General features: G+C 49.3%; 61 protein-coding genes and 4 pseudogenes (1 of these 65 running past the window's edge). 45 read left to right on the top strand and 20 right to left on the bottom strand.

Features of this window, described 5'->3' with window-relative positions:
* The 5 genes in view from IPG31_09330 to IPG31_09310 are tightly spaced (at most 39 nt apart) and all read left to right on the top strand, a layout consistent with a single transcriptional unit that may run on beyond the window.
* Positions 1-99, top strand: the end of a protein-coding gene (locus tag IPG31_09330; GenBank protein ID MBK6618539.1) for an aminotransferase class I/II-fold pyridoxal phosphate-dependent enzyme. It extends 1,239 nt beyond the left edge of the window; only the last 99 of its 1,338 coding nucleotides appear in the window; its start codon lies off the left edge, out of view; it ends in the stop codon at positions 97-99.
* Positions 100-138: 39 nt separating this feature from the next.
* Complete coding sequence (locus IPG31_09325) at positions 139-2,508, top strand: MMPL family transporter (protein MBK6618538.1); 2,370 nt, start codon at positions 139-141, stop codon at positions 2,506-2,508.
* Positions 2,505-3,287, top strand: a complete 783-nt coding sequence (locus IPG31_09320) for an outer membrane lipoprotein-sorting protein (protein MBK6618537.1) — start codon at positions 2,505-2,507, stop codon at positions 3,285-3,287. Before IPG31_09325 ends, IPG31_09320 begins: the two co-directional genes overlap by 4 nt.
* Positions 3,288-3,291: 4 nt before the next feature.
* Positions 3,292-4,530, top strand: coding sequence for a hypothetical protein (locus IPG31_09315; GenBank protein MBK6618536.1), 1,239 nt, complete (start codon positions 3,292-3,294; stop codon positions 4,528-4,530).
* 20 nt (positions 4,531-4,550) lie between these two features.
* Positions 4,551-5,204 (top strand): 4'-phosphopantetheinyl transferase superfamily protein, encoded by a 654-nt coding sequence (locus tag IPG31_09310; GenBank protein MBK6618535.1) that lies wholly within the window; start codon positions 4,551-4,553, stop codon positions 5,202-5,204.
* Between the two features lie 70 nt (positions 5,205-5,274).
* On the opposite strand, the gene IPG31_09305 is transcribed toward IPG31_09310, so the two are convergent.
* The 3 genes from IPG31_09305 to IPG31_09295 all read right to left on the bottom strand — a co-directional run bounded on the left by IPG31_09305 (position 5,275) and on the right by IPG31_09295 (position 7,355).
* Complete coding sequence (locus IPG31_09305; protein MBK6618534.1) at positions 5,275-6,384, bottom strand: right-handed parallel beta-helix repeat-containing protein; 1,110 nt, start codon at positions 6,382-6,384, stop codon at positions 5,275-5,277.
* A 48-nt stretch (positions 6,385-6,432) separates the two neighbouring features.
* On the bottom strand, positions 6,433-7,047 hold the full coding sequence (locus IPG31_09300; GenBank protein MBK6618533.1) for a hypothetical protein: 615 nt from the start codon (positions 7,045-7,047) through the stop codon (positions 6,433-6,435).
* Positions 7,048-7,217: 170 nt separating this feature from the next.
* Entirely contained in the window at positions 7,218-7,355 is a 138-nt protein-coding gene (locus tag IPG31_09295; GenBank protein MBK6618532.1) for a hypothetical protein, read from the bottom strand.
* A 129-nt stretch (positions 7,356-7,484) separates the two neighbouring features.
* Here IPG31_09295 and IPG31_09290 point away from each other — a divergent pair, with 129 nt between their 5' ends.
* The 19 genes from IPG31_09290 to IPG31_09200 all read left to right on the top strand — a co-directional run bounded on the left by IPG31_09290 (position 7,485) and on the right by IPG31_09200 (position 18,957).
* On the top strand, positions 7,485-7,784 hold the full coding sequence (locus tag IPG31_09290) for a nucleotidyltransferase domain-containing protein (GenBank protein ID MBK6618531.1): 300 nt from the start codon (positions 7,485-7,487) through the stop codon (positions 7,782-7,784).
* The gene (locus tag IPG31_09285; GenBank protein ID MBK6618530.1) at positions 7,781-8,263 is read left to right on the top strand and encodes a hypothetical protein; all 483 of its coding nucleotides are present in this window, start codon (positions 7,781-7,783) and stop codon (positions 8,261-8,263) included. Before IPG31_09290 ends, IPG31_09285 begins: the two co-directional genes overlap by 4 nt.
* Before the next feature lie 73 nt (positions 8,264-8,336).
* Positions 8,337-8,741 carry a nucleotidyltransferase domain-containing protein gene (locus tag IPG31_09280; protein MBK6618529.1) on the top strand — a complete coding sequence of 135 codons (405 nt, stop codon included), beginning with the start codon at positions 8,337-8,339 and terminating at the stop codon, positions 8,739-8,741.
* Positions 8,731-9,162, top strand: coding sequence for a DUF86 domain-containing protein (locus IPG31_09275; GenBank protein ID MBK6618528.1), 432 nt, complete (start codon positions 8,731-8,733; stop codon positions 9,160-9,162). Before IPG31_09280 ends, IPG31_09275 begins: the two co-directional genes overlap by 11 nt.
* A gap of 204 nt (positions 9,163-9,366) precedes the next feature.
* Positions 9,367-9,678, top strand: coding sequence for a nucleotidyltransferase domain-containing protein (locus IPG31_09270; protein MBK6618527.1), 312 nt, complete (start codon positions 9,367-9,369; stop codon positions 9,676-9,678).
* A gap of 484 nt (positions 9,679-10,162) precedes the next feature.
* Positions 10,163-10,375, top strand: a complete 213-nt coding sequence (locus tag IPG31_09265) for a DegT/DnrJ/EryC1/StrS family aminotransferase (GenBank protein ID MBK6618526.1) — start codon at positions 10,163-10,165, stop codon at positions 10,373-10,375.
* Positions 10,366-10,692, top strand: coding sequence for a nucleotidyltransferase domain-containing protein (locus IPG31_09260; protein MBK6618525.1), 327 nt, complete (start codon positions 10,366-10,368; stop codon positions 10,690-10,692). The genes IPG31_09265 and IPG31_09260 overlap by 10 nt, the downstream gene beginning before the upstream one ends.
* 190 nt (positions 10,693-10,882) lie before the next feature.
* Positions 10,883-11,068, top strand: a complete 186-nt coding sequence (locus IPG31_09255; GenBank protein ID MBK6618524.1) for a hypothetical protein — start codon at positions 10,883-10,885, stop codon at positions 11,066-11,068.
* 95 nt (positions 11,069-11,163) lie between these two features.
* Positions 11,164-11,418 carry a nucleotidyltransferase domain-containing protein gene (locus IPG31_09250; protein ID MBK6618523.1) on the top strand — a complete coding sequence of 85 codons (255 nt, stop codon included), beginning with the start codon at positions 11,164-11,166 and terminating at the stop codon, positions 11,416-11,418.
* Positions 11,415-11,894, top strand: a complete 480-nt coding sequence (locus IPG31_09245; GenBank protein ID MBK6618522.1) for a hypothetical protein — start codon at positions 11,415-11,417, stop codon at positions 11,892-11,894. The genes IPG31_09250 and IPG31_09245 overlap by 4 nt, the downstream gene beginning before the upstream one ends.
* Positions 11,887-12,123, top strand: coding sequence for a hypothetical protein (locus IPG31_09240; protein ID MBK6618521.1), 237 nt, complete (start codon positions 11,887-11,889; stop codon positions 12,121-12,123). The genes IPG31_09245 and IPG31_09240 overlap by 8 nt, the downstream gene beginning before the upstream one ends.
* Before the next feature lie 18 nt (positions 12,124-12,141).
* Positions 12,142-12,468 carry a nucleotidyltransferase domain-containing protein gene (locus IPG31_09235; GenBank protein MBK6618520.1) on the top strand — a complete coding sequence of 109 codons (327 nt, stop codon included), beginning with the start codon at positions 12,142-12,144 and terminating at the stop codon, positions 12,466-12,468.
* A gap of 8 nt (positions 12,469-12,476) precedes the next feature.
* Positions 12,477-12,983, top strand: a complete 507-nt coding sequence (locus tag IPG31_09230) for a hypothetical protein (GenBank protein MBK6618519.1) — start codon at positions 12,477-12,479, stop codon at positions 12,981-12,983.
* Between the two features lie 325 nt (positions 12,984-13,308).
* Entirely contained in the window at positions 13,309-13,515 is a 207-nt protein-coding gene (locus tag IPG31_09225; GenBank protein ID MBK6618518.1) for a type II toxin-antitoxin system HicB family antitoxin, read from the top strand.
* Positions 13,508-13,729 (top strand): type II toxin-antitoxin system HicA family toxin, encoded by a 222-nt coding sequence (locus IPG31_09220; GenBank protein ID MBK6618517.1) that lies wholly within the window; start codon positions 13,508-13,510, stop codon positions 13,727-13,729. Before IPG31_09225 ends, IPG31_09220 begins: the two co-directional genes overlap by 8 nt.
* Positions 13,730-14,229: 500 nt before the next feature.
* Positions 14,230-15,504: an oligosaccharide repeat unit polymerase gene (locus IPG31_09215; protein ID MBK6618516.1), complete on the top strand. Its 1,275-nt coding sequence runs from the start codon at positions 14,230-14,232 to the stop codon at positions 15,502-15,504.
* Entirely contained in the window at positions 15,504-16,682 is a 1,179-nt protein-coding gene (locus IPG31_09210) for a hypothetical protein (protein ID MBK6618515.1), read from the top strand. Before IPG31_09215 ends, IPG31_09210 begins: the two co-directional genes overlap by 1 nt.
* Positions 16,657-17,805 (top strand): hypothetical protein, encoded by a 1,149-nt coding sequence (locus IPG31_09205; protein ID MBK6618514.1) that lies wholly within the window; start codon positions 16,657-16,659, stop codon positions 17,803-17,805. The genes IPG31_09210 and IPG31_09205 overlap by 26 nt, the downstream gene beginning before the upstream one ends.
* A 30-nt stretch (positions 17,806-17,835) precedes the next feature.
* Entirely contained in the window at positions 17,836-18,957 is a 1,122-nt protein-coding gene (locus IPG31_09200; protein ID MBK6618513.1) for a Gfo/Idh/MocA family oxidoreductase, read from the top strand.
* Here IPG31_09200 and IPG31_09195 read toward each other — a convergent pair.
* Positions 18,950-19,264 (bottom strand): hypothetical protein, encoded by a 315-nt coding sequence (locus IPG31_09195; GenBank protein ID MBK6618512.1) that lies wholly within the window; start codon positions 19,262-19,264, stop codon positions 18,950-18,952. The two genes, IPG31_09200 and IPG31_09195, sit on opposite strands and share 8 nt — an antisense overlap.
* A gap of 175 nt (positions 19,265-19,439) precedes the next feature.
* On the opposite strand from IPG31_09195, the gene IPG31_09190 reads away from it, so the two are divergent.
* The 7 genes from IPG31_09190 to IPG31_09160 all read left to right on the top strand — a co-directional run bounded on the left by IPG31_09190 (position 19,440) and on the right by IPG31_09160 (position 26,214).
* Positions 19,440-19,706, top strand: a complete 267-nt coding sequence (locus IPG31_09190) for a toxin (GenBank protein ID MBK6618511.1) — start codon at positions 19,440-19,442, stop codon at positions 19,704-19,706.
* Complete coding sequence (locus IPG31_09185; protein ID MBK6618510.1) at positions 19,703-19,975, top strand: hypothetical protein; 273 nt, start codon at positions 19,703-19,705, stop codon at positions 19,973-19,975. The genes IPG31_09190 and IPG31_09185 overlap by 4 nt, the downstream gene beginning before the upstream one ends.
* Positions 19,976-20,052: 77 nt before the next feature.
* Complete coding sequence (locus IPG31_09180; GenBank protein MBK6618509.1) at positions 20,053-20,334, top strand: type II toxin-antitoxin system RelE/ParE family toxin; 282 nt, start codon at positions 20,053-20,055, stop codon at positions 20,332-20,334.
* A gap of 15 nt (positions 20,335-20,349) precedes the next feature.
* Positions 20,350-20,661, top strand: coding sequence for a HigA family addiction module antidote protein (locus IPG31_09175; protein ID MBK6618508.1), 312 nt, complete (start codon positions 20,350-20,352; stop codon positions 20,659-20,661).
* A 320-nt stretch (positions 20,662-20,981) separates the two neighbouring features.
* Positions 20,982-23,111, top strand: a complete 2,130-nt coding sequence (locus tag IPG31_09170; GenBank protein MBK6618507.1) for a bi-domain-containing oxidoreductase — start codon at positions 20,982-20,984, stop codon at positions 23,109-23,111.
* 273 nt (positions 23,112-23,384) lie between these two features.
* On the top strand, positions 23,385-24,986 hold the full coding sequence (locus tag IPG31_09165; GenBank protein MBK6618506.1) for an alginate lyase family protein: 1,602 nt from the start codon (positions 23,385-23,387) through the stop codon (positions 24,984-24,986).
* Position 24,987: 1 nt separating this feature from the next.
* Positions 24,988-26,214, top strand: coding sequence for a glycosyltransferase family 4 protein (locus tag IPG31_09160; GenBank protein ID MBK6618505.1), 1,227 nt, complete (start codon positions 24,988-24,990; stop codon positions 26,212-26,214).
* Between the two features lie 21 nt (positions 26,215-26,235).
* On the opposite strand, the gene IPG31_09155 is transcribed toward IPG31_09160, so the two are convergent.
* The 3 genes and pseudogenes from IPG31_09155 to IPG31_09145 all read right to left on the bottom strand — a co-directional run bounded on the left by IPG31_09155 (position 26,236) and on the right by IPG31_09145 (position 27,316).
* The gene (locus IPG31_09155; protein ID MBK6618504.1) at positions 26,236-26,655 is read right to left on the bottom strand and encodes a type II toxin-antitoxin system VapC family toxin; all 420 of its coding nucleotides are present in this window, start codon (positions 26,653-26,655) and stop codon (positions 26,236-26,238) included.
* On the bottom strand, positions 26,652-26,891 hold the full coding sequence (locus IPG31_09150) for a plasmid stability protein (protein ID MBK6618503.1): 240 nt from the start codon (positions 26,889-26,891) through the stop codon (positions 26,652-26,654). The genes IPG31_09155 and IPG31_09150 overlap by 4 nt, the downstream gene beginning before the upstream one ends.
* A gap of 284 nt (positions 26,892-27,175) precedes the next feature.
* Positions 27,176-27,316 (bottom strand): annotated as a pseudogene (locus tag IPG31_09145) (ATP-binding protein).
* 86 nt (positions 27,317-27,402) lie between these two features.
* Here IPG31_09145 and IPG31_09140 point away from each other — a divergent pair.
* From IPG31_09140 to IPG31_09130, 3 genes and pseudogenes are all read left to right on the top strand, one after another.
* Positions 27,403-27,699 carry an IS66 family insertion sequence element accessory protein TnpB gene (locus tag IPG31_09140; protein ID MBK6618502.1) on the top strand — a complete coding sequence of 99 codons (297 nt, stop codon included), beginning with the start codon at positions 27,403-27,405 and terminating at the stop codon, positions 27,697-27,699.
* Entirely contained in the window at positions 27,687-28,037 is a 351-nt protein-coding gene (gene tnpB, locus IPG31_09135; GenBank protein MBK6618501.1) for an IS66 family insertion sequence element accessory protein TnpB, read from the top strand. Before IPG31_09140 ends, tnpB (IPG31_09135) begins: the two co-directional genes overlap by 13 nt.
* Positions 28,038-28,100: 63 nt before the next feature.
* A pseudogene (locus tag IPG31_09130) lies at positions 28,101-28,637 on the top strand (IS66 family transposase zinc-finger binding domain-containing protein).
* Positions 28,638-28,658: 21 nt separating this feature from the next.
* Here the strand turns inward: IPG31_09130 and IPG31_09125 are convergent.
* From IPG31_09125 to IPG31_09095, 7 genes and pseudogenes are all read right to left on the bottom strand, one after another.
* A pseudogene (locus IPG31_09125) lies at positions 28,659-29,615 on the bottom strand (IS66 family transposase).
* Between the two features lie 69 nt (positions 29,616-29,684).
* Positions 29,685-30,422 carry an ATP-binding protein gene (locus tag IPG31_09120; protein ID MBK6618500.1) on the bottom strand — a complete coding sequence of 246 codons (738 nt, stop codon included), beginning with the start codon at positions 30,420-30,422 and terminating at the stop codon, positions 29,685-29,687.
* Positions 30,401-31,879 carry an IS21 family transposase gene (locus IPG31_09115; protein ID MBK6618499.1) on the bottom strand — a complete coding sequence of 493 codons (1,479 nt, stop codon included), beginning with the start codon at positions 31,877-31,879 and terminating at the stop codon, positions 30,401-30,403. Before IPG31_09115 ends, IPG31_09120 begins: the two co-directional genes overlap by 22 nt.
* A 142-nt stretch (positions 31,880-32,021) precedes the next feature.
* Positions 32,022-32,669, bottom strand: a pseudogene (locus tag IPG31_09110) (IS66 family transposase zinc-finger binding domain-containing protein).
* A gap of 63 nt (positions 32,670-32,732) precedes the next feature.
* Complete coding sequence (gene tnpB / locus IPG31_09105; protein ID MBK6618498.1) at positions 32,733-33,083, bottom strand: IS66 family insertion sequence element accessory protein TnpB; 351 nt, start codon at positions 33,081-33,083, stop codon at positions 32,733-32,735.
* A complete protein-coding gene (locus IPG31_09100; protein MBK6618497.1) occupies positions 33,071-33,367 on the bottom strand; it encodes an IS66 family insertion sequence element accessory protein TnpB in 297 nt (98 codons plus the stop codon). The genes tnpB (IPG31_09105) and IPG31_09100 overlap by 13 nt, the downstream gene beginning before the upstream one ends.
* Before the next feature lie 465 nt (positions 33,368-33,832).
* On the bottom strand, positions 33,833-34,654 hold the full coding sequence (locus tag IPG31_09095) for a PEP-CTERM sorting domain-containing protein (GenBank protein MBK6618496.1): 822 nt from the start codon (positions 34,652-34,654) through the stop codon (positions 33,833-33,835).
* A 522-nt stretch (positions 34,655-35,176) separates the two neighbouring features.
* Here IPG31_09095 and IPG31_09090 point away from each other — a divergent pair.
* The 4 genes from IPG31_09090 (at position 35,177) to IPG31_09075 (ending at position 41,086) form a co-directional block, all read left to right on the top strand.
* Positions 35,177-35,617, top strand: a complete 441-nt coding sequence (locus tag IPG31_09090; GenBank protein ID MBK6618495.1) for a low molecular weight phosphotyrosine protein phosphatase — start codon at positions 35,177-35,179, stop codon at positions 35,615-35,617.
* A 79-nt stretch (positions 35,618-35,696) separates the two neighbouring features.
* Complete coding sequence (locus tag IPG31_09085) at positions 35,697-36,899, top strand: polysaccharide biosynthesis/export family protein (protein ID MBK6618494.1); 1,203 nt, start codon at positions 35,697-35,699, stop codon at positions 36,897-36,899.
* Between the two features lie 399 nt (positions 36,900-37,298).
* Positions 37,299-39,572, top strand: a complete 2,274-nt coding sequence (locus IPG31_09080; GenBank protein ID MBK6618493.1) for a polysaccharide biosynthesis tyrosine autokinase — start codon at positions 37,299-37,301, stop codon at positions 39,570-39,572.
* Between the two features lie 59 nt (positions 39,573-39,631).
* On the top strand, positions 39,632-41,086 hold the full coding sequence (locus tag IPG31_09075) for an undecaprenyl/decaprenyl-phosphate alpha-N-acetylglucosaminyl 1-phosphate transferase (GenBank protein ID MBK6618492.1): 1,455 nt from the start codon (positions 39,632-39,634) through the stop codon (positions 41,084-41,086).
* 289 nt (positions 41,087-41,375) lie between these two features.
* On the opposite strand, the gene IPG31_09070 is transcribed toward IPG31_09075, so the two are convergent.
* A complete protein-coding gene (locus IPG31_09070; protein ID MBK6618491.1) occupies positions 41,376-42,944 on the bottom strand; it encodes a thiol oxidoreductase in 1,569 nt (522 codons plus the stop codon).
* A gap of 332 nt (positions 42,945-43,276) precedes the next feature.
* Here IPG31_09070 and IPG31_09065 point away from each other — a divergent pair, with 332 nt between their 5' ends.
* A complete protein-coding gene (locus IPG31_09065) occupies positions 43,277-45,550 on the top strand; it encodes an adenylate/guanylate cyclase domain-containing protein (protein MBK6618490.1) in 2,274 nt (757 codons plus the stop codon).
* A gap of 1,196 nt (positions 45,551-46,746) precedes the next feature.
* On the opposite strand, the gene IPG31_09060 is transcribed toward IPG31_09065, so the two are convergent.
* The gene (locus tag IPG31_09060) at positions 46,747-47,064 is read right to left on the bottom strand and encodes a cytochrome c (GenBank protein ID MBK6618489.1); all 318 of its coding nucleotides are present in this window, start codon (positions 47,062-47,064) and stop codon (positions 46,747-46,749) included.
* 439 nt (positions 47,065-47,503) lie between these two features.
* Between IPG31_09060 and mnmG the strand changes: the two genes are divergently transcribed.
* The 6 genes from mnmG to IPG31_09030 all read left to right on the top strand — a co-directional run bounded on the left by mnmG (position 47,504) and on the right by IPG31_09030 (position 53,746).
* Entirely contained in the window at positions 47,504-49,429 is a 1,926-nt protein-coding gene (gene mnmG, locus IPG31_09055) for a tRNA uridine-5-carboxymethylaminomethyl(34) synthesis enzyme MnmG (GenBank protein MBK6618488.1), read from the top strand.
* Entirely contained in the window at positions 49,404-50,051 is a 648-nt protein-coding gene (rsmG, locus tag IPG31_09050; GenBank protein ID MBK6618487.1) for a 16S rRNA (guanine(527)-N(7))-methyltransferase RsmG, read from the top strand. Before mnmG ends, rsmG begins: the two co-directional genes overlap by 26 nt.
* A 54-nt stretch (positions 50,052-50,105) precedes the next feature.
* Positions 50,106-50,870, top strand: a complete 765-nt coding sequence (locus IPG31_09045; GenBank protein MBK6618486.1) for a ParA family protein — start codon at positions 50,106-50,108, stop codon at positions 50,868-50,870.
* Between the two features lie 28 nt (positions 50,871-50,898).
* The gene (locus tag IPG31_09040) at positions 50,899-51,747 is read left to right on the top strand and encodes a ParB/RepB/Spo0J family partition protein (GenBank protein MBK6618485.1); all 849 of its coding nucleotides are present in this window, start codon (positions 50,899-50,901) and stop codon (positions 51,745-51,747) included.
* A gap of 37 nt (positions 51,748-51,784) precedes the next feature.
* Positions 51,785-52,747, top strand: a complete 963-nt coding sequence (locus tag IPG31_09035) for an ADP-ribosylglycohydrolase family protein (GenBank protein MBK6618484.1) — start codon at positions 51,785-51,787, stop codon at positions 52,745-52,747.
* A gap of 186 nt (positions 52,748-52,933) precedes the next feature.
* Positions 52,934-53,746, top strand: a complete 813-nt coding sequence (locus tag IPG31_09030) for a hypothetical protein (GenBank protein MBK6618483.1) — start codon at positions 52,934-52,936, stop codon at positions 53,744-53,746.
* Between the two features lie 133 nt (positions 53,747-53,879).
* On the opposite strand, the gene IPG31_09025 is transcribed toward IPG31_09030, so the two are convergent.
* The 4 genes from IPG31_09025 to IPG31_09010 form a co-directional block, all read right to left on the bottom strand.
* Positions 53,880-54,113, bottom strand: a complete 234-nt coding sequence (locus IPG31_09025; protein ID MBK6618482.1) for a hypothetical protein — start codon at positions 54,111-54,113, stop codon at positions 53,880-53,882.
* Positions 54,055-55,656 (bottom strand): IS66 family transposase, encoded by a 1,602-nt coding sequence (locus tag IPG31_09020; protein MBK6618481.1) that lies wholly within the window; start codon positions 55,654-55,656, stop codon positions 54,055-54,057. The genes IPG31_09025 and IPG31_09020 overlap by 59 nt, the downstream gene beginning before the upstream one ends.
* Before the next feature lie 63 nt (positions 55,657-55,719).
* On the bottom strand, positions 55,720-56,070 hold the full coding sequence (gene tnpB, locus IPG31_09015; GenBank protein MBK6618480.1) for an IS66 family insertion sequence element accessory protein TnpB: 351 nt from the start codon (positions 56,068-56,070) through the stop codon (positions 55,720-55,722).
* Complete coding sequence (locus tag IPG31_09010; GenBank protein ID MBK6618479.1) at positions 56,058-56,354, bottom strand: IS66 family insertion sequence element accessory protein TnpB; 297 nt, start codon at positions 56,352-56,354, stop codon at positions 56,058-56,060. The genes tnpB (IPG31_09015) and IPG31_09010 overlap by 13 nt, the downstream gene beginning before the upstream one ends.
* Positions 56,355-56,365: the final 11 nt, after the last annotated feature.

Raw genomic sequence — 56,365 nt, 5'->3', positions numbered from 1 at the left:
CGTTTTTTTATTATCTGCAATCTGACTGAAGAAGAAGTGGTGACGACGGTAAAAACGCTTGCAGCAGGCATGCAACACCTGCAGGTAACCGCTGGCTGAGCGAGCCTGATTATCGATACGATGAGGATGGGAATGAAGATGAATATAATCAAATGTTATACGCAGTGGCTGCTTGCTGCGCGTGGGTGGGTATGGCTGCTGGTGCTGGCAATCGTCATGGTCGCCGGTTATGGTCTGCAAAATGTCCGGTTCAAATCCGACTACCGCATGTTTTTCAGTGCGGATAATCCACAGCTTGCTGCACTCGAAAATCTGCAGCGGACCTATACCCGTGATGACAACGTGTTGCTGGTGCTGACTCCGTCAAATGGCGAAGTTTTCAGCGCGGAAACACTTGCGATTGCGCGTCAGCTCACCCGGGCATTGTGGCAAACACCGTATTCGACAAGGGTCGATTCTCTGACCAATTTCCAGTACAGCCATGCCGTCGATGATGAGATTGTCGTCGAGGATCTCGTGACTGAAGGCAACACGCTGGCACCTGCGGAACTGTTGCGCATCAAGACTTACGCGTTGCAGGAGCCGCTGCTTGTCAATCGTCTGATATCGCCTGATGCGCGCGTATTGGGGTTCAATGTGGTAATTCTGCGCCCCGGAATTGAGCAGGACGCCGAGACACGCGCCGTAGCGACCTATGTCCGTCATCTGGCGAGTACGCTGCGTAGCGAGCATCCTGATATCGATGTGCGTATCACCGGGTCGATCATGATGGATACGGCTTTTGCCGAATCCTCGGAACTCGATATGCGTACCCTGACACCGGCTATGCTGGTCATCATTGTGCTGGCAGTATGGTTTTTCCTGCGTTCCTGGTCCGGCATGCTGATTGTGCTGATCATGATGACGCTGTCAGTCATCTGCGCGGTGGGTATCGCGGGCGGGCTGCACATCGCCTTCTCACCCTCCAGCATTCCCGCGCCGACCATTCTGCTTACCATCGTGGTTGCCAACTGCATTCATCTGTTGACGGGGTTTTATCGGTCGGTAAATCAGGGGGTAGCGTTGCCCGATGCCATCAGCTCGAGTCTGGAGAAAAATTTCAAGGCGATTTTCCTTACCAATCTGACAACTGGCATTGGTTTCCTGACGATGAATTTCAGCGACTCGCCTCCTTTTCATGATCTGGGTAATATCACCGCAATCGGTGTGGTGGCGGCATTTTTGCTCAGCATCAGCCTGCTGCCGGTGCTGATGGCGCAGTTTCCGGCCAAAGGTCGCCCACGGTTGGGAACGGGAGAATCCTGGATGTTGTTTTCGACGTGGATCATTCGCCATCGTCGCGCCTGTTTTGTTGCGATAACCATCATGGTGGCCGGGCTGGCGGCAAGCAGCCTGCACAATGCTCTTGATGATGAATATGTGAAGTATTTCGCGCCTTCAGTCGAGTTTCGCCGCGATACGGACTACACCACGCAACATCTCACCGGTATCTACAAAATCGATTACGATCTGCAGCAGAAGCGGGAAGGCGGAATCAGCGATCCCCATTTTCTGCAACAAGTCGATGCTTTCGCCAGTTGGTATCGACAACAGCCCGAAGTTACCCATGTCTTTGCCCTGACTGATATTTTCAAACGATTGAATCAGAACATGCATGGTGACGATCCCGCCTGGTATCGGCTGCCGGAGACGGCAGAAATGGGCGCACAGTTTCTGCTGCTGTATGAGATGTCGCTGCCCTATGGGCTTGATCTCAATGATCGTGTCGATGTCGGCAAATCAGCCACCCGGGTAACGGCGACACTGCACAGTATTTCCAGCCAGGCGGTGCTCGATCTGGAAGCACGGGCGCAGGCATGGCTTGCGGCCAATGCATCCGAATTCACCCGCCATGAAGGAACCGGCATCACGCTGCTGTTCGCCCATATCGGGCAACGCAATATCGTCAGCATGATCGGCGGCATCCTGCTTGCCATCGGCTGCATTGCGCTGATTCTCGTCATCGTACTGCGCTCAGTCACGCTGGGCCTTTTGAGCCTGATCCCCAATATCGTTCCAGCGATCATGACATTCGGCCTGTGGGGACTGCTCGTCGGCCAGATTGGCATGGCGGCATCCGTTGTGGTGGCGATGACGCTTGGCATTCTGGTGGACGATACCGTACATTTTTTAAGCCACTATCAGCACGCCAGAAGTCGCATGGGGCACTCACCGGAAGCGGCAATTGGGCATGCTTTTTCCGAGACGGGGAGTGCGCTGTGGATGACGTCGCTGATCCTGATGCTCGGCTTTGCCATCTTTGCAGTTTCCAGCTTCAGGATCAATCAGGAAATGGGCATGCTGACCACAATTATTTTTGCGCTGGGCCTGCTCGCAGATTTTTTATTGCTGCCCCCGATCCTGCTGTTTATCGAACGGCAGAACCAGCCGTGCCGCTGGCGGCAGATAACCGGCGAACCCGCCCCTTTGTTCAATCAGATTCCATCCACACAGGAGAAAAAACCATGAAACACCATCACTTGATCTTTTTAGCGTTACTGGCAGGTGTACAACCTGTTTTCGCCGAAACGGCTGAAGAAAAAGGCTATGCCATTCAGGCGGAGGCGAGCCGTCGCGATAACGGTTTCGCTGACAGCATGCATGACGCCATCATGACACTGCGCAATGCGCAGGGCGCGGTCAGCACACGTGAATTTGTCGTCAAGACGCTCGAAGTGGAAGGAGATGGCGATAAGGAAATGGGGATTTTTCATTCCCCCGCCGATGTTCGAGGTACAGCGGTATTAACCTTTTCACATGGTACCCAGCCGGACGACCAGTGGATTTACCTCCCGTCGCTGAAACGTGTCAAACGTATCGCCACGGTCAATAAATCCGGCCCATTTGTCGGCAGTGAATTTGCGTTTGAAGATATTTCCTCATGGGAGCTGGAAAAATACCGCTACCGCCACCTGCGGGATGAAGTCCTCGATGGCGATGCGACCTTTGTTATCGAAAATATTCCCGTGTACGAGCATTCCGGTTATACCCGGCAAATCGAATGGCTCGATCAGGAAATGTATCAGCCGCGCAAGATCGAGTTTTACGATCGCAAGGGTGCGCTGCTGAAGACGCTGACATTCAGCGACTACCAGCAGTATCTCGGCCGCTACTGGCGTGCGGGCAAGCTGCGCATGGAAAACCACCAGAACGGCAAAAACACCGAACTGTTGCGGCAGAATTACCGCTTTGGTAACGGTTTCCGTGAAATGGATTTCACCGAAAACGCGCTCAGGAACGTGAGGTAACGTTGTGTGGGCAAAGGGAGCTGTTTTTCTATTGCTCGTATCCGGTCTGGGTATGTCGGCAACCTTTGCCCACGCGGCGGAATGGAGTGGATTCGTCGCGGGCGATCTCCGGTTTTTTCCGCAATCACCCGCGCTGCCGCTACAGAACGATGGTGCGCTGAATCCTTCCATCCTGTTGCAGCCGGAATGGCGTCATGAATGGAATAGTGGCAATGACCGGTTGACGGTCGTTCCGTTTGCGAGAATAGACAGCCACGACCCCAATCGCACTCATTGGGATATACGCGAATTCAACTGGTTACATGTGGCGCCCAACTGGGATGTGCGCGTGGGAATCGGCAAGGTATTCTGGGGAACGACCGAATCCCGTCATTTGGTCGATATCATCAACCAGACCGATCTCATCGAGAAATTCAGCGGTGAGGAAAAGCTGGGGCAACCGATGCTAAACCTGAACGTACCAAGCCGTTACGGGCACTTCAGTCTGTTTTATCTGCCCTATTTCCGTGAGCGCACTTTTCCTGCGGCAAAAGGCCGTTTTCTGTATGAACCGCGCGTCAGAACCAGCGAGGGTGAACGGGATGGGTTTGGCCGCTGGCAGCCCAGTCTTGCAGCCAGATGGAGTCAAACCTTTGGCGACTGGGATCTGGGGCTCGCACATTTCTGGGGCACCGGGCGTGAGCCGCGCTTGCGCCCTGATTTTGCTGATGGATTCGGTCAGCCACCCACGGCACTGATTCCGGTCTATGACCTGATTCATCAAAGCAGTGTGGATATCCAGGGTGCAAAAGGTAACTGGCTATGGAAACTGGAAGCCATGACCCGCAGCGGGCAGGGCAAGCGTTTTGCCGCACTGGTGGCTGGCCTGGAATACACGCACTATGGCGTATTCGGCGGCAGCAAGGACATCGGGCTGCTGTTTGAGTACCTGTATGACGGGCGCAGCGCCGCAGCTCCACCTACTCCATTCAATAACGATATCTTTGTCGGACTGCGTGTGGCCTTCAACAATGCACCCAATACCGAGCTGCTTGTTTCTGCCACTATCGATCTCGATACTCAGGCAACCATCCTGGGGCTGAACGCCAGCCGCCGCCTTCATGACAAATGGAAAATAGAGGTGGAATCCCGCTTTTTTGCCCATATCCCTGCAACCCGCGATTTCTTTCAGCCCCCTTCAGAGATTCTCACCGGCATGCGTCGCGACGGCTATTTCCAGCTGCGCCTGATCCGCTATTTTTAGCGAGAATCGGGGTACCGTCCATGTTTGCCGCGCTCAAAGCGATGCTCGCCGGACTGCCCTGCAGTTTTCACATCTGCCCAAACGTCATGGATAGCCGTGTGCTTCACCCGGATGAATGGGCGCTTACCAGAAACTATTCACCCAAACGCCTGACGGAATTTTGCAGCGGACGGCACTGTGCGCATATCGCGCTGGCCAATCTCGGTTATGCCGGCTATCCGGTATTGCGCGACCCTCAGGGCGCCCCGCAGTGGCCTGAAGGTATCACCGGCAGTATCAGTCATAGCGGGCAATGGGCGGTCGCAGTTGTCGCCGCAACAAACTCTATCCGCGCTATCGGCGTCGATATCCAGCACATGCAGGAATCTTTTCCGTATCAGGTATTGCCCAGCCTGCTGCACCCCAGGGAAATCACGCCATTTCTATGTGCCGCAGAGCGATCCAGCTGTCATGCCTATGCCGTCTTTTCCGCCAAGGAGAGTGCAATCAAATGCGGCTATATGGCCAATGGCGAGTTACTCGAACAGGTGGAACTGATTGTTGATCTGGATTGGTATCCGGAGAAATTGACGGTTGTGCTGCCACGCGAATCAGATAGGGTGCGTGGCTATGCTGGTGTCGATCTGGATTATGTATTTACACTGGTGTGGATGAGCGCTAACGGGCAGGCATGATGCGCGTTGAGAAAGAAAAAACGGGAGCCCATGCAGACAGCCATTGCTCCCGTGATCAGCAGGCAGTACGTCAGGGACAGGTGACATTCCCGCGAATGAGCACCGTGGCGTCACATTGAATTTTCAGGATCGATAATCCCTGAAAATCGGCACGGGTTCCGAAACTCAGATCAGCATCGACTGCCTGGTTGTTTTCTACGACAGAGGGATTATCCGGCAGCGAGATGACGGTCAGGGTATGGGCGCCCGAGGCGTAAATGCCACTCAGGTTGTTGCGCACCGAAAGCCCGCCAACAAAAAATCCGGATGACTGTACATCGAAATGGATGCCTTGCGGATTATCCTCGAACACATAGCGACCTGCACCCATCGGGTTGGAAAGGGTAGCGTTGCCGATGAGACGTGCGCCACTGGCCTGGTTGTTTCTTGCTTCGATATAACCCCCGCCCGCACTCTCCAGCGTGCCGGAATTGAACAGAAACAATCCATCGCGAAGGTTTTCATTGGCAAAAATTCTGGTGGTGGCCGTCGTAAACAAGACGGCATGGTCACCAAACTGTATGCCGTTCAGATTGCTTTTGGATTCGATGTCGGCCTTGCTGGCATCTGCCATGGCGTTATCGGCGAGCAGGATGCCACTGTTGGCATTACCGGTAGCCTGGATCAACCCGACGAACGTCGCACTGGAATTCTGAATGATGCCGATTCCATAATTGCCATTATCGCGACTATATACATTTTCCAGACCGGCCTGGCTGTTTTGCATCACAAAAACGCCGTTTTGCGCATGATCCGCCACAGTTATATTGTGGAGATCCGCAACCGAACCGCGCCGAACCACTATGCCATGATGCTTGCCATTGACGACGGATAAATTCCGGACCATAGTCTTGCGCGCCTGGTCGATAATCAGCACACCCTCCAGGTTATCCTGTCCGTGGCTGCCATCCAGCACTGCCGCGCCCATCCCGTCCAGGGTGATGCCATCCTGATCAATATGGACGTTTTCACGACACACCCCACTGACCATAATGACGCTACCGGACCTGGCCTTGCTTACTGCAAAACTGAGGGACTGGTTTTTATCACAGTTGACGTGCAGAGTTCTGGCTTGAGAAAATCCAATAGTTAACAGGGTAAGGGTGCTGGCAATCAGCATGTATTGTAATGATCTAGACATGATTTTTCCTTTATGCTTGGTTGTAAGCGTTACTCATTTGGGTTGGGATCAATTAGTACAGTTTTCTGGAACATTCATGGAACCTTGCATCCTGCTCTCCAGGATGCTGCCAAAAAACTCCCCTCTCGGATCAACAACGAGCGCATATCCCGTAACATCATCCTGAATGTCACCGGATGCACAGGCATATTTCCCGGTGCCGCCAATGATTCTTCCTGTTGTAAACGTCCGGAATGTACAACCTTCTTTTACGTTGCCATCAACATCAAAACAGGTGTTGATGTTGATGCAGGTTGAAAGCGAAATCGCTTCCGTAAAGATTTGGTTTCCTTTACGCAGCACATAAGTGCCCCTGGCTTTGACCAGATCAAGCAAAAGCCCTGGTTGACCTTCCGGTGTGTCACAGCTTTCTGTTCCTCCATCGGCGTCACGCTTGATTTTTGCTTCTGTAAGGATGCTGGCGGACATTTCCCCTAACCGGCTACTTTTTCCTTTCATGGTGGTAAGACTGGCAGACGTCCCATCCAGATCGGTGTCTATGGGAGTGCTAACAAAACTTCCGGAAGAAACCAGCGAAAAATCAATAATCCTGTCACTGGCCTCAACCAGGGTATTTGCACCACCGAATAAAGCCAAAACAGTAATAAAAACGTATTTTTTCATTGCAACTACTCCTCTGAAATATGAAATTAACTTGATGGTTTGTATATTCCGAAGGCATGCCATGGCCGGCATGAATCGGAAATACAATCAGAAGATAGCGTCAACGGTTGCCGCAATCTGTGAAGAAAATCACGAGATACCGATTTTGAATAGCCAGGGTCCGATAAAAATTAAATGCCCTGCTTTTTGGCAGTCTTAGCCTCTCCTACCCAGGCATGAATATCCATAGCGTGTTGCGCTGAATATTCCTTCAGCCAGCCCACATAGGCACTATAATCTTCGAGCGCACCGAAACAGGGCGCGCTCAATAATCAACCGCAACACTTAAGAGAGGTTAAAGTGTTGGAATGGAAAAAACAGAAACAGATTACTGAAAACTCTATATTTGTTGAGTTGAAGCATACTTTTTTTATCGCCCGACTTCATATTGAATCGCCATGCGACTGAGTTCACGGCAAATCGACATCATCCAGCGCGTAGTTTCCGAATTGGCAGGGCAAGACGCCACAGTATGCTTATTTGGTTCCCGCGTAGACGATAATGCGCGTGGCGGCGATATTGATCTACTTGTTGAAATTCCGCATGTGGTGGAAAGCCCAGCCTGGCTGAACGCAAGAATATCGGGACGGATAAGTTACCTGCTGGATGGCCAGAAGGTCGATGTACTATTACTTGCTCCTAATTTGGAGCGCTTTCCGATCCATGATATTGCGGAAAAAGAAGGTGTGATGCTATGAATATTGCTCCTCAAAAAAAGCTCCGCCTTGCATTTCTGGCCAGGATGGTACGCAAGGAAATACATCATTTGCAAATAACAGATCAGCGCCTGTTTGATGCGCCTTTCACTCGTGAAAAAGCCGGACAACTGGAAAAAAATGTAGATCTTGCTGAGCGTGTGGATGCGTTTGTGAGCCGCTTTGGCCGTCTGCAGGACACGGTAGGAGACAAGCTGCTGCCCAATTATCTGGAAGTAGCCGGTGAAAAAAATGGACCTGCTGTGGATAATTTGAATCGAGCAGAAAAACTGGGGCTCATCAATTCTGCTGAGATATGGATGGCGTTACGTGATTTGCGTAATCAAATGGTGCATGAATACATGGAAGATCTGGATAAACTGACCGAAGCGCTCAACAAAGGGCATGAACATGTATCCACACTAACAGCGGATGCCGCCAGAATATTGATCGATCTGGAAGCAAGAGGCTGGTTAGCTTAGGCAAAAATAAGGTGACAAAATAGGCTGTACTGCCCAGTATACCGGTCATATCATTCAATACATAAGCACTGATATGAATAAGGAAGATTTGCCACAATCGACACTCAAGGCGTTACAAAAGACTTTAAGCCTGCGTGACGACATAGCCCTTTCATTTCTATTTGGCAGCAGAGCACGAGGTGATAGCCATGAACAGAGTGACTGGGATATCGCTATCTTATTCAAAGATAACACCAGTGGCTGGGAAAATTTAGGCAAGCAGGAAGAAATCAGGCACCTTCTCGCGCAGGCACTGGCAACAAACGACGACAACGTTGACCTTGTTGATTTGCATCGTGGCGGACTCGGCATTAATGCCACAGTAGTTGATGAAGGAATCCCGCTTACGGGTCAGAATAATCTGGCGTTGGCAAATTTTTACCAAAGAATCTGGGCCAATCTGGAAGATTATTACTGGAACCTTGATCATGTATCTTGAGCTGTATCAGGAGGAAACAGAAAAACTTGCGGAAAGAAACGGCAAGCTGCTGAAAGCATTGCGCAACAAGCTTATGCAAAATTCGGATATCTCCCTGATAGAAGAACAAGCCATGCTTCATGTGCTGCAGATTATTATCGAGAATGCAATTGGCAAGGCCAGGCATCTATTAAAAACAAAAAATGAGAAAGTGCCGGTCAGTGCTTACGACTTGTTTGAACAGATGACGAATCTCAACTGGATAAATGATGAAACCTTGCAGGAATGGAAAAAAATTATTGGCCTGCGAAATACCATTGTGCATGAATATATGAAAGTTAACATCACGCTTGTCAAGACCATCGTAAAAGAGGGCAAGTACAGTTTTGTACTGGATTTCTTAAACACCTCTTTTACAAAATTCTTTTTAACAGGCCGTTGAAAAACGTTTTCGAAGCAGCAGATACAAGGCAAAAACAGGCGGAGAAGCGCAGTTTATGCGTAATAAATGAGCATTTTGAGCCTGTTTTTAACACCGTAGCGGCAACGCAGATAGTTTTTCAACGGCCTGTTAAGACAAGCATAGGAAATAGATGACGTCCCCTTTTATTTTTATGCAAGGTTTGACTCCAATCCTCTGGATTAAATGAGAATTACTGCCAACCAATTGAGTATCGTGAAGGCGCTTGCACGCAGATATTTTGGTGAGGATGTAAAGCTGTGGCTATTCGGTTCCCGCGTTGATGATGAGAAAAAAGGTGGGGATTATGATTTCCTGATTGAAACATCACTTACCCATCCTGATGAAATTATTTCGAGCAAAATTGACATGATTACGCAGCTGCAAAGTAGTGCTCCATTTGAGGATGAAAAGATAGACATCATTGTCAAACGTCGGCAATCCTCCTTTGACATGCCGATCTATCATATTGCCAAGCAAGAAGGTGTGCAACTATGACGCCGGAACAGTCAATGCTCCTATATCTGGCGGAATGCAAAATTCATGCGGAAGTGTTTAATCAGAGCTTAGTGGATATACAGAAACATCTTCCTTTATCCGCCAAGGCCAAAATAGATAAAGATACCCTGCGGATTCTTGATCAAATCGCTTATCGCTTTGCCAAATTACAGGACTCAATGGGGGAGAAGGTTTTGCCTTTGATACTGGTGCTGGCACAGGAACCGATAGCCGCAAATTCTACCTTTGTCGAAAAATTAAATCGGCTTGAACGTATTGGTGCAATTCCATCTACAGAAGGATGGAAAAAACTTCGCGTTGCCCGCGATGCAATTGCGCACGAATACCCAGATGACCCGGAATTGCGAATCAGTGCGATCAACCGGTTTATGGAAGGCGCATCACAGATGAGAGAGCTGTATCAAACAGTGCATGACTACATAAATGTGCACTTTCCGCATTTAAAAGATAAAACGAAGCGGGCATTCCAACCGCTGTGCATTACCCCATTCCACTTAATCTACAACCCGTTTTTTCTTGCCTCAATAAGCCTGAGGGCAGCTTTCCCATCGCAGAAGAGAGGGCCAAGCGTGTGATGAGTTTGCCGATGGGACCAACATTGACTCGTACAGAGCAAGAAAGTATTGTTGCCGCGTTATTGACATCATCACATTCGAGCTCCACAGAATGCGCCTAACCTCCCAACAAGTTTCCATCATAGTCAGTATCACTCAAGCACTGGCAGGAGAGGCGTGTCGGATCTGGCTATATGGATCGCGGCTGGACGACGCGCGCCAAGGTGGAGATATTGATCTGCTTGTTGAGACCACCCCGCGTTTGGGGTTGTTGCAGCGCGCACAAATCAAAAATCAACTCGAAAAAGCCCTTCAACTACCTGTGGATGTGCTGGTTACTTCTCCAGACGCGTTGAGCAGCCCATTTGTTGCTCTTGCCAAGGCGCAGGCCATTAGCCTGAATGACGACACACAAGAAAAATCAAAATATGACCACTAAAGACATATTGATGCCGCAGCATCACAGGCTGATCGGTTGAGATCGGTTGAGAACCAAGCCACGCAAGGCATTGAGGCTGGTGATGGGGAACGCTCTGTTTGAAATTGTTGTTAAAACAGGAACCCATTGCTGAAAATTCTACATTTGTTGAGTTGAAGCGTGTTTTTTTGAGAAAAAAAGATTCGTTTCATTGCTGGATATTGCTCGGCGTGAAGGCGAGTTATTGCTAAAAACGGACATGCGGCTATTCACTTCAACAATAAATGCAAATTGGGTGCGGCAGCTTGAGTATGATGATGATGATTTGGCTGAACGGTTGGACGCCTTTGTTTCAAGATTCGGGCGCATGCAAGATACGAACAAGGCAGAACAATGATTTCCACCCTCGTTACTTGCGAACTTAAATGACAAGGAATCACATCCACCATGCGTTTGACCAAACAACAATCCCAGGCCATTCACGAACTTGCCATCCAACTGGCGGGAAGCCACGCCCGTGTGTGGCTTTTTGGCTCCAGACTAGACAATGAAGCACTTGGAGGAGACTGCGACCTGATGCTCGAATTGACCGAACCCGTGGAAAACCCTGCCCTACTGGCCGCCACGTTTTCCGCTAAAGTGAGTCGTCTGATGCATGGGCGGAAAGTAGACGTTTTACTCTCAGCACCCAATCTAAAGCATCTGCCTATCCATGGCATTGCCTTCGAGGAGGGAATGCTGTTATGACATTTGGTAAAAAAATCCAGCTGCGCCTAAGCTTTCTAATTCGCGTAACATACAAACAATGTCGGTACCTTCTCATTACGGATCAACAGCTTTTTGAACAGCCTTTCACGTGCGAGCGCGCTCAAAAACTTGATACCGATCTCAACCTGGCAGAACGTGTCGAAGCCTTTGTCAGCCGATTCGGGCGCCTGCAAGATACAGTTGGCGACAAATTACTCCCTACGCTTCTTATAGTTCTTGGTGAAAAACCTGGAGCAGTCATTGACAACTTAGATCGAGCCGAACGGCTGGGTTTTCTAAGATCGGCAGATGAATGGATAACGATGCGTCAGCTAAGAAATCAGATGATCCATGAATATATAGAGGACATGGAAGTGCTCACACATGCTTTGAATACGGGACATGCTTTTGTGCCTACACTTGTTAATATTGCCAATAAAATGATAGCGGAAGCTGAACGACGGATAAATGGCTAATACAACAAATAATGGCTGGGAAAATTTGGGCAAGCGGGAAGAAATCAGGCGCCTTCTCGCGCAGGCGCTGGCAACAAACGACGACAACATTGATCTTGTTGATTTGTATCGTGGCGGGCTCGGTATTAATGCCACCGTAGTTGATGAAGGAATCCCGCTTACGGGTCAGAACAATCTGGCGTTGGCAAATTTTTACCAAAGCGTTTGGGTGAGGGCAGTCGTTCTATGAACTATCGGGGCTGAAACGATGAATATCGGCGACGCAAACCACGCAGTAAGGTTATCAACAGTAGAAATTACAGCCATTAAAGAATCAGTTAACGCATTACTGGGTGATGATGCGAGCGTTTATCTATTTGGCTCAAGAGCTCGGGGGGATGCAAAAGGCGGGGACATTGATTTGCTGGTGGAGACTAAAAAAAGTTTGCCTGACCGGGTTGTCAGTGCGTGTCGCTTAACCAGTGAACTTCAGATGCGGTTAGGTGACCAAAAAATCGATTTGATTCTCATCGACGCAACAACGGCACGGCAGCCGATACATGAAATAGCGCGCCAAACAGGGGTAAGGTTATGAGCGCAGAGATGAGGCTGCTTGAGAAAAAAAGATTCGTTTCATTGCTGGATATTGCTCGGCGTGAAGGCGAGTTATTGCTAAAAACCGACGTGCGGCTATTCACTTCAACAATAGATGCGAATTGGGTGCGGCAGCTTGAGGATGATGATGATTTGTCTGAACGGCTGGACGCCTTTGTTTCAAGATTCGGGCGCCTGCAAGATACACTGGGCGACAAGCTGCTGCCTTCATTATTGCGGTTACTGGCTGAAAAAACGGGAAGCGCACTCGATAATCTAAACAAGGCTGAAAAGCTGGGATTATTGGCATCCGTGATCCAATGGCTGGATGTGCGCAATTTGCGTAATAAATTGATACATGAGTACATGCGGGATGCGGAAGAATTTGCCTTCGCATTAAATCAGGCGCATACCGGAGTGGCATTGCTGATTGCCACTTACAATACAATCAACCAATTTGCACAATCGCGTATTGAATCTGCCGCATGGCCACAAATTTTGAATAGCAAAAAGTAAGGCGCGCTCAATAATCAACCGCAACACCTATTCATGCCCTATAGATTATTGAGAATGCAATTGGCAAGGCCAGGCATCTATTAAAAACAAAAAATGAAAAAGTGCCGGTTAGTGCTTACGACTTGTTTAAACAGATGAGGAAGGATTGGTGCGGTTAGCTATGGAATGGCTATTGAGGCAACGCCAAACGAAAGGGGCAGAAACAGACAGGTGGTTCCTAATGGTGATCGGAAGCCAACCCTTTACGCTATCCGTTGATTCTTGATTTGCTTGCTGTTATTTGTAAATAGCCTTAACCTGACAATTTAGTAAATGGAGCGAAATTATGGAACTTTCTGCAGTCTTAACACCAGCGCCTGAGGGCGGCTATGTTGCTTTTAATCCTGAAACCGGAACAAGCACCCAAGGTGAGACCGTTGAAGAAGCCTTAACTAATTTGCGCGAGGCTACTGAACTCTACCTTGAAGAATTTCCGATGACAGTTTTCACCCGGCCGTTGTTAACTACCTTCCAAGTCACAGAACATGCCTAAACTACCCGTCGTTTCGGGTGCAGAAGCCGTAAGGGCGCTGGAACGGCTGGGATATGGAGTTACCCGACAACGTGGAAGCCATCTCGTGCTTAGAAAGGGCTCTTCTGGTTGTGTTGTACCCAACCATCATGAGTTGAAAGTTGGAACTTTGGCTGGAATGCTCAAGCAAGCTGGCGTCTCGCCAGAAAACTTCATTGCGGCATTGCGAGCCTAAAGAACCTCTGATTAACAACCGATCAGCGATATAAATCAACCTCAAATCCATTTTAGAAAACGTTCATGAGAACCTTACCAACAAACAGTGCGTAATTAACGGCAGGAACCAATGGAGTCTGACCCCATTGGTTTCTGGTTAATCACCCCAAGGCAGCCAGCGCCAGGGCCGCCATGGATACCTTCATTAAGTGGATCCACGTCAGCAGCTAGTTGCACTTTTTCCTGGATTATCAGGAGCCGTGAAGAAATAAGGGTGACAATTGGGCGCGTCTGGCGGGATGCAAGGCAAGAGGAGGAGTCATAGCCGGGACTATGGCGACGACGAACAACGCCGCAGTGTGCCCACCGGACGCGATCCAAGTATTGCCGTTAATTGAACGAAGCCGCTATCGCGGAGAAACACCCCCTCAGCAACCAGTTTTAATAAGCCAAGTGTATTTAGTAAACTGTCACCGTAATTTCAATAATCGCTTGGAATGTAACAGTTAAAGGTCAAATATGCTCGCATTTATCGTTCTATTTGTGTTGTCAGTAACAATATTTTCTTGTGCTCTACTATGGAAAAACAGGATTCTCAACCCAACATTATTGTTCATTTTATTCTCTGGGGTATTTTCTCAAGGGGTGATTTTTAATCTAAACCTAATGAGAGAAGATGACTATCAGCACCTCTTCTCAATCGTTCTTTTTTTTATAGCCATTTTTATTCATGTATTAATAAGCCACAATTACAAAAGAGAAATTTATATTAGCCGTGTATGGGCAGCGAAAACACCAGTTCCAGATAAGCAAGAAAAGTTTATATCACTTGTGCTAGCCTTATTAATATGTGCTCTTATTATCTTTATATATTTTCAGTATTTAGTTGGCTATAATTTATTTTTCTTAGCTTTATCGGGTGGCTCTGAAGATTTTACTAGCGCACGTCTTGCATCGTATTCTGGCGATACATACACGGGTGCAGGAGTCGTCAATCAATTTAAGAATACTATTTACCCTATCTCTTATTTTGCCCTAAGCTTTGCAATTGCTGCGAAATATGGAAAATTGGCTCTTTCTATTTTCCTGGTCTTGACCATTCCATTCTTCTTGTGGTCGATTCTCGGAACAGGGCAGCGTACACACTTCTTCTTTTGCATTACTTCCCTATTGCTATTCCTGTTTTATACAGGAAAATTACAACTTAAGTATCTGATTCCGATCATCAGTACGTTTCTTATTCTATTTACCATTTTCTCTGTAGCATTAGGGCGAACAAAAGATATCACGTTACTAGACGGATTCAGTGAGTTACTATCTAGAGTTTTTCTAGATAATCAAATTGGTACAATTGAGGGATTTCGGTATATATACAATATTCCAATTCAATATGGTACAGAGTGGGCAAGAGTATTGTTTGGGTATATTCCTGGCGTAAAGGGAAGCGATCTTTCGCATAAGGTTTTTGAGTACATGTACGGTACATCTCGTGGTACAGCTCCAATCGCCTTATGGGCATCCATATATCATAATTACGGAATTATTGGCGTACCATTTGTGACACTTTTGTTGTTAAAGCTGATTGAGCTTTCAAGAGTAATGCTGATCGTCGTTCCGAAATCTAACTTTTGGGTAATGTTTTTATCTTTCTTGTTTTTTTATATCGGAATTATCCCAGCAACAGAACCATTTCAGATATTGAATAATGGGCTTTTCGGGCTAATTTTTCTTTACTTTGTTTATGGTGTTCATCTTGATCGTAGAGGATTGTTTTTTAGATTAAGCCCACGATAATGTTACATTCAAGTTTTATCTATCTTTCCGGGCTCGCATCGCTCCTGCTTGCTGACGTTCTGATCACTAAGGCGCTTTCTGCCGAAAGTATCGCCCGCTGGGCTGAAGTGCGAGCCCTCGTGGGGATAAGCGGAGTGGTGTGCCTTGTTGGCCTTGAACAGGTGCTTGTTCGCAGCCGCCAATCTTCGAGCCTGTTGCTGCGGTTGATCGCCTTGCAGGTTCCAGTTCTGGCGCTTGGGGTGGGTACGCTTGTCTGGTGGCTAGGGTTTCTGGGACACTGGGCCACGGCGGTTCTGCTGGCGATGGCATCAGCCGGAACGATGACGTTTCTTCAATATTTTCGGTCGCACCATCAGCGTTTCCCTGCTCAGATTGCTGAACAGGGCTGGAAGATTCTCGTATTTATCGCAATTCTGTTATTTATTTTAACCGACACGCAACTGCCGCTCGATACGCTGGTAGTTGCAATAATGCTGATGATGGTAATTCTCTCAGCGATTATGCTCTGGCGGTTGCCGCCCTCTCACTTGTTTCCACAGGCTCCTGAGCCCCGTTCGACACTTTATGCTATCGGAATAAGATTTATGGTGACATCGCTGTTGCTGGCACTTGCAGTTTATGCTGAGCAACTGGTAGTAAATGGATTGGGAACTGCGGAGGAAGGAGCCAGCTATTTTACCCATGCCACGTTCTTTCTATTTCCGATCTCGCTGGCAAATGGGTACCTGGCCTTTTTGATCGGCCCATGGGTGCGTGACAATCACGATCAGTTCATGTCATTCCTCAGGTCGCGCGGTTGGCTAATCGGGTTTGGAGCAGTTGCCTACGCCGCTGTAGTGCACGGGATCGGTTGGGTGGGTTGGACCATTGTCAGTCCGGCAGCAGGAGAGTCTGACCCCATCTTGCGTGTCGTGTTCTTTCTCGTTTGTATAGCCCGAACACTTTACACATTTCCCAGTGCCTATGTCGGGGTATTTGGACAACCGCACCAGCACGATCTGCTGATCATGGGGCAACTCGTCATCCTTGTAGCGGTTGCTGTTGGATTCTTTTTCATGTATCAGGGCAGTATTGTGCAACTTGTCTACATTGTTGCAATTATGAGTGCGGCAAACTGGGTTTTGCGCACTGCCCTTGGTTTTGGAGTATTAAATGTCATCGCTAAATCACGCATCTGATCTGATAGAAAAAGAAATTGTCATGCTCGCGCCACTTCCAGCGCCACGTAAAAGACCAAGGCTTGCCAAGATGATCCCAATTTTCCGGCAAGCAGGTTATCGGGTATTGTTTTTTGGCTGGGAGCGAGTGCCGGGTGAGATGCAAGAGTTAGCCTGGAGTGATTCTGAGGTTCAGGAAAAAGCTATTCTACACGGCGGTGGCCATGTCACTCGCAAAGCTCGATTGATGTACCCGATTTGGATGTTGGTAGTGTTCTGGCGGGTGCTGCTACTTGGCCGTGGCCGGGTATTGTTCTGCCTCGGCTGGGAGACCGCGTTTCCCGCACGGATAGCAGCATTTGTCACAGGAGCAAAGGTGGTATTTGATGACGCAGACCGGTTTTCAATGATTCTGCATCTTCCTGGACCATTGCATCGACTACTGCAATCTCTGGAAAAGTGGACTTCGCGTAACTGCACCTTGCATATCATCCCAGGTTGGACACGATATGATTGGCGCGGCGAAAATATGATTGTGTTACGCAACACACCAACCCTCGAAGATTTTGAGGCCGCCCGTCGCTTAGCACCGCAACGCCCTGACGCTGATCTCGTAGTATATGCAAACGGATGGCTGGTTGATACTCGTGGCGCTCCGATCTTTTTGGAAGCACTTCGAAGGCTCGAGAATCGAGATTTTAAGGTAAAGATGCATATCGCAGGTATTGTTGATACAGACGCAGGTCGTGAGTTAATTGCTCATCCTTTGGTTATTTTTTATGGTGAAATTCCGCAGCGCGATGCTCTGGCTCTTTATCCAGCAAGCGACGTTGTTCTGACCTATTACGACCCGGATGTTCCAATTAACCGTCAGGCAGAGTCCAATAAATGGGGGGACTGTATTTTCTTTGGCGTACCGTTCATTGTGAATAGTGAGGTTGAAACGGCTAAAGAGTTCATTGAGACTGGAGCTGCGTGGGGAGTGCCGTATCGTGATGTGGACGCCCTCGTCGGTCTCTTTGAGAAGCTTTCCAGAGATAAATCTAAGCTACTTGCTGGTCGCGATGCCTGCGCACGATTTATCGAGCATTATCCCGTTTTTGATGTGCAAATACACAAGATAATAGAGATTTTGTCAAATTAAATCATCTGCCTAATAAACACTACTAATACTATGATTATCAATAAGCGTTGGTTGGCCTTACGCAAAGCGTGGAGGTATGTAGTAATTTATGGCGCAGGAAAGACCTTATTCAAAGTCTTTGGCCGCATTCGACCAAAATGGTTTTCTTCAGGTAAGAGTAGAGTGCAAGATATTGGTCTGATCGGGTGTGGCCAATTTGCATATGCAACCATCGGTTACTCTATATGGCGAAAATACGGTAATCGCTTTGCTGCCTGTTACGATATTGATCGTACTAATCATGCTTCATTTGCCCTTTTCTATGGACTGAGCCCTAATGCATCAAGCGCAACTGATGTTATAACGAATGAACGCGTAAAGTTTGTTTACATCGCATCAAACCATGCCTCTCATACTCCATATGCAATAGATGCACTGAAAGCTGGGAAGACTGTCTTCATTGAAAAGCCAATAAGTGTCAGCATTGATCAACTTCGCTGTCTTGCGTCTGCTGTCCGCAGCGCGAGTGCGCCAATATACGCTGGTTATAACCGCCCATTCTCAGGTGCTATACGCAATTTACGCACCGAAACTGGTTCGCTCAATAAGCCGATGACGCTCAACTGTTTTGTCAGTGGACATGTTATTGGACCAGATCATTGGTACCGCAGACCGCAAGAGGGTACTCGAATCTGCGGCAATGTAGGTCATTGGTTAGATCTTGCAGTACATATGCTCTCATGGGGTGAATTACCCGACCGCTGGCATATTCTTATTGCCTATAGCAATACCTCATCACGTGACGATGATTTGACGATTGCCCTCACTAGTGAACGTGGTGATCTTATTAACATTGTCCTTACAGCACGCAACGAACCATTCGAGGGTATTAATGAAACTATCAATTTCCAGCAAGGTGACGTTATTGCAAAAATTGATGACTTTAGGCGAATGACGATCTGGAAAGGTCCCAATATTCATAAATATCGCTACTGGCCTAAAGACGTTGGTCACAATTTGTGTCTCATCCAGCCTTTTTCTAATATCACGAGGGATTGGAAAGAAGTAGAAATGTCTACTTTACTGATGCTGCACATCGCAGACATGGTTATTAATGCAAAAAATACATCTGATTTTTTGTTCTCCAGTGAGTTTCCAAAAGTTTTTATCTAATAGGTTTTTTATGAAACAAATCCTGTAATCTCTTAAAATCGGCGCAACAGAAATCGCTGAAGTTCCTTGCCCATCCGTCAAGCGGGGCCAACTCCTTATCCGCACGACCCAAACCCTGGTTTCCGTCGGAACGGAACGCATGTTGGTCGAGTTTGGCAAGGCGGGTTGGATTGAGAAAGCCCGCCAACAGCCTGACAAAGTGCGCATGGTGATGGATAAAGTCAAAACTATAATGCTTGTATCTTATTTTCTCTCGTACTGGATCAAGCAATTTCTTGGCAGGATGCGTTGCCATATTTGCTTGCAAAATATGTCCTGCTCATTATAACTTACTGTTAAAACAAACAATAATGATTTATACCCGCCATAGTTATACGATATTCCTGGAAGATTATTGGACAAAATGTCGTGTATTAAGTTAGTCGCCCATGGAATCTCCTGAGTGAAGACAAACGGCACACATTTATGCTGCGCCGCGTAAAATGAAGCCAGTCAACCGGAATCCTGAGAGAAACCAGCAGCTTGTTGCTGGGCGTGGCATTTCATTTGAGGATGTTGTTTTCTATCTACAGCAAGGAGCATTGCTGGATGATGTTGAACATCCAAATGAAGATAAATATCCAAATCAACGCGTATTCGTTATCAATATAGATGATTACGTGCATCTTGTTAGCCGGAAAGAGATTTTCTTAAAGACGGTGATTCCCAGCAGAAAGACGACCAAACAGTATCTTGGAGAAAAGTCATGAGCAACCCTAAACTGAGCAAAGAGGAAAAAGAAATTCTTAAAGATTTTGAAGCGGGCGAGTTTAAATCCGTGCTCACGCCCGAGCGTAGAAAAATGCTGCAAGAAACCGCCGAAGAAACATTCAAGAAAGATAAACGGATTAACATTCGAATCTCTAGCCGTGATTTAGAGTCACTTCAAAGGCGAGCGCTTGAAGAGGGAATTCCGTATCAAACATTAGTGGCTAGCGTTCTTCACAAGTCCCAGCGGACGCAAAAGGCGCGCCGCTGAATTTAACGTTATGCGGTATCCTGCTCATCGGAGCAGGATACTTGACTTTTGTCACGTGACGCATTACATTTGCGTGCATGATCAGAACGTTCGCGGACAGGCATACCAAGTCCTTGTATGAAACTGGAAAGTCCAGGAAATTCCCACCCAATATTCACGCGAGGGCTTCAAGGAAATTGGAGTATGTCAATCTGACCACCTGTCTTGATGATCTTAAAGTACCGCCTGGAAATAAGCTGCATAAGCTTACGGATGATCGTGAAGGGCAACATGCGATAGCCATTAATGATCAGTGGCGCGTCTGTTTCTGGTTTGAAGATGGTGACGCTTTTGATGTTGAGGTTTGTGATTACCATTAATGAGAGGTGAAATACATGGCTATTACCAATACTGGCATTAAACGGAAACCTACCCATCCAGGGGAGATGCTGCGTGAGGATTTCATGCCTGATTACGAATTGAGCGTTTCTGGCCTGGCGGAGGCTCTGGGAGTATCACGTCAATCGATAAATGAACTGTTACGCGAGCGGCGGGCAGTCAGCCCCGAGATGGCCATTCGACTTGGCCGTTTGTTTGGCAACTGTGCCGAATTCTGGCTGAATGCTCAGCGTGCTGTTGATCTTTGGAAAGCAAACCAGGCGCTGAAATCCGAAGTGTCTCGGATTCGACCACTGAATGCCGCATAACTATGCCATGCCTTCAACCGGACGCCGGAAAGCATGGCGGCGCTCTGCGGACGGTATCTCGGCGGCGCCGGTCAAAGGGGGGCGTGAAAGAACAGATCCATTAGGCGAGCATAAGCCTGGCCAATAAAGACCATGATCTATTGTTTGATTAAATTAAACCTCGGCTGGCTGAAGTCTGGCGTTGTCCAGGTTGGGATACCCTGTATCTAGATGGTGATACGGTTGAGTATTGACAAGTAAATACTTCGTCGTCTATAGGGCAGATGAGGTACGTGAAACTTAAAGATGATGAGTTTGAACGAGTAATCATTGAGAAGAATATGAAACAAATTCTCCAAAACTTGAGAACTGGCGCTACCGAGGTGGTCGAAGTGCCCTGCCCGCGTGTCAGTTCAGGTCAGTTGTTGATCCGCGCGACCCGCTCGTTGATTTCCGCCGGGACGGAGCGAATGCTGGTGGATTTTGGCAAAGCAAACCCCATTGAGAAGGCGCGCCAGCAGCCTGATAAAGTGCGCATGGTGCTGGATAAAGTCAAAACCGATGGTTTGATGCCGACGCTTGATACGGTGCGCAATAAGTTGGAACAACCATTGCCACTTGGTTATTGCAATGTAGGTGAGGTGCTGGCGGTTGGCAAAGGTGTGACAGGTTTTGCCGTGGGGGACCGGGTGGCGTCCAATGGCAAGCATGCTGAAGTCGTTAGCGTGCCAATGAATTTATGTGCGCGGATTCCTGATACGGTACATGATGAAGCGGCCGCTTTTGTAGTGGTTGGTGCGATTGCGCTCCAGGGTATTCGCCTGGTGCAGCCAACGCTGGGCGAAGCGGTTGTTGTGACGGGACTTGGATTGATTGGCCAGATTACCGTACAGTTGTTACGTGCGAATGGCTGTCGGGTACTGGGTATCGATTTCGATCAGGCCAAACTGGAAATGGCCAAATCCTTTGGTGCTGAAGTTGTTAATTTAGGGTTGGATGAAGATCCCGTGCAAGCGGCTGAGCAATTCTCACGCGGGCGCGGGGTGGATGCCGTAGTAATAACGGCCGCTACTCAAAGTAACGAACCCATGCACCAGGCCGCGCAGATGTGCCGAAAGCGCGGGCGCATTGTGCTGGTTGGAGTTGCCGGGCTGGCATTGTCACGTGATGATTTCTTTAAAAAAGAACTGACTTTTCAGGTGTCGGCATCTTATGGGCCTGGGCGCTATGACCCGGATTACGAAGAGAAGGGGCAAGATTACCCGGTAGGTTTCGTGCGCTGGACCGAGCAGCGCAACTTTGAAGCTGTGCTGGATATGCTGGCCGATGGCAGGTTGGATGTGAAGCCATTGATTTCGCACCGTTTCGCTATCAGTGAAGCCGAGAAAGCCTATGAATTGATAGCCGACGCTACCCCTTCATTAGGGATTCTATTGCAATACCCGACAACTGAGGAAAAGCCCGAGGCGGTGCTTAGGCAGCAAACCGTCAAGCTTTCTCTCCAACGCTCGCCCTCCTCTCAGCATACGAACGCTGCCATCGCATTTGTGGGTTCCGGGAATTATGCAACCGCCGTGCTGATTCCGGCCTTCAAGCAAACCGGCGCGCGCATGAAAGTGGTGGCCTCCAGTGGCGGGGTCAGTGGCGTGCATGCAGGACGGAAATTTGGTTTTGAAGAAACGACCACAGCCACGGAAACCGTATTTAGCGATCCTGAAATCAATACAGTGGTCATCACAACTCGCCATGACAACCATGCGGATTTCGTATGCCAGGCATTAAGAGCAGGCAAACATGTATTCGTGGAAAAACCCCTATGCTTGACTCTGGAAGAGCTAGCAGAAATTGAAGTAACCTATGCCCACCAGGAAAAGCAAGGCAATGCACCGCTGGTAATGGTCGGCTTTAACCGGCGCTTTTCACCGCATGCACAGAAAATCAAATCGCTGCTGGCCGGTGTAAGCGGGCCCAAATCGTTTGTAATGACGGTAAACGCGGGGGCAATTCCCGCAGACCATTGGACTCAGGATAAAGAAATCGGCGGTGGCCGCATTATCGGCGAGGGTTGTCACTTTATCGATTTGCTGTGCTTTCTGTCAGGTCATCCGATTGTTGCGTATTCCCGCATGGTAATGGATTCCGCTACTAAAGATACCGTGAACCTGCAATTGGGATTTGCCGATGGTTCGATTGGCACCGTTCATTACTTTGCCAATGGCTGTAAGGCTTTCCCCAAGGAACGCCTGGAAATCTTCGCCGCTGGACGCGTATTGCAGTTGGATAATTTCCGAAAACTCAAGGGTTATGCCTGGCCTGGTTTTAAAAGTATGAATCTCTGGAGTCAGGACAAGGGACAGAAAGCTTGTGTAGCGGCGTTCGTCAACGCGATTAGAGATGGTGGGGTGGCACCGATAGCGTTTACGGAGATCGCGGCGGTGAGCCGGGCCTCTATCGAACTGGCGGGAGGGTAAGAATAGTTATGGAAACCATTAATTCAGTGGATTGACCGCAACTGGTATTCGACGTTTACCAAAAACGATAAGACAAGCAACGTCTCGCCTGGCAAGTATTGAACGATACGAAGGATGTTTTGAATGCTGATCGATATTATCGCGGGCGTTGGTCCGTGGATTGTGGCTATCCTGGCGCGACTACTGGCGCCTGCCAATAATTGAGCTGAATCCGTGAGTGCTGCAAATCTTTCGCGGCTGTTGCGGCTGTTCAATACTGTGCGCCATCTGCGGATGGAGCAGATGGCTTATCGATTATATTACCGCTTGGCAAAACCGCTGGTGGTTCGGCAGGCATTGGCGCCTATTGCCGGCGTTTCGCGGCGGACTTGGTTACAGCCCTGGGCGGCGCCGCTGGTGATGCCGCGCTGCCATTTGGCACAAGGTAACTTCGAGTTTCTGGGGGAGCGTGGCCAAGTACAGGCCGTCAGTGATTGGAATGCGGGAAGCAAGGGCAAGCTCTGGCTCTATAACCTGCATTATCTTGACGACCTGAATGCGCTTGCTGCGGATGACCGGGCGGATCAACAGGCTTGGTTGATTCAGCGCTGGATTGATGATAATCCGCCTCTTTCTGGGAATGGCTGGGAGCCCTATCCCCTTTCTTTGCGTTTGGTGAATCTGGTGAAGTGGTGCGCCCGGCAACCTCAGGTACCCGTCCAGTGGCTTGCCAGCATGGCCAGGCAGGCCCAAGCGCTGGTGGCGCAGGAGGAGCGCCATATTCTGGCTAACCACCTGTTTGCTAATGGTAAGGCGCTGGTCTTCGCCGGAGCGTTCTTTGCGGACGATTCAGGGATGCGCTGGTTAAAACGCGGACTGGCAATCCTGGATCGCGAAATCACAGAGCAGTTTTTGCCCGATGGCGGCCATTTCGAGCTTTCTCCGATGTATCACGCGATCCTGCTGTGGGATATGTGCGATCTGGTGAATCTGGCTGAACGGAGTGGTTTTCCGGAACTGTCCGAACGTGTTGTTTCCTGGCGAAGCGTGATTGAGCGAGGGCTGGTCTGGCTGGAAGATCTATGCCATCCGGATGGCGAGATCGCTTTTTTCAATGATGCGGCCTTTGGTGTTGCGCCACATCCCAGGGAAATCAGGTCTTATGCCGTGGCTTTGGGGTGTAACTGGGAGGCGCAACGAGCAGAACTGCTTTCCTGTGTTCACTTTGCTGATACCGGTTACATCACGGTTCAGCTTGGACAAGGCGGCAAGGCTTGCCTGGACGTTGCTGAGGTGGGGCCAAGTTACCAACCCGGCCATGCTCATGCTGACACTTTGAGTTTCGAGTTAAGTTTGTTTGGGCAGCGGGTTCTGGTGAACTCTGGAACATCGCAATATGGAGAGGATGCGGAGCGGCGACGCCAGCGCGGTACAGCCGCACACAATACTGTTGAAATCGATGGTCAGGATTCATCGGAAATCTGGGCGGGTTTTCGGGTGGCGCGGCGTGCGCGGCCAGTGGGATTGACGATTGTCGAGGAAAGTGCGTGGATCCGCGTGCGTTGCGCTCATGACGGCTATCGGCGTTTGTCCGGGGCACCAATGCATGAGCGCGAGTGGGTATTTACGGCGCAGAATCTGCGGGTGGTGGATACGATTAAGGGGCCATTCAGAAAGGTCGTTGGGCGTTTTTATTTACATCCTCATGTGCTGGTGGTGGACGACCAGGTACTGCGTTTGCCGGGAGGGCAGATTGTTCGATGGTCGGTCGCCGGTGGACGTCCGCGAGTCGTGGCTGCAACATGGCATCCATCGTTTGGTACGGTCGTAGCTAACCATTGCATTGAAATACAATTCGATGGTGCCGAAGCCACAATCAATTTTTCCTGGGAGTAACGTGCATATTCTGTTTTTGACGGACAACTTTCCGCCGGAAGTGAACGCGCCAGCATCGCGTACTTTCGAGCATTGTCGCGAGTGGGTGAGAGCGGGACAAAAGGTAACAGTCATTACCTGCGCCCCGAATTTCCCCAAGGGGCAGGTATTTGCTGGGTATCGCAATCGTTTGTGGCAAAGTGAGGAGATGGCAGGCATCCGGGTGATCCGGGTTTGGTCCTACATTACCGCGAACGAGGGGTTCGTGAAGCGTATTCTGGATTATCTAAGCTTCATGGTGAGCGCCACTCTGGCGGCGTTGTTCGTGCGCAGGGTGGGGGTGGTGGTGGGAACTTCACCACAGTTTTTTACCGCTTGTGCAGCGTATGTGGTGAGCCGCTTGAAGCGCATTCCCTATGTTTTTGAATTGCGCGATATGTGGCCGGAATCGATCAAGGCGGTGGGAGCGATGAAAGAGTCCTCTGCCATAAGAGCTTTGGAGCGTTTGGAACTGTTTCTTTACCGCAAGGCGGCGCGAATTGTTTCCGTAACGCATTCGTTCAAGAAAGCCTTGATCGCGCGTGGCGTGGATAGCGACAAAATCGTGGTGGTGACAAATGGCGTGGATATGTCGCGCTTCAAACCGATGCCTAAAGATCCGGATTTGTTGCGGGATTTGGGTTTGAAAGGTAAATTCGTGGCGGGCTATGTGGGCACGCACGGTTTGGCGCATCATCTGGAAACACTATTGGATGCGGCTGAGATGCTGTGCGCCCTGCCCAATGGTGATGTGTTTCACTTCATTATGCTGGGGGATGGCGCTCGCAAGCAGATGTTAAAGGATGAAGCGGTGCGACGGGGTCTGGATAACCTCACTTTTGTTGATTCCGTACCCAAGGAGCAAGTGGCGCGTTATTGGTCGCTGCTGGATGTCTCAATCATCCACCTGCGAAAAACTGAATTGTTTACAACCGTGATTCCTTCCAAGCTGTTCGAGTGCATGGGTATGGGCTTACCTGTGTTACATGGGGTGGCGGGAGAATCAGCGGATATTGTGCGCGAGGAAGGCGTGGGTATTGTGTTTGAACCGGAAAACGCTACGCAACTGGTGGAACAATTGCAGTTCTTATCCCGTGATAAACAAGCCTACGAAAGCTACCAAATGCGCTGCCTGGAAGCCGCAAAGAAATACGACAGAACTACTATGGCCAGGAAGATGTTGGGGGCGATTGCGCAGCTGGAGCGGTGAGGGTGTGTGTTCAGGCCAGGATCATTCTTGCCAAGGGTTGATGACAGCTACTCCGGCGGCAACGAAAGGTGCAGTATCTCGCGTTGCTATGGTGAATCCATGTACGACAGCGATTGCAGCAATCTGACCATCTGCCGCAGAGATGAGGCAACCGTTAGCCCTGGCTCGACCGACTATGGGCGCATATGCTATCGCAGCTTGTTGATCGAATGACAGTATCCGCGACTCAAAAAGCTTCTCCATCAGTTTCCTCAATGCGGTATCAAGTCCTTCTTTACGTTTGCCATCTGGCAGGATTTCAATGCCGACCAGCAATTCGGAAAGGCTTGTTGCTGTCAGATAGAGTGTCTCGGCCGTCTGCCGATCCAGCCAGGCTTGCACGGCGGGATTGCCGTTGGGTTTCATCGGTTCGGATATGACATTCGTATCCAGGATGATCATTCGAACACTGCCGGATCGGTCGGCGTCTGATCACGAGTATCGTTAAAATCAAGTCCTCCAAAGGACCGCCCAAAAGCAGCGAGTTCAGATCCGATTTTGACACGCGTCCCAGGACGCACTGCCTCTTCCAGAATTTTCCGGATTTCAGCTTCGGTGCTATGTCCATGCTGAGCAGCACGCAGCTTAAGCGCGCGATGCGTTTCTTCGGGTAAATTACGAACAGTAACAACAGACATTTGACTTCACTCCTTGCCATGTGAAGTCAATGATAGCATATACTATGTGAATGATATCAGTTTATAATGTATGCAATCGGAAAATAAGCGTGAGTCTGACAGGCAAAGGCTTGGCACATGTCGACAAGCTGCATTGGGACGCACTGCATGAAGGCCATACTATATCGCCAATTTATATCACCAATTGCATCCAACGAACGACGGTCTGGGTTACTCTATCTCGCGTCAATTATCTTGGCCGCTTTGACGACAATTATGATGGCCGGTTGAGTTTATTAGCTACTTCATGATTTTTTCTGGTTTTTCCTCCTATAACTTTCACTGTCGATTTCGATGATGGTTGCGTGATGGATGATCCGGTCGATGGCGGCAACAGTCATCATGGTGTCGGGGAAGATTTGATCCCACTGGCTAAAAGGCTGGTTTGAAGGTAACCGTCCAGCGCTCCCATCTACGCAATCATAATTTTCTGGATTATTCTCCTCTGCATTACCTTACAGGAGGATAAGCCATGGCATTACAGGATGATAAGCAAAAGCATATCAGCAACTGGCAAGCGAGCGGTTTGTCGCAGGCGGCCTATTGCCGGGCGCTCGGGTTGAATGCGAAGACGTTTGGGAACTGGTTGCGCGCTCACCGGCGTGGGCGCGATGATATCAAGCTGCCAGCCTTGATTCCGGTTACGATCAAGCCGGCAGCAGCGTCAGTGGAAGTATTGCAGCTTCGCTGTCGCGGTACGCATGTGCTGGAATTACCACTGAGCGTTTCCCCGCGATGGTTGGGAGAATTGCTGTCATGTCTGGGTTGATTGCGCACGCGGGTAAGATCTGGCTGGCGGTCGACCCGGTGGATATGCGTCGCGGCATGGATGGCTTATCGATGATTGTGCAGCAGGTATTGGGTCACCCGCCCTGCGCGGGTTCGGCGTTCATATTCTGCAATCGCGCGGGCAATCGCATCAAGGTCTTGCTGTGGGATGGCACGGGGGTGTGGTTATGTCAGCGCCGCCTGCATCAGGGGCGGTTTGTCTGGCCGAGGCAGGATGCGGCGTGTGTCGAGTTAGCGCTATCGCAGTGGGAATGGTTGATTGCCGGCGTAGACTGGCGGCGTTTATCGGCGCTGCCACAATGGCATTTTCAGGTGTAGAAAATATGTAATAGTTGTTTATTAACAGTCGGTTGATTGAGAATTCATGGTATAATTCATCTCATGAACTCACTGGCGCAACCAGATTAACTTAACCTCGATACGGCCACCAAACAACAGGTGGTCAACCTGGTTCAGGCATTTCAGCTTGATCTGACCCAGCAAACACAGCAGACGGTTTATGCGCTGGAACTCAAGATTCAGGCGCTCACCCTGGAATTGGCGCATCTGCGCCGTATCCGATTTGGCAGGAAAAATGAAGCGTTGTCTGCCTTGTCACCCAGGCAGCTTTCTTTGTTTGAAGAATCGGCGCTGACCGATATCACGGCCATTGAGGCTGAAATCGAACAGGTCAACAGCACACTACCCCCCAATGCCACCAAAGTGCCGCGTACCCGCGCCGGTCGTCAGCCGCTGCCAGATCACCTGCCGCGCATCGAACACCGGCATGAACCCGCATCTTGCCAATGTGACCGATGCGGCTGCGATCTGACTAACATCAGAGAAGACATCACCGAACAGCTTGACGTGGAACCCGCCAGATTCTTCGTTCATCGCCACATTCGCCCACAGTACGCCTGCAAATCCTGTGAAACCATCGTAACCGTCCAGCGCTCCCATCTATCTTTCCTGCTGTTTAAGTGATTGAATGAACGCTGGCGTAAGTGGTAGCAATTCATCGATGCGGTTATTGGGCCAGGTGGGTAGTTTGGCGAGGGTGTCTGCAAGCCATGCGGCGGGATCGAGTTTGTTGAGTTGCGCGGTACCGAACAAGGTTTGAATGGCAGCGGCGCGTTGACCGGCACGTTCCGATCCGGTGAATAGCCAATTCTTTTTACCGATTGCGATCGGGCGGATGGTGTTCTCCACCGGGTTGTTGTCGATCGGAAGAAAGCCGGTTTGTGCGTAGCGGATGAGACCGGGCCAGCGTCTGAGGGTATAGTCGAGTGCTTTGGCGGAGCCGCCGCCATTTGCGGTCTGGCTACGGGTTTGCATCAGCCAGTCATGCAATGCATGCAGTGCGGGCAGGCTTCTGTCTGCCCGCAGTTGCAGGCGATCTTCGATGCTCAGGTCTTTGCCTTCTGCTTCGATTGCGTATAAGACGCTGATGCGCTGTATCGCTGCCAATGCCATCGTGCTGGCATTGGCTTGGTGCAGGTCAAAGAATTTGCGTCGCGCATGCGCCCAGCAGGCCAGTTCGACACAAGGCGATGTGGCTGTGGAAAAAAGTGCTTTATACCCAGCATAGTCATCGACCATCAGGTGTCCTTGCCAATTTTGCAGAAAGTGCCGTGCATGCTGACCGCTACGGCCAGCTTGATAGTCGAAGACGATGATACGCGGCCCGGGTTCAAGGTCATTGCTGCGGTAGGCCCACAGGTAGGCTTTACGGGTTTTGCCACGACCGGGTTCCAATTGTGCAACTGGTGTTTCGTCGGCATGCAGCGTGTTGCCCTGCAGTAGATGCCAGGTTAGGCGATCGACCAATGGTTGCAGGGCTACGCCGGTACGGCCTACCCATTCGGCCAGGGTGGAACGGGGCAGCGTGACCTGGTCACGGGCAGCAATCTGCTCCAGGTATCTCGCGTCAATTATCTTGGCCGCTTTGACGACAATTATGATGGCCGGTTGAGTTTATTAGCTACTTCATGATTTTTTCTGGTTTTTCCTCCTATAACTTTCACTGTCGATTTCGATGATGGTTGCGTGATGGATGATCCGGTCGATGGCGGCAACAGTCATCATGGTGTCAGGGAAGATTTGATCCCACTGGCTAAAAGGCTGGTTTGAAGTAATGATGAGACTTCCGCTTTCATAGCGATGGGCAATGAAGTCAAACAATACCTGTGTTTCCGAATCGGTCTTTTTGACATAGCCGATATCATCAACGATCAGTACACGGTATTTATCCAGCCGCGTCATGGCGGACATCAAGTCCAGTTCTTTCCTGGCTTGCTGCAGGAGTTGAACCAGTGCGGTAGCTGATATCCATTTGACGCGAATGCCTTGTTCAATCAAATGCAACCCCAATGCTGCCGCCACATGTGATTTGCCGACACCGGATGGGCCGATCAGCAACACATTGTCTGCCTGGCTCGCCCAGTAGGTATTGTCGCGCAGCGTAATGATTTTTTTCTGAGCGGCTTGAGGCAGTTCGGTCAGCGCCAGAGTGGCAAAGCTTTTGCCGCGCGGCAGTCTGGCTTCATGCGTCCAGTTGCTGATTCTGCTTTGGAAGCGCTGGGCGACTTCCTGTTCGCACAGGGCGGCGAGATATTGGCTGTAGCTCCAGGCGTGTTCTGCGGCTTGATCCTGGAAGTGCCGGTAATGCTGGCCAAAGGCAGGGAGTCTGAGTTCCTTGAGCATCAGTGGGAGCGATTCAGACATGAGCTGCCTCCTTGTGTTGCCCAGTTTCCGCTGAGGAGTTGATCGTAGGTATCCGCAGTGTGTTGTTTAATTGGGATGTCCGGCTGCGGCGCATGCTGCCGCAGAAATCGCTTTTGCAGTGTTTGCAGTTCAGGTAGCGGATGTTGTTGCAACAATTCAGCGGCCAACTGGCTCTCGCAATCATAGTCGTAGGCAAAACGCAGCACCGATACCATCCATTTGCAAGCGAGTCCGGGATCAAATTGTTGTTGTACCCGCGCCCACAGCTGGTGATACTGTGGCGTTGGCAACAGATCATCCCGCAGCCGGGAAAAGCGAAAGGCTTGTGGCTTTGCCGCCAATGCATGAATCACATGACGGTAATCGATGCGCCGGGCGCGTCCTTCCGGCGTTTTCGGATACGCGCGCGGTAATGTAATGACCGGTGTTTGGCCGACAAAGCATTCCAGACGATCGTGATAGAGATGAACCCGGATGTTCTCGCCAATGAGTCTGGATGGCACACTGTAGAGCCCCCGTTTTACCGCTATGGTGCTACTGGTGGTCACTTTGACGGTCAGTTCACTGAAGTCCATGAAGCGGTAGCGTGGCAGTGGCTGGAGATGCGATTGCTCTTCCGCCAATCGCCCCCTGCAGCGCAGATTGAGCTTATCGACGATCCGTTCAAGAAAACGGCGGTAGGCAACCACACTGTCGAAATCCGCCGATCCCCGCAGTTTGATCGCCTGCTCAATCCGGTGTTTGAGCGAACCATGGGCATTTTCTACGGCGCCATTTTCATGGCTGACGCCCAGGTTATTGACCGTAGGCTTCATGCCATAGTGTTGACACAGCGCCGCATAAGATTGCGTGAGTTCTTGTTTTTGGCTCGCATTGACGTATGCGGCACTCAGGCTGTCGGTGCGATGTTCCCTGGGCACGCCGCCCAGTTTATGCAAGGCGGTCTGCAATCCATCGGCCAACGCACTATAACTTTCCCCGCCCCGGATGATATGAACCGCGCGCCAATGACTATAAGCCAGACGAAACTGATACAGCAGGTGATCAAATGGTTTGCCTGCAATCGTAATTGCCGTGCGCGGCCGGGTAAAATCGGACAACCCCTGGTGCCCGGCAGGCACCGACTGGCAAAACATGACCGCCTTACCGGGACCTTGCGTTGCCCGCCAGTGTTTTACACGGCGCTGCAAGCTTCTGAGCAATTTCTCCGGGTATTGGCCGGGATATCGATCATCCAGGTACTCCCAAAGCGTAGTCCCGGTCAGTTCAAGTTCCCCGTACAGCAATGGAACCAATTCGGTCTCCCAAACCAGCGCAAAAGGATCCTGGCGCGTGCGCCATTGCCGTTGCGACTTCTCCACCCGCACACCCTTCTCAATCCTGCGGCCACTGCGGATACTTACCCCCGCTTTCGCAGCCGCTGTCCCCTGACCATGCCCTATCTGACGATTCTTCATATAAATAGCTTCCTGTTGATGAGTGATATGTTTTCCAGGCAAGTTCTTTCTCCTTATATAGAAAAGAACTCATACTGATACTTTCACTCAACCGGTCAAGATAATTGTCGCCTGACCGGACAGGTTAATTGTCGTCTAATACCAGGCGATAAAGTGGCAGGTGATTCAGGTATTTGCTTGTCATTACCCAGGCAAGCAGGCCCGGGGCGGCCATGCCGCCATCGATGACTGCCGGTGGCACGGGTTCTGCCGTGATGGTTTCACAGGATTTGCAGGCGTACTGTGGGCGAATGTGGCGATGAACGAAGAATCTGGCGGGTTCCACGTCAAGCTGTTCGGTGATGTCTTCTCTGATGTTAGTCAGATCGCAGCCGCATCGGTCACATTGGCAGGATGCGGGTTCATGCCGGTGTTCGATGCGCGGCAGGTGATCTGGCAGCGGCTGACGACCGGCGCGGGTACGCGGCACTTTGGTGGCATTGGGGGTTGGTGTGCTGTTGACCTGTTCGATTTCAGCCTCAATGGCCGTGATATCGGTCAGCGCCGATTCTTCAAACAAAGAAAGCTGCCTGGGTGACAAGGCAGACAACGCTTCATTTTTCCTGCCAAATCGGATACGGCGCAGATGCGCCAATTCCAGGGTGAGCGCCTGAATCTTGAGTTCCAGCGCATAAACCGTCTGCTGTGTTTGCTGGGTCAGATCAAGCTGAAATGCCTGAACCAGATTGACCACCTGTTGTTTGGTGGCCGTATCGAGGTTGAGTTGATCCAGTTGCGTCAGTGAATTCATGAGATGAATTATACCATGAATTCTCAATCAACCGACTGTTAATAAACAACTATTACATATTTTCTACACCTGAAAATGCCATTGTGGCCGCGCCGATAAACGCCGCCAGTCTACACCGGCAATCAACCATTCCCACTGCGATAGCGCTAACTCGACACACGCCGCATCCTGCCTCGGCCAGACAAACCGCCCCTGATGCAGGCGGCGCTGACATAACCACACCCCCGTGCCATCCCACAGCAAGACCTTGATGCGATTGCCCGCGCGATTGCAGAATATGAACGCCGAACCCGCGCAGGGCGGGTGACCCAATACCTGCTGCACAATCATCGATAAGCCATCCATGCCGCGACGCATATCCACCGGATCGACCGCCAGCCAGATCTTACCCGCGTGCGCAATCAACCCAGACATGACAGCAATTCTCCCAGCCATCGCGGGGAAACGCTCAGTGGTAATTCCAACACATGCGTACCGCGACAGCGAAGCTGCAATACTTCCACTGACGCTGCTGCCGGCTTGATCGTAACCGGAATCAAGGCTGGCAGCTTGATATCATCGCGCCCACGCCGGTGAGCGCGCAACCAATTCCCAAACGTCTTCGCATTCAACCCGAGCGCCCGGCAATAGGCTGCCTGCGACAAACCGCTCGCCTGCCAGCTGCTGATATGCTTTTGCTTATCATCCTGTAATGCCATGGCTTATCCTCCTGTAAGGTAATGCAGAGGAGAATAATCCAGAAAATTGTGATTGCGTAGATGGGAGCGTTGGACGGTTACCAAATTACCGCATCAATGCGGTCTTCATCAGAAGCATTAAAGTTGGATCACTTGTATGTGATGTGTCACGGTACAGGCGAGCCTTGGCCAATGTCGGAAGGCGTTACAGCAGTTCCCGCTTCTTGTCTGGCTTCAGAGCAATGGTGTCCGATGATACGGGTTACCGGATAACAATGGCGACTAACGCGCACTCATGAGGCTGATTGGTTAATTCCTGATGGAGGCCAGGGGGCTTGCTTTGAAGCTTATGGGTGAGCAGATTCACGAATGAGTGACTAGAAGCGATATCTCTCAAGGGATACCTGAATTTATTGGATTCCAATCGAAAGAGGTTGGTCTGAAACGTTGGTAACAGACCAGCCTCTTTCCGGGCAGCCCGGTTTCTCAGAAGAATCTGCGGCGGCGCATCATGCCCATGCCCACCAGGCCTGCACCCAGTAATGCCAGGGAGATCGGTTCAGGAACAGCGGTGGGGGTACCGGTAATTTGAAAATTGCCGGTTTCTAGCAGGGGAGCAGAATTTGGAACGGGCGTGCCGCTGTCGGCCAGGTAAAGCAGGCCATCAATTTCACCATTATTGTTGCCACCTAATAATGGATTATCAAGTGCTGCGAGGAGTGTTTCAAACCCACCCCAGCCAGCCAAACTCGACTCTGTCAGTGTCAAGTCCAGCACACCATCCGTAACACTAAACCCGATATCCAGCCGACCGGAAACAGGGTTCCCGCCACCAAGCAATGGGTTGAGAATTGTGCCTAATCCGCCAAGAATATTTGCAAAGGCACCGTTATAACCAACATGAAGGCTGCCTGCAAGCCCGGTGGATGTACTCGTAATTGCTGAAGGAATGCTTCCGCTATCGATGGTACGGGTCGCGCTGCCTGTAAATATAGTCTGATTTAACGATCCAACGATATCGCCTGGTTGAATACCTGGTGTTCCATTGAAATCGTAGGCGAAGAAACCGTTTGCTACCAAAGAAGATGCAGAAGCAGCGTCCGCAAAGGAAAGACTATCTCCGGCACCCAGGGTAAATTTTTGATTAAACCCTGAGGCACCGCCCAGATTGGTTGATTCAAAGGGTGCGCCATTAAGATGGCCTTGCACTGACAAAACAAAAGCATGAGCATTGATCATGGCCCCTGTCATTAACAGGCCCCCCAGACTGCACAGAATGTTACGTTTGATAGTTTTCGCAGGTACCATGCGAGTACCCCTTAGTGAAATTTTTGACATCATTATGTTGATTGACTGAAACATATTTCTTGCTTTAAAGTTCATTTTTATGTTGCTCCTGTACTATGTGAATTGATTTAACGGATTTCTGGATTTCGTTTATTTGTGAAATTTTGGCATGCTCATGGTTTGAGCCACATTAACGGCTGAGCAGGTGTCCGGGAAGGCTCCCTTAGTTGCCAAGTTACAGCAAGCGGCTGACCAACCACCGGTTAGCCGCCAGTTGGCCATAAAGGGACGTGATATTGCTGATTTCACGGCTTAATGATACCCTCCCTCTCAGAAAAATGTGTATTACAATTCAATTTTTTTTATGCGGTATTTGCTTCCAAGCTGTCAGACTCCGGCTTGAGCCACTCAGAAGCTTCTGCGTTTTTTTAAAATGAGAATGGCTGCTGTCCTCCAATAATCCTTAAAGGTTTTGCAAAAAAAGCTGCGTTGTCCTGCCGGATGTTGTTGATATATTTGCTTAAAATCTTGAAGAGGAGCGCATTGTTTAACAATATACTTGTTGTTTGTATTGGTAATATTTGCAGAAGCCCAATGGCTGAAGCATTATTAAAGCAGGCGCTTGTTAGCGCCCGTAAAGCGAATTGTCATGTTGTTTCTGCAGGGCTTGCAGCGCTTGTGGGCCACAGAGCCGATCCCATCGCCCAACAGTTGATGACGCAAAGCGGCATTGATATTTCTGATCACCGCGCGTGTCAATTACACACAGAAATGGTTCGCAAAGCTGATCTTATTCTGACAATGGAATTAAGCCAGAGGAATACCATTATCGACAGTCAGCCGGATGCGAGAGGGAAGGTTTTCAGGCTGGGTGAATGGGGAGGATTTGATATTGTAGATCCCTATCAAAAGGGGGCTGCTGCTTTTGAGGAATCTTTGGCACTTATCGAACAAGGTATTTCGCAATGGATAGAAAAGCTATAACTCAGAAATGATGAACCTACTAACAACATATTGGATGCCGGAAGGCTTTTTGCTTAAAACTGGTCCAACTTTGAGATTGATGAGAATTTTAATTTTTATGCTGATGGTGTTGAGTCAGCTGGCGGGCTGTACGGTAATACCCGGACAACATATGCGGCAATTTGCTACGCGCTCAAGCACTGAAATGCCCGTTACCGAAAATAATGAAACAACTTTAAAAAAACTCGACATCAAGACCATTAATGCACAGTTGATCATTGATCTGGAAAAAGATCTTAATAATCGCAGTCTGGGTTCAGATAATGTTGCAAACCACTATTTCGACTATCGTATCGGCTCAAAAACGATCAAAGGCGTACCCACCAGGGAACCCTATAGCCAGTATCGTGTCGGGGCGAGGGATATCCTTACGATAACCGTTTGGGGACATCCCGAGTTGACGATTCCCGCAGGTGAGTTTCGCACAGCAGAAGCTGCGGGAAATGTTGTGGGTGAAGACGGGACTATTTTTTACCCTTTTGCGGGGGTTGTTCAGGCCGCAGGAAGAACGGTTGAGGAGATTCGCGGGGAATTAATCCGGAAGCTTTCAAAATATATTGAACAAGTCCAGTTAGATGTACGCGTGGCCGCGTATCGCAGTCAACGGGCCTATATCGTTGGTGAGGTAAAAAAACCGGGGATCCAGCTGGTTAGAGATATTCCCTTGACTGTATTGGAGGCAATCAATACTGCCGATGGCGTCACTGCCGAAGCAGATCTGCGTAATATTACGTTAACGAGAGACGACAAAACCTATAGCATTAATCTATTAAATTTGTATGAGGGTGGTGATATCAGCCAAAACGTGCTGTTAAAACACGGCGATGTTTTGAATGTGCCTGATAATCAGTTCAATAAGGTCTTTGTAATAGGTGAAACAACCTTTGGGCGTGGCTTTGGCGTCGGTAGGCCGAGGAGCATCATGATGAACAAAGCGCGCATGACATTGACTGAGGCGCTAAGCGAGGGGGGCAGTCTTGACCAGGAAACCGCTGATGCAGCCAGAATATTTGTCTTTAGAAGTGCGCTTGGAAAATCAGAAATTTATCATCTTGATGCCAAATCTCCTGACGCGTTTTTATTGGCAGAGCGCTTTCCATTGCAGCCACGTGATATTGTATTCGTTGATCGTGCGGAGGGCATTCGCTGGAATCAAATTATCGCGCAAATTCAACCAACTGTAACTTTATTAAACTCCTTTGATGGATCATTAAGAGTTCAACCGTTTAGAAGACTGCCATAAAAGTTGGTATCTCAAAACATCAAGGGCTTAAACAATCAATATTCAAAAAGTCATTAAAAGTATGGCGGTCACATTTTCTTCATAACGATCAATGAAAAATCGTGTACAATTTACTCATTCTGTGCTCTTATGTCAGGGTAATATGCGGGCATATATGTAGCACACTCCAATATTCTGTTTTTTTATCTATTATCCCGCTTCCTCCTGATGGAAGAAAAGGTAGATGTCAGATTTTGAAGCACGAAAGCACCTACGGAATACTCCCTTTAAAACAGCGATATCGTATCGATTCTTTGTCGTAAATACAAACTTTTCAGCCTTGTGTCTTGATCGAGAAGAAGACTTCAGGGTGTCGGGTACGATTTTTTAATACATGTCAGTCAACTGAATATTTCGGGAATGTCCAACTCCAACACAATAAATAATAGTATGCCGGTTAATTATGGATCGAACCGGGATGATGATGAAATCAATTTAGGTGACCTGCTGGGGATATTGATTGATGGCAAGTGGCTTATCATTCTGATTACATCACTATTCTTTATTCTTGGTTTGGCCAAAGCCTTTCTTGATTCTCCGATTTATAAAGCGGATACGGTGCTGCAAATCAATGAGACATCGCAAACGCTGGCAGGATTGAATCCAATAACTGACTTGCTGGATAGCAAAATACCAGTCATGGCCGAAATAGAAATTATCAAATCCAGAATGATACTTGGCGAGGCGGTTGCAAACCTGAATCTGGATATCATTGCAAAACCAAAATATTTTCCTGTTATCGGCGAAGCCATTGCCAGACGCTTCCAGCAACGTAATCAGGATAATGATGTTTCAGAACCATTATTCGGGCAATCTCGTTATGCCTGGGGGGGCGAGGCCATTCAAATTGGGACGTTTACCATACCGGCTGACTGGGAAAATAAACAATTGGTGCTCATCGCCGGCACGCAAGGCCGCTTTCAGCTTTTTTATGAAGACGAACTCATTCTTGAGGGTGAAGTTGGCAAGCTGGCCAGCAAACAATTCAAGGATAACCGGGAATCTGTCAGTATCTTTGTTTCCTTATTGAAATCCCATCCAGATACACAATTTTCCATCGTTCGACAATCCAGAAATGGCGCGATTAATCAGTTAAAGACGGAGTTGACCGTTGCGGAAAAAGGTAAAAATACCGGCATACTGGAATTGACACTGGAATCGTACAGCCCGCATACCGCTATAAAGGTGTTAAATGAAATCGCCAATATTTATGTACGCCAAAATGTCGAGCATAAATCCGCTGAATCACAAAAAACGCTGGCTTTTCTGGAGAAGCAGTTACCGATACTTAAAGAACAGCTGGAAGCCGCGAATAATGTTCTAAATGATTATAAGAACCGCAAGGGTTCTATAGACCTCGGCGTAGAAACCAAAAATATTTTGAACAATATCGTGGAAATAAAGACGCAAGAAACGTTATTGCGTCAAAAACGTGATGAATTCCGCCAGAAGTATACTGAAGCACACCCTGCTATTGTGGCCGTTGATAAACAAATTGCCCGGCTGCAGGAGCAAATAAACTCCCATAACACTATGGTCAAAATGTTGCCAAAAACACAACAGGTTATTCTTGAGTTATCTGGTGACGTCGAGGTAAAAACTGGCCTTTATACAGCGTTACTCAATAATGCTCAGACATTGCGGGTAGCAAAAGCAGGGACCGTAGGAGATGTTCGGATTATTGATTATGCCGTATTGCCTGATGAACCCATTAAGCCCAGGAAAATACTGATTATTGGCATTGCATTTGTTTTAGGTCTGTTTTCCGGTATTGGGATGACGTTTGTTCGCAAGGTGCTGCAACATGGTATCGAAGACCCGGCTTTAATCGAAAAGCAATTGAATATTCCCGTTTATGCAACGATCCCGCACAGCAAGAGCCAGAAAAATATCACACATAAATTGCACAAAAAGGACTTCAAACCGGAATCTGATCAACCCGCTATTCTGGCGCTGGAAGCAAAAGAGGATATGGCCATAGAAAGCCTGCGCAGTTTACGCACCACATTGCACTTTGCTTTGCTGGAGGCGCGAAATAATATAATTTTGATCACCGGGCCCAAACCGGGCATTGGCAAGACATTTATTTCGATCAATCTTGCCGCCGTTATGGCAGATGCCGGAAAAAAAATACTGCTGATTGATGCCGATTTACGCAAAGGCTATGTGAATAAAACCCTGGGAGTCAGCAGAGAAAACGGATTATCCGAGATTATTTCAAACACCGTTACAGTGAACGAGGCAATTCGCACCATTCCATCTGCCAATTTTGATTTTATTCCGACAGGCGCGATCCCTCCCAATCCGTCAGAATTATTAATGCATGAAGGCTTTGTTTCCTTTCTGGAAACCATTGCAAAAAAATATGATCTCGTCATCATTGATTCTCCACCTGTTTTGGCTGTTACCGATGCCGCCATTATTGGCAGCCTGGCCAGCGCGGTTTTTCTGGTGGCAAAGGCCGGGGAACACCCCCTGCGTGAGCTGGAGCAAAGTACAAGAAAGCTTGCTAATGCTGGTGCTAATGTGAAAGGTATTATTTTTAATGATATGCCAATATCTGTTTCTCGTTACGGATATGGCTATAAAAAATATGTATATCAATATCACTATGGGAACAAATCCTCCTCATGATAATAAGCCCGCTTCTTCTGTTCACATTTTGTATATTGCTATCAGCAGCAGCTATTTATATGGCGATTCAGTGGGCCAATATTTATCGTATTGCCGACAATCCTGGCGAGCACAAACAACATAGTAAAAGTACGCCATTTGTTGGCGGGGTAGGTGTATTCGTATCTTTGTGCGCTGCACTGGTGGTATTAATCATTTTTTATCCCGAACAGATGCAAAAATGGCTGGTACTCGGATCTTGTTCCGTCATCCTTTTTTCTGTTGGTTTCGTAGACGACATCGTGCGGCTCAGCTACAAGCCCCGTTTAATCATCCAATTGATTGTCGCGCTTATGATGGTTCTGGCGGGCGGTGTTGTACTTCATGATCTCGGTGAGCTGTTACCGGTACAACTCGGGCCATTGGAAGTTATTTTTACGGTGTTTGCCACCATTGGCGTCTTTAATGCCATTAATATGATTGATGGTATTGATGGACTCTCTGGATCACTTTCTCTGGTAAGCATGTTATTGCTTGGTATCGTGACATATGCTCCAGGGAGTATGCCTTATTTCATACTGATCGTTGCGATAACCGGTGGTTTGATTGGTTTCCTCTATTTCAATCTTCGTCATTTAGCGCAGAGCCATGCGCGGGTCTTTCTCGGCAACAACGGAAGCATGCTGATCGGACTTCTATTCGCCTGGCTGCTGATTGATATTTCACAGGGCGGCAGTCCTGCTATACGACCAGTAACAGCAATCTGGCTGCTCTCCATTCCACTTATTGATGCCGTTGGTATCATCCATCGACGAATCTATATGGGCGTATCTCCGTTCAAGTCCGACCGCAATCACTTGCATCATATATTACTGAGAGCGGGGTATCGTACCGAAGAGGTCGTTTTTTCACTTGTTTTCGTGCATCTGTTACTTGGAACAATTGGATTAATCGGATTGCATCTGGCTATACCGGATTTTATATTATTGATTGGTTTTTTTTTAGTCTATGCGTGGCTTTTTTATCTGATGCTACACCCTTGGCATTTTATTCCAGCACTCTGTCTTATGCACACCTGGCTTGGTCTGACACCTATCGCGAGCCGCAATACTTTCTTTGGGCGCTACATAATGAAAGATTCTCATCGTATGGCGATGGTGATCAGCAAGGAACTCAGGGGCAAAGTGGATTATTGGGTGCGTATCTTTAAACAACCGGGTGAGGACTCCTGCCCAGGGCAGCACTATGCCATTGCGCTCAAAATACGGCTGACGGATAACTCGGATAACGAAAATAGCAGAATCAGGAAATATATTAAATTGCTGGAGAATCGATTAGAGATCAAGCATGGTATTAAGCTGCGGCAACTTGCAGAACGCAAGGAAGATAAGGACTGGAGCTTGTTTAGCCGTGATGCAGGTTTCGGTGAGCTGGAATTAAAAGACCAGCGCAAAACGAAACATCGCAGTCTGAATGCTCCGGTATTGGCATTTGAGGTTACCTGGGCTAAAGGCGCTACTTGCGGAAAAAAATAAAAATAGCTGCTATTGGGCTGCGGCGCGGGCGTGACTCGAATCTAAAGTTTCACAAAATAATATTTAGGGCACCTCTAAAAATTCAGGGTTTTAACCAAAACGAGGCGAGAACAAAAAATATTGACTCGGCATATGATTGATATGTAAGGAAACATTTTTTGTGAGCAACAATGTATTGTGACGAAATATGGATTTTTAGAGGCGCCCTTTAGTCTGCTATGGAAAAGAGGTATGGCATCACAGGTTGCAATGCCATACCTCGATTGGCAGGAGTGAAATTATCAGTCAGTTACCGCTTGGGTGGCCAATGTTTCTTTTTGCCATGCTCGTCGATGACGAGGTGCTTGCTGCCTTCCGGCAGTACTTGCAGGGTTTTGAGAAACTCGATGATCGAGTTGCGTTCCATGTCACTCAGTGATGTCCAGTTAACGTATGACTCATAGGCTTCTCCACGATGCGCCTCGATTGCTTCGCGCAGGGTGGTGTGCAGCCCATGGTGAAAATAGGGCGGTTCATTGGCGACACCCCACAATTTGCGTGTCATGAAACGTGCATTGCCGGCGAAGAAGGCTTTCGAACCTGCCGGTGCGTTCTGGTCGATGGGTTCACGATTCGGATCGTTGGGGCCACTTGTGATGTCGTGCAGTCTGAAATCGGTGAAAGCAGGAACCATGACAACGCCATTCCTGGGTTTAAGCCTCGGTTGATCCAGATCATGGCTGGCAAGATTCATGCTGTAGATGGGCGTTTCCCCGGTTTGCAGATTGCCCAGAGGGTTAAATGGATTGGGTTCGGTGTAAATCCATCCCTGATTGTCGAGCGGCAATGCCGGAATATGGCAGTTTGAGCACCCAATGTTCTGAAACAACTGTTCTCCAGCGATCACTGCGGCTTCTATTTGTGGATCATCAGGAATAACGCGCCCGGGAACAGCAAGCTGTGCTTGGAACAGAGTTGCTGCGGTCACATCAGCCTGCGTCATTTCATTGACAAAACCATCCCCGTCGGGATCAGTGTGAATCCCGAAGCGTTCGGTGGTTTGAATGCCATGATGATGATTGTACGCATTGTTAGTAAATTGTCGCAGCGAAACTACCCCACCCGCCTGATGAAAAGGGCTGATGATCAGACTAGGTGGATTTTCTGGTTCGCTGCTTATCGTGCTTGCGGCAAGCAGTCCTGTCACGCCGCTGGCATCCCAGCTGCCATCGGCATTTCTCGATAGCGTACCAAACGAAATTCCCTTGCTGACTAGCGCTGCGCTGCCACCCGGCAGAATCTGGTCGCGTATGCTGCGCAAATCCGCAGTGATCTGGCGGCTCAACATTTCGATGTAGCCGGAGCCGAACATCCCCAGCGTGTTGCGTGAATTGGCGATGGTCTGATGCAAGACATATTTCCCCTCCTCATCCACCCCCCCCCGTGTCGGCACGCCATCATGTGTATCAAAGGTAGCAAAGTCAAAGCGCTGTCCGGTGACATAGACATTGGCCACAATGTCGCCCCCTCCGCCAATACGAGGTTTGTTATGGCATCCCGCGCAGGAATTGGCATCTGGTGCGGAAATCCGGTTGAAATTGCGTGGAAATACCAGGGGTGAAGACGCATCCGTCAATGGAGCGCCGGTTCCCTTGGTAAAGGGACGACCGCCTCCGTCCTGTACAGTCCAGTCTGCGGTAAACAGTTTTTTGCCATGATAAATCAGTGTATGCAGACTGATAGTGAATTCCTTGCCATCCTGCAGATGTCGTGGCACGGCAGCTTCCGAGCCGATCTCTGTGGCGGACAGCAGTGTCGGGCCGGTTGCCATGGCGGCTGCTATCATGAAAGCGGCGATCTTTTTATTCAACTGGTTCATAAATCCTCCTTTGGGTTCTGTTAACTTGCAGACACATTCATGTATCCTCAACGTGCTATCTATCTATATATGCATCAACGTATTAATTACTACACCTACAATTTAGGTCAGTCCGAATCTAAAAACTGTGAGGAAGTGCACAAACCTTTAGCACGCAGATTCAGACATATTTCTTATTAAGCAGATACCATGCCAGCACGCCACACATAAAAATATAAATAGTTTAAACAATGGGTTGCATAGCTGTGTTGTAATGTAAGGAACACCTCGCGATAAAATATTTTAAAAGTGTAAAGAAAATGGACAGCCGTTTCGCAGGATGGAGGAAACCGTTGGCTCATGCTGTTTTGATGGGCATGGCGGGAGTGATATGCCTTGTTATGCTGGATGAAATAGACGAGCGATATGGGCTGAACTGGCTGTTTGCATTGAGAGGGGTGGCGACGGCTCCTGCCGATGTGGTCGTCATCGCCATTGATCAGGCATCCGCTTCCCGGCTGGGTTACCCAGTTCATGTCAGCAAATGGCCACGCGCGGCGCATGCAGACCTGATCGGCAGACTGGCTGCGGCCGGTGCTGGTGTCATCATGGTTGATCTGGTTTTCAGCGTCTGCAGGAATGATGCGGATGATCAGAAACTGGCTGATGCCATCAAAAAGGCAAATAATGTCGTGCTGGTTGAGGGTTTTTTTCCGGGTAATTTGCTGGGTGGGGAAAGCCAGGTTGACAGTGATTTTTCTGATCATGCCATCGTATCGAGGTATGTCCGCCAAAAAATCTGCCCTGTTTTTGTCGATGCCTCAACAGCACAGAGCCCATTTATTTTGCCCAGCACCACAGATGGCCGGGTAACTCATTATTGGCATTTCGCAACGCTTGCGGATAACGCCGTGTCGCCGCTGGTTGAAACTCAGCCTATACCGATGCTACCCGCCCTGGCCATGCAGGTTTTTGCCATGCCGCTGCATGCAGAGTTTGTGCGCGTGGTGCAACGGGTGCATCCTTCCCTGGCCAATGAGCTTTCTGTCGCACCACGGGACGTTGAGGAGATGATGTTGCTGCTGCGCAAGGCATTTATCAGTCAGCCCCATTTGCAACGGCAGCTTCGGCAAGGCCTGGCGGAGGATACAGCACTTGATTTGCGTCAGAAGCAAATCATCCGTGGGCTCATCGACTTGTATGCAAGCGATGGAAAACGCTATCTGAATTTTTATGGTCCGCCGCGCAGCGTGCGCACCATTTCCTATCATCAGATACTTGAGGGTGATCAAAATCAGGCTTTACTGGATTTACAGGGGAAAGCCGTGTTCATTGGTGTTTCCGCACAGAGTCAGAGCGAGCAGGATTTTGTAAAAGCCGGGGATGATTATGTCTCACCATTTTCCGGAACAGATGGTGCGAAAATCAGTGGGGTGGAAATCGCTGCAACCGTTTTTGCTAATTTACTGGATGATCGCACCCTGGTACCTTTGTCACCGTGGGTATCTTCCGGGTTTATGTTCATACTGGGCTTTGTAATCAGCTTAATCTTCTTCCGGATATCCAGCGTAATGATGCTGACAATTGGAGTTTTTCTACTAAGTTGTTATTGGATATTCACTTACTACCACTTTGCACAATTTCACATCTGGCTACCTTTAATTGCGCCCACTGTCTGGATTTTTTCGAGTATGTTGATTACGGTGCTGATGAAATCGCATGGGAAAATCAGGCAATTTCTAGCGGTTTTCAGGGAAACTCTGCCGGAAAAATTTGAATCAGATGTCCGTAATAGTCACGCCCCGATTGAAGTTATCCATGAAACCACCAATGGCATCTGCATGTTTACAGATATCTGGAGATATTCCGCTATTGCGGAAAAAATGGATCCGCACGATCTGAGACGGCTGATGGCCAGGTATTTTGCAGTGCTGAAGGAGCAGATCATACTGCACGACGGCGAGGTGATCAGTACGCAGGGCGATGAGGTGCATGCCGTCTGGCGAATACGGCCAGCCAATATCCACCAGCAAAAAACGCGGGCCTGTCTTGCCTGCCTTGACATTGCCCGAGCAATAGAACGTTTCCATCGGGCTGATAATACATCGCCGCTGTTGCAAACCCGTATCGGGCTGCATTGCGGAGAAATGTCGTTGCGTCTCATCCAGGCATCACGCAGCCATGCGATCAGTGCGACGGGAGATACGGTCAACACGGCCAAACGCATCGAAAATGCGAATAAGATACTTGGAACACAGCTGTTAATGTCAGCTAGCGTGACTCATGGCCTGAAGAATTTTCTGTTGCGTTCGCTGGGGGAGTTTATCCTCCCCGGCATGTCGCGCAAGGTGCTGCTGATGGAGTTGGTCGCGCACAAACCTCATGCAGAGGACAAGCAACGGTGGCTTTGTGAAACTTTTGAACTGGGCTTGATGGCTTATCAAGCCCGACAGTCAGATATTGCCATGCAATATTTCCTTGATATCTTGCACGTATACCCGGACGATGGCCCTGCCCGTTTCTATCTTGCGCGCTGCAATGAGGCTTCCTTGACACAGGCATCCGTCATCCATCTACACGATGTTCCTGTAACAAAAATCACAGGAACCCTGACTGAAAATACATAAAATCTTTCCTGTGAATACGGATAGTTATCCAGCGTAGGAAGCGTATGGCCAGTACCAGATCGGGCCAGGCAGTGGTAACCGAAGACCGGTCCTTTGCTCTATCCACTGGCGTCATTTAGTGCGCTCGATCGTAGAATCCAATGCACATTCCCAATGCACTTTTTCCCTGAATTATGATGCGTAATCGAACAGCATGCACTTCCTGCATGTATCGGTAAGCGTCCCCCAAAGTTCTGACAGATTCTGCTTCGGAAGTCTGGCCTAGGATCTCCAATAAAACAACGTGCTCATCGGGCATTTTCTCAGGTATAGCGTAAGATCAATTACTTGTCGATTGGCTGGTGTTGAAGCACAACCCAGAGGCAATAACAATAGGAGACACGTCATTGCTTTTTGATAAAGTACGTTCATAATCAGTCCACTATATAGGAAGAACAAACGCATTTTTTTACTAAACTTCAGTATACGCAAACCAAATATTTAAGCAAATATACTGCTGAACGATCACAAAAGCATCTGATCTTTCTTAAAAACTCAATAAAATTCCCGGTAATTAGAAGTGTTTTTGTGTTGATACCGGTTAGTGAAGAGGACTTTCACCGTATCTACCAGAGTTCTTTTCCCGCTAATGGTCGGCGTTTTCACAGAAGGGAAGCACAACTCTGGCGTTGTCGTGATCTTGAAGCGTTGTGGATGCGCCACGAATGAAAAAGCCGCTTTAATGGCATCCCGATCAAGCGGCTTTTTCGAAAAGAAATCGACTGAATGACGGTGTGCCAGTCGAAGTGCAATGCGGTATCACAGTACAGCGCAAACCCGAGGTTTAGAGCGTTGCCGAGCCCCGACTACAGGCGTTTCTGGGCAGGAGACAATTGTCCACCCAAGGTTTGAACTGGCGAGTCATGCAAACCTCCGCGCAAGCAATGCCGGGACATGGTCTACATAAGACGAACCGGGGCGGCGATGCCAAATACAATCCAGGAGCGTTCGTTGAGCTGCCCTGCTTCCGCGTGCGCGAGGACTTCGCGAAGCGCATCGCCTCCAACCTATGAGACAAGCGACTGCACGTCCGAGTAATCACCGATGTTTATGACTTGGGCGATCACTCGTCAGAGTGTGATCACAGTCTATTTACCCATCAATCTCATGACGCGCAAATTGTTGGAGCAAAAATTCCATCCCCAGGGACTGCTTATTTATTTGGGACGACTGTTTTTCAATACGTAGTCAGCAAGACGATCAGCCGGCTCCCCTTGTATGTTGGGAAACGCGGTCATTCGCATACTGCCATTTTGTACTTTATTGATAATCGCATCCTTCGTTACCATATTTTCGCTGAGCGCGATGATGCCATCAGATAACGGCTTGTGACATCCTGTACAATTCATATTAAAAATCTCCTCACCACTTGCAGTTGCTGACGGGGTGTATCCGTCCGTTTTTGAGCATCCAGCCAGCCCACTTAACGCGATTACAGCGATTGTTGTCAAAAATATTTTCAATTTTTTCTCCATTTATTTAGAAGCCCTTCAACGCCCTATTTTTACAACAAGCGGCGCTCACTATATACGCAGCTTCAAACCTGTTGTGTCTGAAGTTGTATTTCGTACTTGATATCTATCAGACCGCCCCATTTCCTGTTGCTGACTGGCCGAACCTGACAACCTGATTATAGCAACATCAGTTATCCGGCATGCAAGTAACGCTCAAATGGCCATGGTGTGTTGCCACTAAGTAGAACCACTCAGCACACCCCTGTTTCACGTGAAACATTGGCCAGAAAATATCAAAATTCTTGCAGCAGAAGTTTTACTCAAAACATTAGTGCTATCATCGCACCAGAAAGGGTCAAACCCCTGGCTCGACGTATTTTTGGATAACGTATTAATTATTAGGAAAAACAGGGATGATGAATCACTATCTGCCAAATACAGGGGCAATTCTGTCGACATCATGAGTAGATTGGGTGTTTACGATGTTATCGTCGTCGGGGGAGGTCATGCAGGTACGGAGGCGGCACTGGCTGCGGCCCGTATGGGACAAACCACCCTGCTATTGACCCAAAACATTGAAACACTTGGGCAAATGTCGTGCAATCCTTCAATCGGCGGGATTGGCAAAGGTCATCTGGTCAAGGAAATTGATGCGCTGGGGGGGGCAATGGCGTTGGCGATAGATGAAGCTGGCATCCAGTTCCGGATACTGAACTCCAGCAAAGGGCCCGCGGTGCGTGCAACCCGTGCGCAAGCTGATCGCCTGCTATACAGCCAAGCCATACGACGTCAACTGGAAACACAGGAAAATCTGTTTATTCTCCAATCAACAGTTGAAGATCTGCTGATAAGCAATGAACGTGTCACTGGCGTCAAAACTCATCTTGGTATTGCTTTTGAAGCAAAAGCAGTTGTTCTGACGGTGGGAACCTTTCTCGCGGGGCGAGCGCATATCGGCAGCCATAGCAGTCAGGCGGGACGAGCAGGGGACCCCGCATCCATCAGTCTCGCCCATCGTCTGCGTGAAATGGCGTTGCCGGCAGGTCGCCTCAAAACCGGCACGCCACCGAGAATCGATGCGCGTAGCATCAATTTTTCCTTACTGGATGAGCAACCAGGAGATACGCCCGTTCCGGTATTTTCTTTTCTTGGTGATGAAAAGCAGCATCCACGCCAGATACCTTGCTGGATGACGCGTACAAATGCGCGCACACATGAAATCATACGAGAAGGACTGGATCGATCGCCCTTGTTCACCGGAAAAATTGAAGGTATCGGCCCCCGCTACTGCCCATCTATTGAAGACAAAGTGGTTCGTTTCGCTGAAAGGGACTCGCACACTATTTTTCTGGAGCCGGAAGGATTGAATTCACGGGAGGTATACCCAAACGGTATCTCGACCAGCCTGCCGTTTGATTTACAGTTAACACTGGTCAGATCGATCAAAGGACTGGAAAATGCGCATATCACCCGTCCGGGTTACGCTATCGAATACGATTATTTTGATCCGCGCGCACTCAAGCGAACACTGGAGAGCCAGGCAATTAATGGATTATTTTTTGCAGGACAGATCAATGGTACAACTGGCTATGAAGAAGCCGCCGCACAGGGCTTGCTGGCAGGGATGAACGCCAGCCTGCTGGCTCAGGAGCGCGAGCCATGGTATCCGCAGCGCGATGAAGCCTATCTTGGCGTGCTCGTTGATGATCTGGTCACAAATGGCGTCACTGAACCTTATCGCATGTTTACCAGCCGCGCAGAATTCCGTTTGCAGTTGCGCGAAGATAATGCTGACAGACGCTTGACCGAAACGGGGTATCGACTGGGATTGGTGAATGAACATCGCTGGCGGGTATATTCCGACAAATATAATGCCATTCATGCGGAAAAAACCAGGCTGCGTCAACAATCCATCCAGCCAGAGCGTTTGCAGCAGCTTTATCAGTCAGTCAATATCGAAAAATTTACCGACCAGCCCTGTAACCTGTACGAATTATTACGTCGCCCGGAAATGACTTATGCCGCGCTGACAGCCTTGCCGGAAGCGGGCCCATTTTCGACGAACAGCAGCATAGCGCAGCAAGTGGAAATCGATATCAAGTATGAAGGCTACGTTAATCGTCAGCAGGAAGAAGTTGCCCGTAACCGCCACTTTACTGAAACACGCCTGCCCTCCAATCTTGATTATTGCGCTGTACGCGGACTCTCCAATGAAGTTCAGCAAAAACTCAACCAGCACAGGCCGGAAACCATAGGGCAGGCAACACGTATTTCCGGCATCACACCCGCTGCAATTTCACTATTACTCGTTCATTTAAAACGAGGCATGTTATCAATCGCTGCCCAAAAGGAAATAAGAGATGGATCTGGAAGCACTTTTGACTGAGGGTCTCGCGGAAATGCAAGGATTGCCTGTTGACCAATCCTTGCTGAGAGGGCAATTACTGCAATATATCGCGCTGCTGGCCAAATGGAACGCCACTCATAATCTGACGGCTGTCAAAACACCTGAAGCCATGATCACCCGTCACTTGCTCGACAGTCTGTCCGTTCTGCCGCATATCAGTGGCCCCAATATTGTAGATGTTGGCAGTGGGGGCGGTTTCCCCGGTATTCCCATCGCCCTTGCACGCTCCGAGTGGCAAGTCACTCTGGTAGAAAGCAACAGCAAAAAAGCAGCTTTTTTAAAACAGGCTGTAGTGGAATTGAACATACCCAACGTGCAGGTAGTGCATCAACGGGTTGAGAAAACAGATCTTCAGAAAGAAATCCATACCGTTATTTCGCGGGCTTTTTCAAGCTTAAGCCGTTTTGCACAGTCAACCAGGCATCTTTGTGAGAAAAATCCAGAAAATTGCCGCCTGATTGCGATGAAAGGAAGTTTTCCTGATCTCGAATTAATGCAATTACCGCCAGAATTTCCGGTGGAGCGGATTATCGCCATTACTGTGCCAAAACTCAAAGCCAAGCGACATTTAATCGTGATGACATGCGGACCATGTGCTTAATGCTAATGGGGAAAAGTTTTCCAAATCTTTATCATCACGCCGAATGAATTTTTCATGACTAGAATTCTGGCCATTACCAATCAAAAAGGTGGGGTAGGCAAAACCACCACCAGCATTAATCTTGCAGCCAGCCTGGTAAATGCTGGCATGCGCGTGTTACTGGTGGATCTTGATCCTCAGGGCAATACTACGATGGGAAGTGGTGTCGACAAACGCTTTTTGGATAAAACCATTTATCAAATATTGCTTGGCGAGCACCCCGTAACGGAAGTTTTTCTGACGACCACACCGGGCAAGTACGATCTGCTCCCCGCCAACCAGGAGCTTGCTGGCGCCGAAATAGAGATGGTCGGGCTCGACAAGCGAGAGACTCGTCTAAAGGATGCATTACACCCCATACAAGCTAATTACGATTTCATATTGATTGATTGTCCACCTGCGCTCAATTTGCTGACTATCAACGGATTATGTGCCGCCCACGCTGTTATGATTCCAATGCAATGTGAATATTACGCCCTCGAAGGGCTCAGTGATCTCGTCAATACCATCAAAAGGGTAAGAACCAGCATCAATCCAACCCTGAAAATAGAAGGGCTCCTCCGCACCATGTTTGATCCACGCAACCTGCTGGCGCAGCAGGTTTCTGATCAGTTGCAGCAGCATTTTGCAGGCAAGGTTTATCACACCATTATTCCACGCAATATCCGTCTCGCTGAGGCGCCTGGTTTTGGTAAACCTGTTCTCTATCATGATCAACAATCCAAAGGGGCGCGCGCTTACCTCGCGCTGGCCGACGAGCTTCTCGCCGCATCCCGTTAACCTTATCCATAGTGCAAGCAACATGACCATGAATAAAACGATCACTGCAAAGCCAAAAGGTCTGGGAAGAGGGCTTGATGCCCTGTTTTCAAATGGAAACACCGAGACCGAGTCTCTCTTGAACCTGGAAATCAGCCTACTGCAACCCGGTAAATATCAACCTAGAACCAACATGAACCAGGCAGCACTGGTCGAACTTTCTGAATCAATCAAATCGCAAGGCATCATGCAGCCGATACTGGTTCGCCCGCTGGTATCCGGCACGTATGAAATCATAGCGGGAGAAAGACGCTGGCGCGCAGCGCAACTTGCCGGATTAAACCAGATACCCGCGCTGGTGCGTAATGTTGAAGATGAAGCAGCGCTGGCGCTTTCCCTGATTGAAAATATTCAGAGGGAAGATCTCAACCCAATGGAAGCAGCTTTAGGCATTCAACGGCTAATTGATGAATTTGGTATGACACACCAATCTGCTGGTGAAGCGCTGGGAAGCTCACGCAGCGCCATCACCAATTTATTGCGGCTGCTAAATCTGGCCGAAGCCGTGCAGGAGCTGATCATGCAAGGCAAAATTGATATGGGACATGGCCGTGCGCTCCTCGCCTTGGACAAGGTCAGGCAAGTTGAAATAGCACAACTGATCGTAAAAAAGCAGTTATCCGTTCGCGAAACCGAAAGACTAATCCAGCAGCTCAATCATCCACTCGGCAATAAAAAAAACTACCCGGATCGAGACCTGCTACGTCTGCAAGATGACCTGTCTGCCCGACTGGGTGCCACAGTCGCCATCAAGCCCGGTAAAAAGGGAGCAGGTAGTCTTGTCATTCAGTATGCCAGTCTCGATCAACTGGATGGCATCCTGCTGCGAATCAAGTAATTCCATTAGCACTTAAAATTAGGAGTTGACTACACTCATGGGCATATATTTCAACGATAAAAAAGCCATGGTACTGGGCGCACTGGTGGCTGATGCAGCCTCGCTTGGATTACACTGGCTCTATGATGTCAACCGGATTGCTGAAATAGAGCAGAAAAAAGGGCTGGTTTTTCTCCAGCCTGATGCCAATCACTATGCCGATGGTAAGGGCTACTACGCACATGGCAACAAACAAACAGGCGAGGCTTCGGCCTATGGTGAAGCTTGCCTGTTAATGCTGAAGCAGCTGGCAGATCATGGCCAGTTTAATTGCCAGGCTTATCAAGCTGCCTATTGTGGCTTTTTTGGACCTGGCGGGAAATATATCGGTTATGTCGATTCACCGACACGCCAAACGCTGGCCGTTCTGCTGGCTGCAAAAGATAACAACTATCCCGAACGATCAGGCGCGGATGATGATCAGCACCCGGCACTGGCAACGATACCCGCGCTTGTCGCCGCTCATTGTGGATCAAGAGAAGAATTATTGGCAACAGTAGACACCGCAGCGCGCATTACCAGTAACAACGAACTGGCAGTCAACGCCGCCAGATCTCTTGCCGTCACGCTGCATTCTTTGCTGGCGGGAGAATCCTTACAAGCAGCATTACGAAACGGTATCACCTGCTCCGAAGATGTCCTGGCTACCAGATTGGAGGCAGCCGTTACCATAAATAAACTGCCGACTGCCGAAGTGGGAGAAAAATTTGGCCGCGCCTGTCACGTTCAGGAAGGCTTGCCAGTAGTTTTTCATATTGCTCGCCACACAAAAAACTATCAGTCCGCCATACAGGAAAATATTCGTGTAGGTGGCGACAGCTGCGGCCGCGCGATTGCGCTCGGCGCAATCATGGCCACCTCAGCAGCTGACACCTCAGAATCCATCCCCCTGCCATGGCTTGCACGCTATGCCAGACTGGCAGAAGTAGCCGATGCGTTGGCGCATGCCGTCAAAGAATAAGACTCTGCGGCCATTGCTTGCTGAATTGATTGAGCAGAGGAATTTATTTGGATCAATTAATGACTACCATTCAACAACCTCAAGTAACGAGAAGGTTTTGCAGTGGTGTACTTTCCAAACTCAGAGGTACCTTTTTCGTACATTTTTTAGGGTGCCTGCTTTACGTTAGATTTTTCGGAGAAATCAATGGAGAAATCCTGGAAGGAAGCCATAAAGAAAGTGCTTAAGGAGTCAGAAACTCCGTTGCACTATGCCGAAATATCTGAACAAATCTTATCTCGCGGCTACTACGAGACTGACGGTGCAACGCCTGCTGCAACAGTGAACGCACAAATTTCGTCGTCGATAAAACATGATGGTGAAAAGTCACCCTTTATGCGTGTTGGTAAAGGCATATTCACACTCAAGAGTTCACCGGCGGCGGGAAACATTCCGGCATCAACCCCCGTTTCAAAACAAAGGAAATCGGAAGCCCTTGCCGAAGCGGACGTGGAAACCTCCGAATCAATCATTCACTCCTTTGGCATGTATTGGCAACGTGATCTTGTTGTATGGCGCAACGATCCAAAAATGTTTGGGAAGCAGCAGGCGCTTTCAAAGCCAGTGGACTTCGGTAAACAGAAAGGCATTTACATTCTCTACGACCACCATACCGTAGTGTATATCGGGCGTTCCATTGACCGCCCGCTGGGTAAACGCCTTTACGAGCACACAGTTGATCGCTTGGGTAGTCGCTGGAACCGATTTTCATGGTTTGGGCTACTTGATGTAACACAAGAGGGTAATCTCCGGGAAACTACCCTCAACACATCCCTTGCCAGCCTTGTTGCAACACTTGAAGCTCTGCTAATCGAGGCACTTGAACCGCCGCAAAACAGAAAGCGTGGCGATGATTTTTCTGCTATCGAATATATTCAGGATATTGACCCCGAGTTGAAAGAAAAAGAAATTCAAAATACGTTACGAGCTATTGAGCAAAAAATGCGGGGTGGTTCGTGAAAGAATCTGACCTTACACTCAGGCGGAATACCGCAAAAGCTCGCTGGGTTGGAGCGATAGTGGAAACCTGGCAATCTCCGCAAATGCTGCGGGGCGTGATTCTCCATGTTGGGGTTCCTGTCGTCACCCCAACCTACGGCTCTGCCGGCTTGATCGTAACCAGAATCAAGGCTGGCAGTTTGATATCATCTCGCCCGGCAATGGCTGCCTGCGACAAACCGCTCGCTTGCCAGTTGCTGATATGCTTTTGCTTATCATCCTGTAAGGTAATGCAGAGGAGAATAATCGTAACCGTCCAACGCTCCCATCTATCTTTCCTGCTGTTTAAGTGATTGAATGAACGCTGGTGTAAGTGGCAGCAATTCATCGATGCGGTTATTGGGCCAGGTCGGTAGTCTGGCGAGGGTGTCTGCAAGCCATGCGGCGGGATCGAGTTTGTTGAGTTGCGCGGTACCGAACAAGGTTTGAATGGCAGCGGCGCGTTGACCGGCACGTTCCGATCCGGTGAATAGCCAATTCTTTTTGCCGATTGCGATCGGGCGGATGGTGTTCTCCACCGGGTTGTTGTCGATCGGAAGAGAGCCGGTTTGTGCGTAGCGGATGAGACCTGGCCAGCGTCTGAGGGTATAGTCGAGTGCTTTGGCGGAGCCGCCGCCATTTGCGGTCTGGCTACGGGTTTGCATCAGCCAGTCATGCAATGCATGCAGTGCGGGCAGGCTTCTGTCTGCCCGCAGTTGCAGACGATCTTCGATGCTCAGGTCTTTGCCTTCTGCTTCGATTGCGTATAAGACGCTGATGCGCTGTATCGCTGCCAATGCCATCGTGCTGGCATTGGCCTGGTACAGGTCAAAGAATTTGCGTCGCGCATGCGCCCAGCACGCCAATTCGACGCAAGGCGATGTGGCTGTGGAAAAAAGTGCTTTATACCCAGCATAGTCATCGACCATCAGGTGTCCTTGCCAATTTTGCAGAAAGTGCCGCGCATGCTGACCGCTACGGCCAGCTTGATAGTCGAAGACGATGATACGCGGCCCGGGTTCAAGATCATTGCTGCGGTAGGCCCACAGGTAGGCTTTACGGGTTTTGCCGCGACCGGGTTCCAATTGTGCAACTGGTGTTTCATCGGCATGCAGCGTGTTGCCCTGCAGTAGATGCCAGGTTAGGCGATCGACCAATGGTTGCAGGGCTACGCCGGTACGGCCTACCCATTCGGCCAGGGTGGAACGGGGCAGCGTGACCTGGTCACGGGCAGCAATCTGCTCCAGGCGATAAAGTGGCAGGTGATTCAGGTATTTGTTTGTCATCACCCAGGCAAGCAGGCCCGGGGCGGCCATGCCGCCATCGATGACTGCCGGTGGCACGGGTTCTGCCGTGATGGTTTCACAGGATTTGCAGGCGTACTGTGGGCGAATGTGGCGATGAACGAAGAATCTGGCGGGTTCCACGTCAAGCTGCTCGGTGATGTCTTCTCTGATATTAGTCAGATCGCAACCGCATCGGTCACATTGGCAGGATGCGGGTTCATGCCGGTGTTCGATGCGCGGCAGGTGATCTGGCAGCGGCTGACGACCGGCGCGGGTACGCGGCACTTTGGTGGCATTGGGGGTTGGTGTGCTGTTGATCTGTTCGATTTCAGCCTCAATGGCCGTGATATCGGTCAGCGCCGATTCTTCAAACAAAGAAAGCTGCCTGGGTGACAAGGCAGACAACGCTTCATTTTTCCTGCCAAATCGGATACGGCGCAGATGCGCCAATTCCAGGGTGAGCGCCTGAATCTTGAGTTCCAGCGCATAAACTGTCTGCTGTGTTTGCTGGGTCAGATCAAGCTGAAATGCCTGAACCAGATTGACCACCTGTTGTTTGGTGGCCGTATCGAGGTTGAGTTGATCCAGTTGCGCCAGTGAATTCATGAGATGAATTATACCACGAAATCGCAATCAACCGCCTGTTAATAAACAACTATTACATATTTTCTACACCTGAAAATGCCATTGTGGCCGCGCCGATAAACGCCGCCAGTCTACGCCGGCAATCAACCATTCCCACTGCGATAGCGCTAACTCGACACACGCCGCATCCTGCCTCGGCCAGACAAACCGCCCCTGATGCAGGCGGCGCTGACATAACCACACCCCCGTGCCATCCCACAGCAAGACCTTGATGCGATTGCCCGCGCGATTGCAGAATATGAACGCCGAACCCGCGCAGGGCGGGTGACCCAATACCTGCTGCACAATCATCGATAAGCCATCCATGCCGCGACGCATATCCACCGGATCGACCGCCAGCCAGATCTTACCCGCGTGCGCAATCAACCCAGACATGACAGCAATTCTCCCAGCCATCGCGGGGAAACGCTCAGTGGTAATTCCAGCACATGCGTACCGCGACAGCGAAGCTGCAATACTTCCACTGACGCCGCTGTCGGCTTGATCGTAACCGGAATCAAGGCTGGCAGCTTGATATCATCGCGCCCACGCCGGTGAGCGCGCAACCAATTCCCAAACGTCTTCGCATTCAACCCGAGCGCCCGGCAATAGGCTGCCTGCGACAAACCGCTCGTTTGCCAGTTGCTGATATGCTTTTGCTTATCATCCTGTAATGCCATGGCTTATCCTC

Origin of the sequence: Nitrosomonas sp. (genome assembly GCA_016703745.1) — a bacterium.
Lineage (GTDB): Bacteria > Pseudomonadota > Gammaproteobacteria > Burkholderiales > Nitrosomonadaceae > Nitrosomonas.
Note: the sequence above shows the minus strand (reverse complement) of the source record. Positions and strands in the feature narration are given on the sequence as shown.

What these genes read in the sequence shown, in the direction of transcription:
- IPG31_09325 (MBK6618538.1), top strand. Translation starts at nt 139, where the DNA reads ATGAATATAATCAAATGTTATACGCAGTGGCTGCTTGCTGCGCGTGGG.
- IPG31_09320 (MBK6618537.1), top strand. Translation starts at nt 2,505, where the DNA reads ATGAAACACCATCACTTGATCTTTTTAGCGTTACTGGCAGGTGTACAA.
- IPG31_09310 (MBK6618535.1), top strand. Translation starts at nt 4,551, where the DNA reads ATGTTTGCCGCGCTCAAAGCGATGCTCGCCGGACTGCCCTGCAGTTTT.
- IPG31_09305 (MBK6618534.1), bottom strand. Translation starts at nt 6,384, where the DNA reads ATGTCTAGATCATTACAATACATGCTGATTGCCAGCACCCTTACCCTG.
- IPG31_09300 (MBK6618533.1), bottom strand. Translation starts at nt 7,047, where the DNA reads ATGAAAAAATACGTTTTTATTACTGTTTTGGCTTTATTCGGTGGTGCA.
- IPG31_09290 (MBK6618531.1), top strand. Translation starts at nt 7,485, where the DNA reads ATGCGACTGAGTTCACGGCAAATCGACATCATCCAGCGCGTAGTTTCC.
- IPG31_09285 (MBK6618530.1), top strand. Translation starts at nt 7,781, where the DNA reads ATGAATATTGCTCCTCAAAAAAAGCTCCGCCTTGCATTTCTGGCCAGG.
- IPG31_09280 (MBK6618529.1), top strand. Translation starts at nt 8,337, where the DNA reads ATGAATAAGGAAGATTTGCCACAATCGACACTCAAGGCGTTACAAAAG.
- IPG31_09275 (MBK6618528.1), top strand. Translation starts at nt 8,731, where the DNA reads ATGTATCTTGAGCTGTATCAGGAGGAAACAGAAAAACTTGCGGAAAGA.
- IPG31_09270 (MBK6618527.1), top strand. Translation starts at nt 9,367, where the DNA reads ATGAGAATTACTGCCAACCAATTGAGTATCGTGAAGGCGCTTGCACGC.
- IPG31_09260 (MBK6618525.1), top strand. Translation starts at nt 10,366, where the DNA reads ATGCGCCTAACCTCCCAACAAGTTTCCATCATAGTCAGTATCACTCAA.
- IPG31_09245 (MBK6618522.1), top strand. Translation starts at nt 11,415, where the DNA reads ATGACATTTGGTAAAAAAATCCAGCTGCGCCTAAGCTTTCTAATTCGC.
- IPG31_09240 (MBK6618521.1), top strand. Translation starts at nt 11,887, where the DNA reads ATGGCTAATACAACAAATAATGGCTGGGAAAATTTGGGCAAGCGGGAA.
- IPG31_09235 (MBK6618520.1), top strand. Translation starts at nt 12,142, where the DNA reads ATGAATATCGGCGACGCAAACCACGCAGTAAGGTTATCAACAGTAGAA.
- IPG31_09230 (MBK6618519.1), top strand. Translation starts at nt 12,477, where the DNA reads ATGAGGCTGCTTGAGAAAAAAAGATTCGTTTCATTGCTGGATATTGCT.
- IPG31_09225 (MBK6618518.1), top strand. Translation starts at nt 13,309, where the DNA reads ATGGAACTTTCTGCAGTCTTAACACCAGCGCCTGAGGGCGGCTATGTT.
- IPG31_09220 (MBK6618517.1), top strand. Translation starts at nt 13,508, where the DNA reads ATGCCTAAACTACCCGTCGTTTCGGGTGCAGAAGCCGTAAGGGCGCTG.
- IPG31_09215 (MBK6618516.1), top strand. Translation starts at nt 14,230, where the DNA reads ATGCTCGCATTTATCGTTCTATTTGTGTTGTCAGTAACAATATTTTCT.
- IPG31_09210 (MBK6618515.1), top strand. Translation starts at nt 15,504, where the DNA reads ATGTTACATTCAAGTTTTATCTATCTTTCCGGGCTCGCATCGCTCCTG.
- IPG31_09205 (MBK6618514.1), top strand. Translation starts at nt 16,657, where the DNA reads ATGTCATCGCTAAATCACGCATCTGATCTGATAGAAAAAGAAATTGTC.
- IPG31_09200 (MBK6618513.1), top strand. Translation starts at nt 17,836, where the DNA reads ATGATTATCAATAAGCGTTGGTTGGCCTTACGCAAAGCGTGGAGGTAT.
- IPG31_09190 (MBK6618511.1), top strand. Translation starts at nt 19,440, where the DNA reads ATGAAGCCAGTCAACCGGAATCCTGAGAGAAACCAGCAGCTTGTTGCT.
- IPG31_09185 (MBK6618510.1), top strand. Translation starts at nt 19,703, where the DNA reads ATGAGCAACCCTAAACTGAGCAAAGAGGAAAAAGAAATTCTTAAAGAT.
- IPG31_09180 (MBK6618509.1), top strand. Translation starts at nt 20,053, where the DNA reads ATGATCAGAACGTTCGCGGACAGGCATACCAAGTCCTTGTATGAAACT.
- IPG31_09175 (MBK6618508.1), top strand. Translation starts at nt 20,350, where the DNA reads ATGGCTATTACCAATACTGGCATTAAACGGAAACCTACCCATCCAGGG.
- IPG31_09170 (MBK6618507.1), top strand. Translation starts at nt 20,982, where the DNA reads ATGAAACAAATTCTCCAAAACTTGAGAACTGGCGCTACCGAGGTGGTC.
- IPG31_09165 (MBK6618506.1), top strand. Translation starts at nt 23,385, where the DNA reads ATGGAGCAGATGGCTTATCGATTATATTACCGCTTGGCAAAACCGCTG.
- IPG31_09155 (MBK6618504.1), bottom strand. Translation starts at nt 26,655, where the DNA reads ATGATCATCCTGGATACGAATGTCATATCCGAACCGATGAAACCCAAC.
- IPG31_09150 (MBK6618503.1), bottom strand. Translation starts at nt 26,891, where the DNA reads ATGTCTGTTGTTACTGTTCGTAATTTACCCGAAGAAACGCATCGCGCG.
- IPG31_09140 (MBK6618502.1), top strand. Translation starts at nt 27,403, where the DNA reads ATGGCATTACAGGATGATAAGCAAAAGCATATCAGCAACTGGCAAGCG.
- tnpB (MBK6618501.1), top strand. Translation starts at nt 27,687, where the DNA reads ATGTCTGGGTTGATTGCGCACGCGGGTAAGATCTGGCTGGCGGTCGAC.
- IPG31_09120 (MBK6618500.1), bottom strand. Translation starts at nt 30,422, where the DNA reads ATGTCTGAATCGCTCCCACTGATGCTCAAGGAACTCAGACTCCCTGCC.
- IPG31_09115 (MBK6618499.1), bottom strand. Translation starts at nt 31,879, where the DNA reads ATGAAGAATCGTCAGATAGGGCATGGTCAGGGGACAGCGGCTGCGAAA.
- tnpB (MBK6618498.1), bottom strand. Translation starts at nt 33,083, where the DNA reads ATGTCTGGGTTGATTGCGCACGCGGGTAAGATCTGGCTGGCGGTCGAT.
- IPG31_09100 (MBK6618497.1), bottom strand. Translation starts at nt 33,367, where the DNA reads ATGGCATTACAGGATGATAAGCAAAAGCATATCAGCAGCTGGCAGGCG.
- IPG31_09095 (MBK6618496.1), bottom strand. Translation starts at nt 34,654, where the DNA reads ATGGTACCTGCGAAAACTATCAAACGTAACATTCTGTGCAGTCTGGGG.
- IPG31_09085 (MBK6618494.1), top strand. Translation starts at nt 35,697, where the DNA reads ATGAGAATTTTAATTTTTATGCTGATGGTGTTGAGTCAGCTGGCGGGC.
- IPG31_09080 (MBK6618493.1), top strand. Translation starts at nt 37,299, where the DNA reads ATGTCCAACTCCAACACAATAAATAATAGTATGCCGGTTAATTATGGA.
- IPG31_09075 (MBK6618492.1), top strand. Translation starts at nt 39,632, where the DNA reads ATGGCGATTCAGTGGGCCAATATTTATCGTATTGCCGACAATCCTGGC.
- IPG31_09070 (MBK6618491.1), bottom strand. Translation starts at nt 42,944, where the DNA reads ATGAACCAGTTGAATAAAAAGATCGCCGCTTTCATGATAGCAGCCGCC.
- IPG31_09060 (MBK6618489.1), bottom strand. Translation starts at nt 47,064, where the DNA reads ATGGAGAAAAAATTGAAAATATTTTTGACAACAATCGCTGTAATCGCG.
- mnmG (MBK6618488.1), top strand. Translation starts at nt 47,504, where the DNA reads ATGAGTAGATTGGGTGTTTACGATGTTATCGTCGTCGGGGGAGGTCAT.
- rsmG (MBK6618487.1), top strand. Translation starts at nt 49,404, where the DNA reads ATGGATCTGGAAGCACTTTTGACTGAGGGTCTCGCGGAAATGCAAGGA.
- IPG31_09045 (MBK6618486.1), top strand. Translation starts at nt 50,106, where the DNA reads ATGACTAGAATTCTGGCCATTACCAATCAAAAAGGTGGGGTAGGCAAA.
- IPG31_09040 (MBK6618485.1), top strand. Translation starts at nt 50,899, where the DNA reads ATGAATAAAACGATCACTGCAAAGCCAAAAGGTCTGGGAAGAGGGCTT.
- IPG31_09035 (MBK6618484.1), top strand. Translation starts at nt 51,785, where the DNA reads ATGGGCATATATTTCAACGATAAAAAAGCCATGGTACTGGGCGCACTG.
- IPG31_09030 (MBK6618483.1), top strand. Translation starts at nt 52,934, where the DNA reads ATGGAGAAATCCTGGAAGGAAGCCATAAAGAAAGTGCTTAAGGAGTCA.
- IPG31_09025 (MBK6618482.1), bottom strand. Translation starts at nt 54,113, where the DNA reads ATGAATTGCTGCCACTTACACCAGCGTTCATTCAATCACTTAAACAGC.
- IPG31_09020 (MBK6618481.1), bottom strand. Translation starts at nt 55,656, where the DNA reads ATGAATTCACTGGCGCAACTGGATCAACTCAACCTCGATACGGCCACC.
- tnpB (MBK6618480.1), bottom strand. Translation starts at nt 56,070, where the DNA reads ATGTCTGGGTTGATTGCGCACGCGGGTAAGATCTGGCTGGCGGTCGAT.
- IPG31_09010 (MBK6618479.1), bottom strand. Translation starts at nt 56,354, where the DNA reads ATGGCATTACAGGATGATAAGCAAAAGCATATCAGCAACTGGCAAACG.